We start from the raw sequence: 56,086 nt of genomic DNA, 5'->3' as shown, positions 1-56,086 counted from the left end.
ACGATGCGCCGCTTCGGCGACGAGCCGACCAAGAGCATCGGCCGCATCGTCCTCGACGCCTCGTTCTCGCCCGTCAAGCGCGTCAGCTACGCCGTCGAGAACGCCCGCGTCGAGCAGCGTACCGACCTGGACAAGCTGGTCATGGAGATCGAAACCAACGGCGCCATCTCGCCCGAGGAAGCGATCCGCGCCTCGGCCAAGATCTTGGTGGAACAGCTCGCCGTGTTCGCGCAGCTCCAAGGCACCGACCTGGTCGATGCCTTCGACCAGCCGGCCCAGCGCTCCAGCAGCTTCGACCCGATCCTGCTGCGTCCGGTCGACGAGCTCGAATTGACCGTGCGTTCGGCCAACTGCCTGAAGGCCGAGAACATCTACTACATCGGCGACCTGATCCAGCGTACCGAGACCGAGCTGCTGAAGACCCCCAACCTGGGTCGCAAGTCGCTCAACGAGATCAAGGAAGTCCTGGCTTCCCGCGGTCTCACGCTCGGCGCCCGCCTCGAGAACTGGCCTCCGCAAGGCCTGGACAAGCGGTAATCCGCTGCGCTCCAACAAAAAAGACGGCTGAAGCCGTCCTCTGATGACAAACGCGCCCCGGCGCGCTTGATCGTGCCCCGGCAGTACCTGATCCGGCTGCCGGCATCAACAAAGTGAAAGGAAATAAGCACCATGCGTCACCGTAACGGCCTCCGCAAACTCAACCGCACCAGCGCCCACCGCGCTGCGATGCTGCGCAACATGTGCGTTTCGCTGCTGCAGCACGAAGCCATCAAGACCACGGTCCCCAAGGCCAAGGAACTGCGTCGCGTCGTCGAGCCGCTGATCACACTGGCCAAGGAACCCACGCTGGCCAACCGCCGCCTGGCCTTCGACCGCCTGCGCGATCGTGACATCGTCGGCAAGCTCTTCAACGAACTGGGCCCGCGCTTCGCGAACCGCCCGGGCGGCTACACCCGCATCCTGAAGATGGGCTTCCGCGTCGGCGACAACGCCCCCATGGCGTTTGTCGAACTCGTGGATCGCCCCGAAGGCGAGACCGCTGGCGAAGCTGCTGAGTAAGCGCTTTCTAATGCAGATCAAGCCCGCCTCGTGCGGGCTTTTTTGTGACTGCGTCGGTCGTTTCCTACGACTGCGGGGCGCATGGCCTGATCGCCTGCGCGTGAGTCGGCGCGCAGAGTCAGGTCATGGTGCAGGACCGGCCGCAATGGCTGGCCGGCCGAGCGCGTGAAAGGCAGTCATGTTCAAACGATCCGGAAATAAGAGCGGTCCCACGGAACACAAGGTCAGCGACTTCGCCACCAGCAAGTCGACCCAGGGCCAGACGCTGACCAAACAGGCGACGGCGCCGGCGCGTCAGGACGACGGCACGGCGCGTGAGGCGCCCAAGGGTCCACCGCAGCACAAGGTCTGAGGCGGCTCAACGCGGCAACCAGTGCACCGAGCCGTCGCCAAGCACGGCGACGTTGGCGTTCTGTCGGGCCAAGTCGCTTCGTCTCAAGGTCAGCGCCCCGGTGAGGCCGCCGAACGCGGGCAACACCAGCGCGTGCGGATAGCAGACGAAGCAGGGCCGACGCAGTCGGTCGCCGGCGCGTCCGCCAATCAACACAGCTGGATGCCAATGGCCGGCCAGCGTGAATCCGGGCGCGCCGGGTGGTGGAGGCTCATGGCCTGCCGTGAGCATGCCTAACGCCAAAGTGCCATGAATGGCGCGGAGCGGCAGGCCAGGCGGGTGAATGCGCCGATCGTGATTGCCCAGCACGAGCACGGTCGGCACGCGCTCGGCGAACATCGCGACCGAATCGAGAAGGGCCGGTGTGAGCCCATCGGGGCCATGCCAGAAGTCGCCCAGCACGACGAGTTGAGCCGCTTCGTGCCTCAACATCAGGTCGTGCAGCCGGGCGAGGGTTCTTGCGCTGGTTCCGCTCGGCACGGCCAAGCCTTGCGCACGGAACGCGGCGCCTTTGCCCAGGTGCAGGTCCGCGGCGAATAGGGTTCGCCCCGCCGGCCACCACACGGCACCTTCAGGCAACAGCCACAAGGTCTCCCCCACAGCGTCAAAGCACAGGCTCACCGGCGCCTCCGGCGTGTGCCACGCCCCTTCGACTTTTCGGGCGGTTTGCCGAAAGCCAGCTTGGACTCAACGTCCTCCGGGGCGCGCCCACCCGCCGCGGCTTCCAACTCGGCGAGCATGCGGGAAAGGCGCTGCGCCAGCGACTCGCTCGACGCCCGCTCGCGCAGCCGCTCCACCATCAGCGGAAACGACAGCGGCGTCGCGCGCGCCGGTTGCTGGATGTCGAGTTCCTGGGATGCCATGCGCTCCAAGGTGCGGCCGAGGGCGTCGACATCAAGCTCCGCGGACAGCAGCTCGGACTCGGCCTGGCGCAACAGCCGGTTCCCGGGGTCATGTTGGCGGAAGACATCGAAGTACAACGACGACGAGGCCTGCAACTGCCGCTGGCTGCGCGCCTCGCCGGGATGGCTCTGAAAGATCAGCCCGGAGATGCGCGCGATCTGGCGGAAGCGCCGGCGGGCGAGTTCGCTGCCGTTGACACCGGCCAGCACCTCGTCGCGCAGCGTGACGCGGTCGACCGGCGCGAGCAGGTCACGCAGCCTTGAGGGCCAGTCGATCTTCGTCGCGCTGAGGAGCTCCATGCCGTAGTCCGTGATGGCCATCGTGAACGTCGCCGGCGTCTCGCGGCCCGCGCGCCAGACCAGCAGCGACGCGAGTCCCAGGTGCACCACGCGGCCCGCGAACGGGAACAGGAACAGGTGATGGCCATCCGACGACTCCAGCACCTCGGCCAGCAGCCGGTGCGGCCCGGGCAGCGCCGACCACTCGGACTGAAGCTTGAGCAGCGGCGACACGAAGCGCATCTCGCGGTCCGTGAAGCGTCCCTGGCGCGCTTCGTCGAAACGCTCCAGCATGGAGTCCGCCAACGTGTCCGAGATCGGAAACTGCCCGCCATCCCAGCGCGGCAGCTTGGCCTTGTCGGGGTTGGCGACGCGCACATAGGCCGTCAGCCCTTCGATGCGGATCAGCTCCAGCGCCCGGCCCCCGAGCAGGAACACGTCGCCATTGCGCAGCCTGGAGATGAAGCTCTCCTCCACCGTCGCGATGCGCCCGCCGCCGAGGAACTGCACGCTGACGACGGCGTCCGACACGATGGTGCCGATGTTGCTGCGGTGCCGCCGTGCCAGGCGCTGATCGGGCACGCGCCACACGCCTTCGTCATCCGGCACCACGCGCTGGAAGTCCGGGTAGGCCCGCAGCGATTCGCCGCCGTGGCGAACAAAGGCCAGCGCCCAGGCCCAGGCGTCGTCGCTCAGGTGGCGATAGCTCGGCGCGGTGCGCACCTCGGGCAGCAGCTCCTCGGGGCGAAAACCGCCGCCGAGCGCCACCGTCACGAGGTGCTGCACCAGCACGTCCAGCGGCGCATCCGGCGGCCGGCGCGGTTCGATGCGGCCGGCGTTGACGGCGGCACGCACGGCCGACGCCTCGACGATCTCCAGGCTGTGCGTCGGCACCATCGTCACGCGCGACCGCCGTCCCGGCGCATGGCCGCTGCGGCCGGCGCGTTGCAGCAGCCGGGCGATGCCTTTCGCCGAGCCGATCTGCAGCACCTGCTCGACCGGCAGGAAGTCCACGCCGAGGTCGAGGCTCGCGGTGCAAACGACGCACTTGAGCTGACCCGCCTTCATGGCCGCCTCCACCCAGCGGCGCGCCTCGGCATCGACCGAGCCGTGGTGCAGCGCGATCAGCCCGGCCCAGTCCGGCCGCGCATCCAGCATCGCCTGGAACCAGCGCTCGCACTGCGACCGCGTGTTCGTGAACACCAGCGTGTTGGCCGCCGCCTCGACGTGCGCGATGACGGCCGGCAGCATCGTGAGGCCCATGTGCCCGCCCCAGGCGAAGCGCTCGATGCGTTCGGGCAGCAGCGTGTCGATGAGGATCTTCTTGTCCTGCGCACCCCGCACGATCACGGCGCCGGGCGCCAGCGTGTCCGCTGCCTCATCGAGGTTGGCGAGCGTGGCGGACAGCCCCCAGGTCATCAACCCCGGGTTCCAGCGCCGCAGCCGCGCGAGCGCCAGCTGCAGCTGCACGCCGCGCTTGGTGCCGAGCAGCTCATGCCATTCGTCGACGACCACCAGGCGCACGCGCTTCATCACGTCCGGCGCGTCGGCGCGCGACAGCATCAGGCTCAGCGATTCCGGCGTGGTGACCAGGCCGGTCGGCCAGCGGCGCTGCTGCGAGGCGCGCTCGCCGCTCGTCGTGTCGCCCGTGCGTGCGGCGAGCGTCCAGTGCGGCGCAAGCGTGCTGGCGGCATCCTGCAGCGCCAGCAGCGTGTCCTGGCTCAGCGCGCGCATGGGCGTGACCCACAGCACCGTCAGCGGCGCTTCGCCGTCGCCAAACGCCTGCAGCGCCCCGAGCCACACGGCCAGCGTCTTGCCCGAGCCGGTGGTGGCATGCAGCAGGCCCGATCGACCGGCGGCCATCTCGCGCCAGACGTTGCGCTGGAAGGGAAAGGCCTTCCACCCGCGCCCGGCCAGCCACTCACTCGTCGCCGACTTCGACGCCATCCGTCCCGATCTCCATCAGCGCGCGCAGCGTGTCCAGCGTGTCCGCCTCATGCAGCGGCTTGTCGTCACGGATGCGCAGCATGCGCGGGAAGCGCACCGCGATGCCGCTCTTGTGCCGCGTGCTGGCCTGGATGCCCTCGAAGCCCAGCTCGAACACCATGCTGGGCCGCACGCGCCGCACCGGGCCGAATTTCTCCACCGTGGTCTTGCGGATCACGCGGTCGACGCGCTTGATCTCTTCGTCCGTCAGCCCGGAGTACGCCTTGGCGAACGACACCAGAGCCAGCTCGCCGTCGGGCGCGTCCAGTGCGGCCTCGGCCTCCGCCGCATCGCGCGGCGCGCGGCTCCAGACGGCGAAGCTGTAGTCGGTGTAGAGGTTGGCCCGGCGGCCGTGGCCGGCCTGGGCGTAGATCAGCACGGCGTCCACGCTGAGCGGCGCGACCTTCCACTTCCACCACGCGCCCACCGTGCGGCCGATGCCGTAGGCCGACTCACGGTGCTTGAGCATCAATCCTTCAACCCGGCGTTCACGCGACTGCTCGCGCGCCGTCGCGAGGCCGGTCCATTCTTCGGCGTCCACCAGCGGGGACGTCGCGATGCCCAGCTGCTCCAATCGCGCGCGACGCACGTGCATGGGCTCCTGGCGGCGGTCGACGCCTTCGCTTTCGAGCAGGTCATAGGCCAGGAGCCGCACCGGCGCCTCCGCCAGGATGGCCTTGGACAGCTTGGTGCGGCCGATGCGCTTTTGCAGCAGCGCAAACGGGGCTGGCTCGGTCTCGCCCGGCAGCCAGGCCAGCAGCTCACCGTCGACGACAGTGCCGTCCGGCCACGTGCTCGCGGCGGCCATGACCTCGGGGAAGCGCTCCGTCACCAGCTCCTCGCCACGCGACCAGATCCACACCTGGCCGTCGCGCTTGACGACCTGGGCGCGGATGCCGTCGTACTTCCACTCCGCCATCCAGTCGCTGCGTGCACCCAGCGCCGCCGGCTCGCCGGGCAGCGCATGCGCCAGGAAGAAGGGGTAGGGCTGGCCGCCGCGGGCACCGCTCGCATCGTCAGTTAGCAAGCCCGCAAAGCGCTCGGCTGTCGGCGGCGTGTCGATGTCGGTATAGCCCATCATGCGCTGGGCAATGCCGGCTGCATCCTTGCCCGACCACTCCGCGATCGCGCGCTGCACCAGCAGCTTGCTGACGCCCACGCGAAAGCCGCCGCCGACCAGCTTCACGAACATGAAGCGCTCGTCCGCCGACAGCCCGCGCCAGGCGGCGAGCACCGCTTCGCGCCGCGCGGCGGCGTCGAGCGCGCGCAGCGGCAGGATGCGCTGCTCCATCCAGTCCGCGAGCGGTTCATCGAGCTTGTCCTCGGGGTCGGGCAACACGTAGGCGATGGCTTCGGCGAGGTCGCCGGTGGCGGCGTAGCCGGCTTCGAACAGCCATTCCGGCAGCGCGGCGGCCTCGCAGGCCAGTGCCCGCAGCTCGTTCGTCGGCACCGCGCGGCGCGGCGTGCCGCCTGCCAGCAGATAGACGGCCCAGGCGGCGTCCCGCGTCGGCGCGTCGGCCAGATAGCGTTTCAGCGCCGCCACCTTGGCGAGCGTCGATGTGCTGGCGTCGATCGCCAGATACAGGGCGACGAAACGCTTCATGCCTCGGCCTCCACGCCGTGGGCCTCGTCACCGTACTCGGTCGCGAAGGCCTCGGCCTGCAAGCCCAGCTCGTTGAGATAGCGCACCAGCGCGCCCTCGTCGCCGTGCGTGACGATCACGCGCCGCGCTTCGGTCGCGGCGATGGCGGCGAGCAGTCCTGGCCAGTCGGCGTGGTCGCTGAAGACGAAGCCCCGGTCCACGCTGCGGCGCCGGCGCGCGCCGCGCAAGCGCATCCAGCCGCTGGCGAAGGCATCGCTGTGCGGGCCCAGCGCCTTGGCCCAGCGGCTGTCCTGCACCGCCGGTGGCGCGATGACCAGGGCGCCGCGCAGGCTCTTGAAGCGGGTCTCCGGCGTCACGGTCTCCACATCCGGCAACGCGATGCCGGCGTCCCGGTAGGCCGCATTCAGGCGCGCGACGGCGGCATGCACCAGCACCGGCCCCGGCGCGTCGCCGGCCGCCAGGCCCGCGATCAACCGCTGCGCCTTGCCGAGGCTGTAGCCCATCAGCAGCGCATGCTTGCCCTGCGCCGCGCAATCGGCCCACCATGCGCGCATCTCGCCCAGCACCTCGGCCTGCGGCGCCCAGCGGTAGATGGGCAGGCCGAAGGTGCTCTCGGTGACGAAGACATCGCAGCGCACGGGCTCGAACGGCGCGCAGGTCGTGTTGCAGTCGCCGGCGCCGCTGACGAAGTAGTCGCCGGCAACGACCCACACCTCGCCGCGATGCTCGATGCGCACCTGCGCCGAGCCCAGCACATGGCCGGCGGGATGCAGGCTCAGCGTCACATCACCCACGCGCTTCGCCTCTCCATAGGCCAACCCCTCCAGCGCCGCCTCGTCGCCCAGGCGTGCGCGCATCAGGCCGAGGGCGTCGCGCTGTGCGAGGTAGGCGCCATGCCCCGGCCGGCAGTGGTCGGCATGCGCATGCGTGATGACGGCGCGATCGACCGGCAGCCAGGGGTCGATGTAGAAATCACCGGGCTCGCAATAGAGTCCCTGCGGGCGGCGCGTGACCAGATCGGGCATGACCTGCAGTGTGCCGATGGATGTGCCGTGGTGCGCCGCTTCGCTGATGCATTGCGACACGCGCCTGCAAGTCGGCTGCGCCTGGGCCGACTATTTCGACCGCATTGCGCCTACACGGATGGTGGTTCATTCAATGGAAACGGCATCTGCTTGGCAGCAATGCAAAAGCCGTGCTACACTGCCAGCTTCAGTCGCGGGGTGGAGCAGTCTGGTAGCTCGTTGGGCTCATAACCCAAAGGTCGTAGGTTCAAATCCTGCCCCCGCAACCAAGAAATAAGAAGTCCTGTGAAGGACTTAGCAAAGCCCGCCCAGTGCGGGCTTTGTCGTTTCTTGCAGCCTCGATTCGAGATCGCTGGCTCGTGAGTGCTAGCCGGCTCATTGACCGCTGATCCGGAGGCGGCCTGCGACGTCCGTGCCATTCCAATCGAAGCTCGATGGCCAGCAACGCCAGCGACCATGTCCCGCTCGGCGCAGCCTCCTACACTTGAACCGTTAGCTCCTGCGCCACCCGGCAGTGCGATTCACGCACCGGCTGGACGTTTGGCGGCTTGGAGAGCCTTGTGGTTAGGAAAGCTTTTCAAGGCAGCCCGTCGTGATCCCTGTATCCGCAACGCTCTGGCCCCAGCTTTCGAGTTTGCTCGACCAGGCGCTCGATCTTCCGCCCGGTGAACGCGCGGCTTGGCTGGAGGATTTGCGGCGCGAGCAGCCTTCGCTACAGCCTGTGATACAGCAGCTGCTGGCGGCGCATGCGAAACACGAGACCGGTGACTTCCTGAACCGCGGACCCGCGCTGGTGGTGCAGGCCTACGGATCGGCTGCCCGGGACGAATCCGCCGAACAGCTGCAGGTGGGCGATGCCATCGGGCCCTATCGGCTCTTGCGCGCCTTGGGCAGCGGCGGCATGGCGGTGGTCTGGTTGGCCGAACGCAGTGACGGCCAGCTGGCGCGCCAGGTGGCGCTCAAGCTGCCGCAGCGCTTTGTCTGGCGGCCCGGGCTGGCCGAGCGGTTCGCGCGCGAAGGCGACATCCTGGCCCGTCTCGAGCACACCCACATCGCGCGGCTGTACGACGCCGGCGTCTGCGCTGTGGACGGCCCCGGCGCGGGCCGGCCCTATCTGGTGCTCGAGTACGTCGAAGGCACCCACCTGACCGCCTACTGCGACGAACACAGACTGGGTGGCGCACAGCGGCTCGCGCTGTTCATGCAAGTGCTCGAAGCGGTTCAGTATGCGCACACCCGTCTGGTGATCCATCGTGATCTGAAACCGGCCAACATCCTCGTGAATCCCGGCGGGGACGTGAAGCTGCTCGACTTCGGCGTCGCCAAGTTGCTGGCCGACGCCGACGACCCGGGCGTGAGCGGTGAGCTGACACAGCAGGTCGGGCGCTTGTTCACGCCCGACTACGCCAGCCCCGAGCAGGTTCGCGGCGAAGCGCTGGGCACCGCCAGCGACGTCTACTCGCTGGGCGTCGTGCTCTACGAACTGCTGTGCGGCCAGCGTCCCTACCGGCTGAGCCACAGCAGCCCTGCGCAGCTGGAGCAGGCCATCATCGAAGTCGATCCGGCGCCCCCCAGCAACCGCGTCACGGAAGAAACCGCCGCGGCGCGGAGCTGCACGCTGCGCGCGCTCCAGCGTTCGCTGCGCGGTGAACTCGACACCATCGTGCTGAAGGCGCTGCACAAGCTTCCCGAGCAACGCTACGGCACGGTGGCCGAGCTGGCGGAAGACCTGCGCCGCCATCGTGACGGTCAGCCGGTGCTGGCGCGGCCAAGAAGTCGCCTTTACAGGTTGCGCAAGTTCGCGTTGCGCAACCGGCTGGCCGTCGGCACTGCCGGGCTGGTCACGCTTTCTCTGGTCATCGGCAGCACCGTGTCGCTGTGGCAGGCCAGCGTCGCCCAGAGGCAGGCTCGACGGGCGCAAGCCATCCAGGCATTCATGGCCGACATCTTCCGAACCAATACCGATGCGCAGGCCGATCCCCTCAAGGCGAGGCAGACGACGGCCCGTGAGCTGTTGGACATCGGCGTCAAGCGCATAGATGCCAATCTGCAGAGCGACCCCGAGGGCCGCGCCGAGGTGCTGCTGCTGCTCGGCGACATGTACTACGCATTGGGGCTGGATGTGGAGGCCGCCGACCTGTATGGGCGCCGCGTCGCGGCGCTCAAGCAGGCTTTCGGCACGCGCGATCGGCGTGTCGCGCAGGCCCTTGCCAGCTATGGCCAGCAACTCGACGGACTGGGCCGTGGTGAAGAGCAGCGCCGCATGCTGGACGAGGCCAAAGCCATCCTGGATGGGCTGGGCGATACGCAGTCAGAGCAACGCGCCGAGTTGCTGAGGGCGATGGCAACGGCTTATGCGCACAGCGGCCAGCAAGCGATCGACTACGCGCGGCAGTCCGTGGCCATCTACCGGCAGCACCATCCCAAGTCGGCGGAGTTTCCGAATGCGCTCAACCGCCTCGGCATTGCCTTGTGGCGCGTCGACGACCTGACTGGCGCCGAAGCCGCACTGGTCGAGACGCTGGCCCTCTTGGAAGGCGACAAGCAAGCCAGCGTCGGCGCCCAGATGACCGCCATGCTGACGCTGGCCAACGCCCAGAACCTGCTGCAGAAAGTAGCTGCCGCCGAGGCCACCCACCGACGAGCGCTGGCGCTGACCTTGCAACGCAACGGCGCGGCGCATGTCGATACGCTGCACAGCAAATCAGCGTTCGGCTTGTTCCTGCTTCGTACGTCGCGTCGCGACGAAGCTTGGCAACTGCTGCGCAGCGCGGAGGCCATGGTCGCCCAGCACACCTACCCGCCATATCCAGCGATGGTGGTCAGGTCTTCTTTTGCACAGGCGCTGCTGGTCGAAGGCCGCTGGGACGACGCCGAATCACGTCTGGAATCGGTGATCGACTACTACCGCAAAGAGGCCGACGGCAAGAGCCCGCTGCTGGTCGCGGCCCTGCGTCTGCGGGCCGAGCAGCGGCTGGGCCAGGGCCGCCTGCACGACGCCGAGCGGACGCTAGCGGAAGCCACGTCGTTGCTTGCCCGGTTGTCGCCAGCGCAGCAACGCACCGTCAGCAACCCCGTGGCGCTTGTCACTGCGCGCATCGCACTGCGCCGTCAACAACCCGACGTCGCGTTGCAGGCGCTGGCCCGCGTCGCGCCGAGGCGCGGTGCCGAACACAATCCGCTGCCGCTCGACCTTCTCCAGGCACAGACCCTGCGCGCTCGCGCGCTGCTTCAGCAAGGTCTCCACGTGCAGGCGCGCGAGACCGCTGAAGCGCTGCTCGGCCGTGTCCGCGCCTCACCACTGCGCGAGTACTACCGCTGGATCGAAGCGGACGCGCTGGAGGCGCTAGGGCACGTGATGTTGAAGGAGGAACAGGCCGATGGTGCCTGCCGGGCCTTTGATGATGCAGTGGCGCTCAGGCTGGCCACCTTCGGGGAAGGCAGCGCCCATGTCCTCGCGGCGCAGCGTGCGAGCGCCGATTGTTCGCGAGGCCGGTCGGGCTGATGCCCTCCGTCCAGGGCCTGGACCCGCGGCCCGGCAACGGCCCTGGCGGGTGATGAGGTGGCGATCTGTTCCCGGCGCTACAGGCCCGGCGCATGCAGCAGCCATCGCGCCATGGTCGTCCACACCTCGGTGGGCGCGATTGCCATACGCAGTGGCCAGGAAAGGACAAGCAAGCCGCCTCCCACTGCGTATGCCGGATGCACGAAGTGATGCTTGCGCCAATCATGAGCGAGACACCACAGAACCAAGGCTGCGGCGATCGCCGTCTCGACGGCGAGGAAATAGCCGGCGCCGTTGAACAACTTCAGCACCCGGAAGATCGCCGGGCCGAGCACGGCGATCATTGCGAGCATCATCAGCCGCTTGTGATACGCAGCATTGCGCCTCAGCGCCATGCCGAGTGCAAAGTAGACCGCGAATGTGCCGATGCTGAAGATGGGCACGATGAAGAACTGTTCGGACGTCAGTCCCATCGGGCTTCGGCGGCCACTCAGTGCCACGTCGATCGCTGGAACGAGGCCCACGACCACGACAAGCAGGACCAGTACCGCACCGGCCAAACCCAGGGCCATGTGAGCCTAGACGCGGCGCGCTGCAATGAGGCGTGTCTGCACGAAGAACAGCAGCACCCAGGCTGTAAAGACGACGCTGTGCAGTGCCAATGTCGACGGCAATGGCGGCAGGTTGAACAGGGGCCGGGCGTAGAACGTTCTGAAGAACCCAATCAAGGTCAAGAGCGTGACGGCCAAAGCGAAGGCGGAATAGAAGCGACTGCGTGCGATGTTCATCTCACGTTCCTCGGGGCAATGATCCATGTCCACCCATTGATCGGGTCTACGGTGCGGGCCGTGCCTGCCTCCGCATGATGCCGCCCAAGGTGCCCAGCCCAAGGGCAAGCAGGATCCAGCTGCCCGGCTCGGGCACCGCACTGGTGGCGTAGTTGTGTCCGCTTTCTGCGAGCAGGTCCAGGCCGGGCGTGAACGCATCGAGGTAGAAGCGGGCCGTGTTGGACGCATCGAGGTGCGTCTCCTGCACGTCGCCGTACCAGCTGAGGTTGCCGGCGCCGTCACCGTACCAGCCGGCGCGGTCGTCGGCACCCAGGCTGATCTCTGCGCCGAACGCCACCACTTCACCGATCACGCCGCTGACGGTGATGGGGAAGCGGAAGGATGAACCCGGCACCTTCTGGTACAGGCCATTCGGATAGTGGTACATCGTGTCGATGGCAGCGCCGCCGCTGCTGCTGCGCAGGAAGTAGTGGAAGTAGAAGCTACCCGAGTCATAGCCGCTGAACTGCGGTCCGGCGTGTCCGGCGCCGTTCGACGTCGCGTGCAAGTCCACCGTGTAGACGAATTGCACGGGCGTGCCTGCCGCCAGCGTGGCGCTGCTGAGCAAGACCGCGTCCTCGAACCTGCCGGAGAAGCCGCCCGCCGCAACAGGCGTGCCGTTCGAGATGGTGGGAACGTTGGGCGCGACGGGCGTCACGAAGGCCAAGCCGTCGATCTTGGCTTTCAGCACGCCGGGCGCGGCAAAGGACGAGCCGGAGATGGTGGCACCGGCGAACACGTCAGCGGCGCTGGTGATGCGCAGTTCGCGGGCGCCGCTGGCCGACCGGCCGCCGGCCGACGCCAGCTGGGTCACTTCCATCGCCAGCCGCGTGCTGGCGTTGTCGCCAGACACGTAGCCACTGCCGATGGCCTCCACCACAACCACCGCGTGGGCGGCGCTGGCGCCGCAGCACAAGGCCAGGGCTACCAGCGTGGACGGCGTGGACCGTGTGTGTGAACGAGGCGACATGGATTTCCTTTCAGAGTGACTGGACTTCGCAAGGCATCGTTTCAGCCAGTTGCTGAACAGCGTTACGGACTTCGGGCCGCCGGTTGGACATCGCGGCGATGCCCATTCGCCCAGTCCCCTAACCTGAACCGGCCACGCTCAGTCCCGGACCTCGATCGCGTTGATGCTGCTGAAGCTGTCGGTCCACAGCGGCACGCCCGGGATCTCCGGGTCTTCCGTGCGCAGGAGCCGACCGTGGTCGTCGAAGAACTGCCGGTAGGCATTGGGATGCCGGCGCAGGAACTCCTGGTCCCGCGTGAGCAGGGCGTAGTGCGCCTTGCGGATCAGCTGCGCCGGCCTGGACGCCGAGAAGCGGAAGCGGTAGCCCATCCCAAGCGCCTGCGCCTGGCGCTTCACCACCGGATGCAGGTTCAGGTAGCCGTTGGTGATGTTGATGGCAATGATGCCGTCGGGTTTGAGGTGGCGCCGGTAGGTCGCGAAGGCTTCCTGGGTCAGCAGGTGGACGGGCACCGACCCGCCGGAGAACGCGTCCAGCACCAGCACGTCGTATTGCTGGCTGTTGGCGTCCTGCTCCAGCTGCAGGCGGGCGTCGCCGAGGATGACGCGCTGGCTGACGGCCCGGCAGCGGGCCAGGTTGTCGAACAGCGTGCGGGCCACGTCCACCACTTGCGGGTTGATCTCGTAGAAGTCGTAGCTGTCGGTATCGCGGGCGTAGTTGGCCAGCGCCGCGATGCCCATGCCGATGATGCCGACGCGCAGGCTGGCGTGGCGGCCCTTGGCATAGTCCAGCGCCAAGCCGACGCCGCTTTCGGGCCCGTAGTAGGACACCGCCAACCCGCGCTTGGCGGGTTGCAGCAGCTGGATGCCATGGGTGATCTGGCCGCTGTAGAACACCCGATAGCTCATCGCCGGGTCCTGCAGATCGATGCGCTCCTTCACCGACACCGTGCCGTAGAAATTGCGTTGGCGAGAGAGATAGGTGTCGCGGTATTCATCCGAGGCGGCGGCACCCTGCAACTGCGGCGTGACCAGCCACGCCACCGCGCCGGCCAACGCCACGCCCAGGCCGGCCAGCAACCAGCCGCTGCGCTGCGACGCCCCTGCCGGCCGCAGCACCCGCAACGCCAGCCCCAGCGCAGCGGCCAGGCACATCGGCCACTCGTGGTACTCGTTGAACAGCGGCGTGGCCACCAGCGCCACGAACAGCCCGCCACAGGCGCCGCCAAGCGACAGGCACAGGTAAAAGTCGGTGAGGTGGCGGTGCTCGCTCGGCTTCGCCCGCACCAGCTCGCCATGGCAGAGCAGGCAGATCAGGAACATGGTGGCGAAATGGCTCCACCGCAGCTCTGTCACGCCGATGTCCCAGTCCAGCCCCAGCCAGCCCGGCAGGTCGCGGCTGGCGGCCAGCAGCAGCACCGCCAGCAGGCAGGCGATGGCTACCGGCCCGCGCCGGTACCAGCGCTCATGGTCGAAGCAGATGATGAAGGTCAGCAGGTACAGGCTCAGCGTGGTGATCCACAGCCGCGTCTCCGGTGCGATGTCGTGGCTGACGCGGTCCGTCGTGGCGACGAAGGCGAGCGAGGCGAGGGCCGGCAAGCCGATCCACACCAGGCGCCGCCAGAGGCCGGGCCCAGACGTGCCGGACTGCGCCGGTTCAGCAGCCGGCTTGGTCGACGGCATGGCCTGCACGCCCCACATCGCCCAGGCCACCGCAGCGCACATTCCGGCGAACAGCCAGAAGCCCCGGGACCACAGCGCCGCCATCGCCTCCAACGTCAGCACGGGCTCGAACGCAAACGGAAAGCTCAGCAGCGCCAGCAAGGAACCCACGTTCGACAGCGCATAGAGCCGGTACGGCGAGCGGCCCGGATAGGCCTTGCCGAACCAATGCTGGATCAGCGGTCCCGTGATGGACAGGCAGAAGTACGGCAGGCCCACGCAGCCCAGCAGCAGCATGAGGATGCCGGCCACCGGTGCCTGCGCGCCGTGCGGCTTGAGCGTGGCGTCGGGAAGGATGGACCACGCCAGCGCCGCCGCAACCAGGAGCAGCGTCACATGCAGCAGCGCCTGTTGCCGCAGCGCCAGGTAACGCGCCAGCACGTGGGCATAGGCATAACCGGCAAACAGCAGGCACTGGAAGAACAGCATGGCCGTCGTCCACACCGACGGGCTGCCGCCGAACCAGGGCAGGATCTGCTTGCTCATCAGCGGCTGCACCTGGAACAGCAGGAAGGCACTCAGCAGCACCGTCAGCGCCAGCGGAATGCCGAGCAGCCAGGCGCGTTTCAGATCGATCGGCCCCAGGTCGGCCGTTGCGGCCGCTGCGTTCTTGTCCTGTTGCGGCTCGGGCTGCCGGACCGAGGTGCTGGGGGTGGAGGCGGCCGTCATGCCACGCCCAGACCGTTCCGGCGCCTGTTCATCCGCCGCCGCGCCCGGAGTGCCAGCGCGATGATCACCAGGCAGGCCACGGCGGAAAGCAGGAACGAGATCGCCAGCACCCGGTGGTGCATCACGACACCGGCGTAGACCGCGCCAAGCGCATTGTTGGCCGCCCACATCCACCAAGTGGACAAGGCGATGTCGCGTGCGCCGTCCACGCTGCGCGCCACCGCGATCACCTGGGGCAGGTAGAAGAGGGCCCGCACGCTGTTGGACACCGAGAACGCGGCGATCAGCCAGTCGTGGTTGAGCTCAAGCATGAAGATCTCCGGCGGTCTGGGGCGTGGGCACGTTGAGGTCCATGCCCCTCTGTACGCACTGCCAGCCTTGAATCGGACATGGCCAGGGCGATGTCCTTCGCAGAGATGACGATCCCCTTCCTGTCCGCTTGCCGATGGCAAAGTCGTAAGTAGGCACACGGGTTGATCGGCCCGTCGTGCCACACAGGGAGAACTGCGAATGCTTCGTCTTCTGAAAGCGGTGGCAGTGAGCGTATTCACTGCCCACGCCGCATCTCTGGCCTCAAGCGCGGCTGCGGCGATGTCGCCGGCTGAGTTTCAGGCGCTGCCCAGCCATCCCGCCGACCACCGGATCGCCTACGGCGAGGACCCCAACCAGTTCGGCGACTTGCGGCTGCCGGCAGGCACGGCGCTGCACCCCGTGGTGATCCTCATTCACGGCGGTTGCTGGAAGGAAAAGTACGCGACGCTTCGCGACCTAGCGCCCATGGCAGACGCGCTGAAGGCGGCCGGTGTCGCGAGCTGGAACATCGAGTACCGCCGCCTCCCGCAGCCCGGCAGCGGCTGGCCGGGCACCTACCAGGACGTCGGACGGGCGGTGGACCACCTGCGTGCCGTCGCCGGCGCGCATCGGCTCGATCTCCGCCGGGTCGTCGTGCTCGGGCACTCGGCGGGCGGCCACCTGGCGCTGTTCGCCGCGGCGCGGCACCGCCTGCCGGCAGGAAGCCCGCTCCACGTGGCGGACCCGTTGCCGCTCAAGGGCGCCATCAACCTGGCCGGCGTCGGCGACATGGCGGCGTTCATTCCCGCGCAGGCCACCGGCTGCCGTGACGCGGCCGTCGTCGAGACGCTGCTCGGTGGGTCGCCGGCCGTGGTGCCGGAGCGTTATGCGCAGGTGTCGGCCATCCGGCGGTTGCCGCTGGCAACGCCGCAGGTGCTGATCTGGGGCCGTGAGGACGCCATGACACCGCTGAAATTCGGCGAGGACTACGTGGCCGCGGCACGCAGGGCCGGTGACGATGCGCGGCTGGCGGTCGTGCCGTCGCTGGGGCACTTCGAGATCGCCGACCCGGCCTCGTCGGCCTGGCCCATCGTGCGTCAAACGGTTCAATCGCTGCTGGGTGCCGGACCATGACGCTGCAATCGCTGGCCAAGGATGGCCGGTGATGGGCGTCTCAGGACTTCAACGCATGGGCCAGCAGCATGCGCGCCTTCTCCCAGTCGCGTCGCACAGTGCGCCCGGTCAGGCCGAGCGCCTGCCCGATCTCGTCGTCGCTCATGCCGCCGAAATACCGCATCTCCACAACCTGGACCAATCTCGGATCCAGCTTGGCCAATGAGGCCAGTGCTGCGTCGACATCGAGCACCTCTTCTTCGGCTTGCGCCAGACGGCCGGCGCTGTCGGTATCCAGCGGCAGGTGATCGGCGCCGCCGCCGCGCCGGTCCGCGCGCGCGGCACGCGCCCAATCCACGATGATCGACCGCATGGCCGTCGACGCATACGCGACGAAGTGCACGCGGTTGTCCACGCTGAGCCGGTTGGCGCCCAGCAGCTTCAAGTAGCACTCGTGGACAAGTGCCGTGGTGTCGAGCACGGCGTCGCGCGCGTGTGGCGACAAGCGCCGATGCGCGATCCGCCGCAATTCGGGATACAGGGCATTGAAGATCCGGTCCAGCGCCTCGCGATCTCCACGGCGCGCGTCTTCTATCCACTCGGTGATATCGCCCATCGCCAGCCTTGATTGCGGTCCCCACGGGTTCGATGTTATGCGTGCAGGCGTATGACCCCAGGCAGCGCAAGCGCGGCTGTCCCCGCGCGGGCCGCAGAATGCGGGACCGGATACGAAGAGCGATCCGTCCCCGGCACCGCTAGACGCGCGGCACCGGCGGGCGATCGCCAACCTGATGGACACCGACTTGAACCCCACCCCGCCCGCAGGCCCACCCCAGACACCGAGCGCCCGGAGCGTCCTCGTCATCGAGGACAACATCGATGCCGCCGAAAGCCTGGTTGTCCTGCTCGAAATGCTGGGTCACCACGCCGAATGGGCGGACCTGGGGAGCGCGGGCGTGGCGCGGGCGGCGGCGTTGCAGCCCGACCTGGTCCTGGTGGACGTGGGCCTGCCCGACATCGACGGCTACGAGGTGGCGCGCCGGCTGCGTGCGCAGGCGCCCCCTCGGCCGCAGCGGCTCGTCGCGCTGACGGGGTACGGCACGCCCGAGGACCGGGCCCGTGCGCTGGCCGCCGGTTTCGACGATCACCTGGTCAAGCCCATCGCGCTGCCGGCGCTCGAGGCGCTGCTGTCACGGGCCTGAAGCCCCACACCTGCCAGGGGCCTGGCCTGCCACCCGTCACGCCCGGCACGCTGCCGGTCATGGAGGCGGGGTCATGCGAACTCCGGAGTGCGAGGCGAGGGGCTGCCGCCTTCACCGCTGCGCGAGGCGCTTGAAGGTCGACAGCGCCTGGGCGACGACCTGGTCCATGTTGTAGTACTTGTAGCTGGCCAGGCGGCCGATGAAGGTGACGTCGAACAACTCCTCCGCGTCGGCCTCGTAGCGGCGGTAGAGCTGGGTGTTCTCGGCGCGCGGCACCGGGTAGTACGGGTCGCCGTGCGCGCGCGGGTACTCGTAGACCAGCGAGCTCGCCTCGTGGCGCTGGCCGGTCAGGTGCTTGAACTCGGTGACGCGCGTGTACAGGTGGTCGTTGGGATGGTTGACGGTGCCGACCGGCTGCACGTGCGCCTGGCCCGCGGGCGGCTGCACGGTGACGTGCTCGAAGTGCAGGCTGCGGTAGGGCAGTTGGCCGTGGCGGTGCTCGAAGAAGGCGTCGATGGGGCCGGTGTAGACCATGTGCTTCCACGGCATCACGTGCACGATGTCGCGGTAGTCGGTGCCCAGCATCACGTGGATGTTGGGGTGCGCCAGCATGCGCTCGAACATGCGCGTGTAGCCGTGCAGCGGCATGGCCTGGTAGGTGTCGGTGAAGTAGCGGTCGTCACGGCTGGTGCGCGTCGGCACGCGCGCCGTCACGCTGGCATCCAGCTCGGACGGGTCCAGCCCCCACTGCTTGCGCGTGTAGCCGCGGAAGAACTTCTCGTACAGGTCGCGGCCCACGCGCGACACGACGACGTCCTCGGAGCTGCGCACCTGGTCCACCTTCTCCGCGACACCGGCGAGAAAGCCCTCCATGTCGAAGGCGCTGAGCTGCAGGCCGTAGAGGCGGTTGACGGTGTCGAGGTTGATCGGCATCGGCAGCAACTGGCCGTCAACGCTGCACAGCACGCGGTGCTGGTAGGGCCGCCAGGCGGTGAACTGCGACAGGTAGGCGAACACGTCCGCCGAGTTGGTGTGGAAGATGTGCGGCCCGTAGGGGTGGATGAGCAGGCCGGACTCGTCATGGCGGTCGTGGGCATTGCCGCCGATGTGAGGCCGCTTGTCGACGACAAGCACCCGCTGGCCGGCCTGCGAGGCCAGGCGCTCGGCCATGACGCTGCCGGCAAAGCCGGCACCGACGACCAGCGTGTCATAGCCGGTGGCCGAGCCGGACGGGGCGGGGAAATGGCTCTTGAAGGTGTGCATGGTTCAGGTCGATGCGCTGCGTGGATGTCTCTCAGGCCTCTCGGCTCGCTCGGGCCGTGGGGGCGCGCTGTCGCGTTGTTGCGAAACCGGCCGGGCCAGGCGCTCCATGAGGGCACCGACGCGCTCGACGCTGGGCCCGAGATCCAGCCGCTGCACGGTGCGCTCGCGGGCGCGCTCGCCCATGCGACGGCGCAGGTTGGCGTCGCCCAGCAGCAGCGCGCAGCAGCGGCCGATGTCGTCGAAATCGCCCGGCCCGACCAGCCAGCCGGTGTGGCCGTGCTCGACGATGTCGGGCACACCGCCCACGCGCGTCGCCACCGCGGGCACGCCGCAGGCCATCGCCTCCAGCAGCGCCAACGGCATGGCCTCGGTGTGCGAGCACGACACCAACACGTCCAGCTCGCCGTACAGCGCGGGCATGTCGCGCCACAGGCCGGCCAGATGCACGTGGCCCTCCAGGCCGTAGCGGCGCACCAGACCCTGCAGCTCGTCATGCATCGGTCCTTCGCCCACGAGCACCGCATGGGCCGCCGGGCAGCGCGCCTTCAGCATCAACGCCGTGCGCACGAACACCTCGGGCCCCTTCTCGGGCGACAGCCGGCCGACGAAGCCCGCCAGCGGCACGTCCGGCGCCAGGCCCAGCCGCGCGCGCAGCGGTTCACCCGTGGCGCGCTCGCGCGGCTTGAACAGCGCGGTGTCCACGCCGTTGGGCTCGAAGCTCAGCAGCGCCGGGTCGACACCCAGGCCCAGCGCGTGGAAGTAGCTCTGCCGCGCGACGACGCTGACGTGACTGCGCGCGAGGCGGTGCACCTCCAGGTCCAGCGTCGTCAGCTGGCGGGCGTGGATGGTCGTCAGCACCGGCCGCTGCGTCAGCCGCCCCGCCAGGCCCGCCAGCATGTGGGCGGCGGGCAGGTGCGCATGCAGCAGCTCGATGCGGCGCTGCTGGATCAGCGCGCAGGCGGCCTGCAGCGTCGTCCACGGCAGGTCGTCGGGCATGGGCGCGATCTCCACTTCGACGCCGTGTGCGCGCAGTTGGTCCGTCAGCGGGCTTTCGAAGGGGCATAGCGCCGTGAAGGCGAAGCGCTCGCTCGGCAGCCGCTGCACCAGGCGCAGCACCCAGCTCTCCATGCCGCCGACGATGGCGTTGCCCAGCAGCTGCAACACCTGCAGGCGCTGGCCGCGCGCCGGCGGCAGCGGCGTGACCGCGTTCAGCAGCACACCGGAGACCATCGCCCCGACCCCAATCGAAGCACCGGCTTGTGGGCAGGTCCATGCAGCCAGTCGGCGGCCGTGCCGGCAAAGATCTTCTCCTGCGCCTCGACCGGCACCTGCAGCTCGTTGAGCAGGTTCTCCAGCCAGCCGCGGCGTTCCCGCAGCTGGGCGCCGGGGCAGGGCAGGAAGCAGTCGCTGCCGAACTGCAGCAGCCCCGGCCCCAGCACCTCCAGCGCGAGCTGCAGCACCTGCTTGCGGTAGGGCGGCGGCGGCCCGAAGGACAGGTCGAAGCGGAACACCGCCTGCGCGTCGGGCACGCCGTGGATGCGGTCGATGAGGCCCACGGCGATGGCCTCGTCCGTCCACGGCCAGCCCACGTGGGCGAGGGTCACGCGCACGCCCGGGTGGTCGCGCAGCGCCTCGAAGAACACCGGCCGGCAGAAGCGCCCCGAGCGCCCGTCGATGAAGATGCCGCTGTGGAACAGGATGGGCAGCTTGAGCTGCGCCGCACGTGCGAACACCGGCTGCACCGCCTCGTCGTACGGGTACCAGCCGCTGGGCACCATCTTCACACCGCGCAGGCCCGCGTCGATGGCACGCTGCAGCTCGTCCACCGCGCCGGGGTGCAGCGGGTTGACGACCGCGAAGCCGACGAGGCGGTCCGGCTCGCCCTTCACGAGGTTGGCCAGGTGGGTGTTGGCGCGGGTCAGCGAATCGGCGTCACCCAGCGAGTAGCCATCGGACAGGAAGGGCGCGAGCAGCACGCCGGTGTCGACCTCGGCCTCGTCCAGCGTGCGCAGCACGTTGTCGCGGGTCTCGCGGCCGGTGCAGTGCAGGTGAGCGTCGATCAGCATGGGTCAGCTGCGCAGGCCGCCGGCCGCCGCGAGCGGCATCGACTCGCTCGACAGTGCCTCCGACATGTTGGCCGGCTGGGCCAGGCGCAGCGCCTGCGACAGCAGCACGTGCACGGTGTCGGCGCTGTCGTTCCAGGTGTGCCGCACGACGCAGTCGGCCATCGCCGCGGCGCGGTGCGCGCGGGCCGCCGCGGTTTCGGCCAGCACGCGCTCGCACGCCAGCACGAACTCCTGCGGCTCATCGGCCAGCTCGACCGCGTCGCCATACAGCGAGACCACGTCGGTGATGGGCGTGCTGACGACCGGCTTGCCGCCAGCCATGTACTCCAGCGTCTTGGTGGGGCTGATGAAGCGGGTCGACTCATTGCGCGCGAAAGGCATCAGCGCGACGTCCCAGCCGGCCAGCAGGTAAGGCAGGCGCTCGTAGGGCTGCATGCCGAGCCAATGCAGGTTGGGGCGCTGGGGCAGCGAGGCAGGGTCGATCTTGACGACCGGGCCGACCATGGCGATGGACCATTCGGGGCGCGCGTCGGCAATGGCGGCGATGAGGCTCGCGTCCAGCCGCTCGTCGATGACGCCGAAGAAGCCCAGCAGCGGTCGCGGCAGGTCGCCCTGCAGCCGGTCGGCCTCGGTGGCATGCGGGCCGGGCTGCAGCCGGGTGGGGTCGAAATGCTCTGCGTCCACCGCGCTGGGCAGGCAGATGACGTGCGAATGCAGGTCGTGCTTGGCCTCGTAGAGCGACGGCCCGCCGGTGAACACGATGGCGGCGCGCTTGAGCAGCGCGGACTCACGCTGGCGCAGCTGCCGCGGCGCGTCCTTGAAGGCCGTGAGCTCGTCCATGCAGTCGTAGGCGACGCAGGCCGGCTGAGCGATCTTCACCAGCGGCAGCGCCATCGGCGTGTAGAGCCAGGCCACGTCCACATGCAGGTGCTCGATCAGCAGGTGCGTGTCGAGAAGCGTCTGCAGCGAGGCGAGCTGGTCGTCGTGGAAGCCGGGTGCCGCAACGGGCGTATGCGGCACCAGCACCTGCAGCATCGGGGCAATGTCGCGGACCTCCAGGAAGGCCGGGCCGTCGCAGCGCACCGGCTCCTCGACGAAGAGGACGCGCCAGCGCCCGGCCAGGCGCGACATCAGGTGTTGGGGGCGTTGGTAGACGAAGCTCCAGCGCAGGTGTGAGAAGACGACCAATACGGGTGGCGGCATGGTGTGTGGAGGCAAGTGGAATGAAGGGCACGCCGCATGTGCGGAGAGGCATCAGCGCCGGCCCTGCGGTGCGGCCGAGGTGACAAGGCCGTGGCAATCGCAATGCCAGCCGAGGCGCGGGCCTGTGCACGGCACGCCTTGCTGCAATTGCCGGTTCCCGGTAAATCGTGCCGCGGGGCCGTGCACGTCATTTCTCCAGGATGAAGGAGCCGATGACGAGGGCGTCGAGCGGCGTGCTGAAGAAGGCGTCGATGGCCGCCTTGGGCGTGGCAACGATGGGCTCGCCGCGCACGTTGAAGGAGGTGTTGACGAGCACGGGCACCCCGGTCGTGCGGCCGACGGCCTGCAGCAACTCATGGAACAGCGGGTTGGTCTCGCTGTGCACGGTCTGTACGCGGGCGGTGTGGTCGGTGTGCAGCGCCGAGGGGATGCGGTTGGTGCGGCCGGGCTTGACGCGGTAGACGAACAGCATGAAAGGCGAGGCGCCGTCGTTGGCGTCGGCCGGCTCGAACCAGTCGGCCAGGTCTTCCACGTTGACGGCCGGTGCGACCGGGCGGAAGTCCTCGCGGTCCTTCAGCTCGTTCAGCCGCGCCTGCATGTCCGGGTCCACCGGCGAGGCGAGGATGGAGCGCGCGCCCAGCGCGCGCGGGCCGAACTCCATGCGGCCCTGGAACCAGCCGATGATCTTGTTCTGTGCCAGCAGCTGGGCCGTTTGCTCGGCCAGGTCGTCCACCCGGCGGTAGGTCAGCTTGGCCCATGTCAGCAGCGCTTCCACCTCCTCGTCGGCGAAGGCCGGGCCGAGGTAGGGATGGTCCATCTGCCAGCGCCGCGGCGCCAGCGTGAACACGGCGCCGGACTTGGCGTCCGAGGCCTCGGGCGAGTTCTGGTGCGTGCTGTCCTCTTCCAGCCCGCGGCGCTCGCGGGCGTCGGTCCACAGCGCCGCGCCCAGGGCTGTGCCGGCATCGCCGGCGGCCGGCTGCACCCAGACGCGCTCGAAGATGCCGGCGTCGCGCAGCCTGGAGTTCATCAGGCAGTTCAGCGCCACGCCGCCGGCCATGGCCAGCACGCGCTCGCCGCTGCGTTCGCGCAGCCAGGCGGCCAGCTTCAGCGCCGTCTCCTCCAGCACGAGCTGCAGCGAGGCGGTCAGGTCCAGGTGCACCGCCTCCATCTTCGAGCCCGGCACGCGCGGCGGGCAGACGGCCTGGGCCAGGTCGATGGGATGCAGCCGGTAGTGGCCTTCGTCGCCTACCACCAGGTGTTCGCGCAGCAGGCCGGCGAAGCGTGGCTCGCCCAGCGCCGCCAGCGCCATGACCTTGTACTCGTCGCTGGAATGCAGGAAGCCCAGATGTGCCGTGACCTGCTCGTACAGCAGCCCCAGCGAATGCGGCACGCGCACTTCGCCCAGCGCCTCGTAGCGGCTGTCGCGGTAGCGGCCGTAGGTGGTCGTCGCCTGTTCGCCGCGGCCGTCCAGCGTCATCACCGCGCAGCGCGCGAACGGTGCGGCCAGGAAGGCGCTGGCCTGGTGGCACAGGTGGTGGGCGACGAAATGCCAGCGGTAGGGCGGCTCGGCCTTGTCGGGCAGCGCGAAGCGCTTCTTGAGGTGATGGGGCGCACCGTCGCGCAACTGGCGCGGCGCGTTCATCACGTAGGCGGCGAACAGCGGGTCCCACGGGTTCTCCCAGATGCCTGGCTCGAAGTCCGACGGCTGCAGCGGCAGCGTGAAGCGCTGCTCGGGCAGGCGGCCGTCGAGGAACAGCTCGGGGTCGTAGCTGTAGGCCACGTGGGACAGGTCGGCCAGCGTGATGCCGGCCTCCTTCAGGCAGAAGTCGATGGCGTTGTAGGGCAGCTCCCAGGCCGTGAACGGCAGCGGCCGCTTGCCGTGCTTGATGCGCGTGAAGCGCTCATCCTCGGCCGCTGCGACGACCTGGCCGTCGCACACCAGCGCGGCGGCGGAGTCATGGAAGCTGGCGTTGATGCCCAGCGTGAACAGGCCCGGCGCGGGCACGCCCGGCTCGACCGGGGCGGGGGATGGGTGCATGGGGTCTCCTGGCAGGTCGCTGGCCACCGGCAACATGCGTGCCGCGTGGCCGCTGCAAGCTAGGGAAAGACCCGTTCAGGCCGGCACCCGGGCCAGCTGCCGCAGCGCCCGCACCAGCTCATCCGGCCGCACCGGCTTGGCCAGGTGGCGCTGGAAGCCCGCGGCCAGTGCGCGCAGGCGGTCCTCGGGCTGGGCCATGCCGGTCAGCGCGATGGCGGGCAGGCGCTCTGCGACGGGCACCTGGCGGCGTGCCTCCATCGCGCGCACGGCGCGCACGACGGCATGGCCGTCTTCGGCCCCAAGGGCGATGTCGCAGACGAGCAGGTCCGGCCAGTCGGCCGGGTCGCGCGTGGCCAGCGTTTGCAGCGCCTCGCGGCCCGAGGTGGCGCGCTCGGTGCGCGCGCCGTCGAGCTCCAGCAGGCCGACGAGCGAGGCCAGTGCGTCCTCGTCGTCGTCCACGCACAGCACCGCCAGGCCGGCGAGCGGCCGCGGGTCGGTGTTCAGCGGCTCGGTGTCGTCGCCATCGTCCAGCGGCGCCGGGGCGGTCTCCGGCCAGCTGGGCTCCTGCGACACGACGGCGGGCAGTGGCAGCTCGAGCTGGTACCGCTGCACGCCGGCCGCCGGGTCGCGCTGGATGGCCAGCTGGCCACCGGCCTCGCCGGCCAGGGTGCGCAGCTCCAGCGTGTCGGGCGCGTCGTCGGCTTCCAGCGTCAAGCGGCCGTGGTAGCCCGCGGTCAGCTGGCAGGCGTTGCTCACGCGCGCCAGCTTCACCTCCAGCCGGCCGCCGGCGGCGCCGTTGAGGGCGAGCTGGCAGATCAGGTGCACGATGCGCGCGATGCGGCTGGCGTCGCCGACGACGTTGGCCACGCCCATGTCGATGTCGGTGTAGGGCTCGGTGCGCGTGGCTGCCAGCTCGCCGCGCAAGCTGTCGAGGTTGAGCACGAGCAGCCCGGCGAGGTTGACGGGGTGCTGCGCCAGGCGGCGCTCCAGCGACTGGGCCTGCTGCTGCTGGCGCTGCAGCTCCCACAGCTGGTAGTACAGGCCCTCGCGGGCCAGCAGCGCGTCGTGGCGCCCGCGCTCGACGATGCGACCGCCGTCCATCACGATGATCTCGTCGGCGTCGACGACGGTGGACAGGCGGTGCGCAATGATCAGCGAGGTGCGGTCGCGCGCGACGCGCTCCAGCGCGCCCTGGATGGCGCGCTCGGCCTTGGTGTCCAGCGCCGAGGTGGCCTCGTCGAGCACGATGATGGGCGGGTTCTTCAGGAAGGCGCGCGCGATGGCGATGCGCTGCTTCTCGCCGCCGGACAGGCGCGCGCCGCGCTCGCCGACGGGGGTGTCGTAGCCCTCAGGCAGCAGCTGGATGAACTCGTCGGCCTGGGCCGCGCGCGCGGCGGCGACGATCTCCTCGTGCAGCGCGCCGGGCCGGCCGTAGCCGATGTTGTAGGCGATGGTGTCGTTGAACAGCATCGGGTCCTGCGGCACGACGCCGATGGCGTCGCGCAGGCTTTGCTGCGTCACCTCGGTGAGCGGCTGGCCGCCGATGGTCACGCGGCCGGCGCCGGGCTCGTACATGCGCATCAGCAGCCGCGCCAGCGTGGACTTGCCCGAGCCGCTGCTGCCGACGACGGCGCAGGTCTTGCCGTGCGCGATCTCCAGCGAGAAGTCGTGCAGCACGCGGCGTTGCGGCTCGTAGCCGAAGTCGACGTGCTCGAAGCGGATGGTGGTGTCGCCGCGACCGCCGTCCTGCAGCACGCGGGCGCCGGGTGCGTCGACGATGTCGGGCTGCTTGCGCAGCAGCCGGAACAGCGTCTCGGTGTTCAGCAGCGCATCGCGCGTCTCGCGGAACACGAAGCCCAGCGTGTTCAGCGGCAGGAAGACCTGGATCAGATAGGCGTTGACGAGTACCAGGTCGCCGATGCTCATGCGGCCGGCGGCGGTGTCGACGCCGGCCATCAGCATGACGGTGCCCACGCCGATGGCGATGATGCCCGCCTGGCCCAGGTGCAGGGCCGAGAGCGTCTTCTGGCTGGCGACGCTGCCGTCCACCCAGCGTGACAGCACCTCGCGGTAGCGGCCGCGCTCGCCGTTCTCGCGGCCATGGGTCTTGACGGCCTCGTAGTTCAGCAGTGTGTCGACGAGCAGCCCGTGGGCGCGCGTGTCGTGCTCGTTCATGATGCGCTGGCTGGCCACGCGGGCGCGCGTCTGCCAGCCCGTCCAGACGGCATAGGCCAGCATCGTCGCCGCGATGACGAGGACGAACTTGACGCCATAGCCCGCCGAGACGATGACCAGCACGACGAGGAACTCCACCGCCGTCGGCACGACGGTGAAGACGCCGGCGCCGAGCAGGTAGCCGATGCCACCGATGCCGCGCTCGACCTCGCGCACCAGCGCGCCGGTGTTGCGCTGGGCATGGAAGCCCGGGCTCATCGCCAGCAGGTGGCCGAACGCGTTCTCGGAGAAGCCCGCGACGACCTGCTTGCCCACACGCGCGAAGACGAGATCGCGCAGCTCGGTGAACAGCGTGCTCGCGAAGCGCAGCAGCGCATAGCCGGCCAGCAGCCAGAAGGGCACGCGCAGCGCGGCGCTGCCAGGCTCGCGCGACAGACTGTCGACGATGGCCTTGAGCACCGCAGGCACACCGACCGCCGCGAGCTTGGACAGCACCAGCAGCGCCAGCGCAAGCAGCACCGGCTGCCGCCACGGCTGCAGCGCCTCCCACAGGTTGATCAAGGCTTGCTTGCCATCTAGGGGGGTACGTTTTTCTTTCATGGGAGGGTCAGCAACTTCTGCAGCAAAAGCGCCTTCGGCAAACGGCGTGCGTAGTTGCGGCGCTCTCAGCGCCTTGTCCCTTGGAACGTCGCTTGCCTTGACGCCGCATTCACATCGACGGAGCGGTCATGAAGCCACCCTTGAGAGTCGCCATCATCAGCGAGCACGCTTCGCCCCTCGCCCAGCAGGGCAGCGTGGACGCTGGTGGACAGAATGTCTATGTCTCTCACGTCGCCCAGGCGCTGGCCCGCCAGGGCCACCATGTCGACGTGCTGACCCGGCGCGACCAGCGCAGCCTGCCGACGGCCGTGGACGTGCGCCCCGGCGTGCGTGTGCTGCACATCGACGCCGGCCCGGCCCAGTTCGTGCCCAAGGAAGAACTGCTGCCCCACATGCAGGCCTTCGGTGACCAGGCGCTGCGGCTGATGCGCAGCAGCCTCCCGTATGACGTGGTGCACGGCAACTTCTTCATGTCGGGCCTGGTGGGCCTGCGGCTGCAGCGCCAGCTCAACGTGCCGCTGGTGCAGACCTTCCATGCCCTCGGCGCGGTGCGGCGGCTGCACCAGAAGGAGGCCGACAAGTTCCCGGCCGACCGCATCGCGCTGGAGTGCCGCATTGCGCGCGAGGCCGACTGCGTCATCGCCGAATGCCCGCAGGACGCCGAGGACCTGATGCGCCATTGCGGCGCGCCGGCGCACCGCATTGCGCAGGTGCCCTGCGGCGTCGACCTGGCCGAGTTCAAGCCCGGCGGTCGCGCAGCGGCGCGCCAGCGCCTGGGCCTGCCAGAGAACGAGTTCATCGTGCTGCAGCTGGGCCGGCTGGTGCCGCGCAAGGGCGTGGACAACGTCATCCGCGCGGTGGGCCGGCTCGGCGAAGGCCGGCCCTGGCGGCTGCTGGTCGTGGGCGGCGATGCGCGCGAGCCGGACGAGGCCGCCACGCCCGAGATCGGCCGGCTGCGCGCCGTGGCGCGCGAGAGCGGCGCGGCGGAGCGCGTGGTCTTCGTCGGTCGCCGCGACCGCCACGAACTGCACGACTACTACCAGGCGGCCGACGTCTTCGTCACGACGCCCTGGTACGAGCCCTTCGGCATCACGCCGCTGGAGGCCATGGCCTGCGGCACGCCCGTCATCGGCGCGGCGGTCGGCGGCATCCAGCACACCGTGGTGGATGGCCTCACCGGCTTCCTCGTGCCGCCGCACGACCCCGAGACGCTGGCCCAGCGGCTGGACGACCTGCGCTGCATCCCCGAGCTCGGCCGTGCGATGGGCCGCGCCGGCCTGGCGCGCGTGAAGCGCGAGTTCACCTGGGACAGCGTGGCCGTCAAGCTCGCGCGTGTCTATGCGCAGGTGGCGCAGCAGCGCCGCGGCAGCGCCGATCTCGACGTCGGCGGCCTGCGCCTGCTGGCGTCGCGGCCGCGCCTGGCCGGCATGGCGATGGGGCTGCAGACGCTGGGGGCCAAGGGATGACGGGGGCGGCCGTCCCGCCCCCACGCGATCAGCGTTGGCGGGCGGCGCGCCGCGTGCTGCTGGTCCGGCTCGACAACCTCGGCGACGTGCTGATGACGACGCCGGCCTTCGCCGCCGTGCGCGACAGCCTGCCCGCTGCGCACCTGGCGCTGCTGGCCGCGCCGTCGGCCCAGCTGCTGCGGCCCCACCTGCCGCTGCTGGACGAGATCATCGGTTTCCACGCGCCATGGGTGAAGGCCGGCGCGGCAGCGCTCGCCGGCCAACCGCCGGGCGCGGCCGAGCGGGCGCTGCTGCAGTCGCTGCAGGAGGCGAGTTTCGACGCGGCCATCATCTTCACCGTCTGCACCCAGAGCGCGTTGCCGGCGGCGCTGCTGTGCCGGCTGGCCGGCATCCCGCTCGTGCTGGCGCACACGCGCGAGCGCGCCTATGGCCTGCTGAGCGACGAGGTACCCGACCGCGAGCAGGTCGCCACGGGCATGCGGCACGAGGTGCGGCGGCAGCTCGACCTCGTCGCCCGCGTCGGCTTCGTGACGCCGGACGAGCGACTGCGCTTCACCTTGCGCGAGGAGGACAGTGCGGCCGCCCGCGAGCTGCTGCTCGGCGCGGGCGTGGACCCGGCGCGGCCCTATGTGCTGGTGCACCCGGGCGCCAGCGCGGCCTCGCGGCGCTATCCCGCTGCCGCCTATGGCGCCGCGGCGGCCCTGCTGCGGCGGGAGGGCTTGCAGGTGGTGTTCTGCGCCGGCCCGGGCGAGGGCGGCCTGCTGGACGAGGCGGCCACCGCCATGGGCGGCGGCGGCCATGTGCTGGCCCCGCTGCGGCAGCTGGGCACGCTGGCCGCGCTGGTGGCCGGCGCGCGCGTGCTGGTCGGCAACAACAGCGGGCCGGTGCACCTGGCCGCCGCCGTCGGCACGCCGGTCGTCGACCTGTACGCGCTGACCAACCCGCAGCACACGCCCTGGCAGGTGCCCGCGCGCGTGCTCAACCACGACGTGCCCTGCCGCAACTGCCTGAAGAGCGTCTGCGCCGAAGGCCATCACGACTGCCTGCGCCGCGTCGCCCCCGCGCAGGTGGCCGAGGCGGCATGGGCGCTGATGCGGGAGGCCGCATGACAACGGCCGTGGACGAGCGCATCGAACGCATCGTCGTGCTGCGCGCGCTGGTGCTGGGCGACACGCTGTGCGCCGTGCCGGCGCTGCGCGCCATCCGCCGGGCCTGGCCGCGCGCCCGCATCAGCCTGCTGGGCCTGCCGGCCAGCCGCGAGCTGGTGACGCGCTTGAGCTGCGTGGATGAATGGCTGCCGTTCCCGGGCTGGCCCGGCCTGCCCGAGCGCCCGGTTGACCATGCCGCGCTGCCGGGGTTCCTCGCGGCCATGCGCGACGCGCGCTGGGACCTGGCGGTCCAACTGCACGGCAGCGGGCAGATCGTCAACCCGCTGGTGCAGCAGTTCGGCGCGCGGCATGTGGCGGGCTTCCATCCCCCCGGCGGCCCGGTGCCGGCGGGCGGTTTGTTCTGCCCCTGGCCGGAGCAGGGCCACGAGGTGCAGCGGCTGCTGGCGTGGTGCCGCCACGTCGGCCTGCCCGTCGACGACGGTGCGCTGGAGTTCCCGCTGCGCCCCGAGGATGACGCCGCGCTGCGCCTGGCCTGGCCCGCGTGGCCTGGCAGCGCGCCTTATGCCTGCGTGCACGCCGGCGCGCAGCTGCCGTCGCGGCGCTGGCCGCTCACGCGCTTTGCGGCGGTCGCCGAGGCGCTGCACGGCATGGGCCACACGCTGGTGCTGACCGGCGCGCCGTCCGAGCAGGCGCTGGTGGGCGAGCTGTCCGGCCTCCTCACGGCGCGCGGCCTGGCGCATGTCAACCTCGCCGGCCGCACCAGCCTGTGGACGCTGGGCGCACTGCTGCGTGGCGCGCGCGTGCTTGTGTGCAACGACACCGGCGTGTCCCATGTCGCCGCGGCGCTGCGCGTGCCCAGCGTCGTGGTGGCCTGCGGCAGCGAGGTGTCGCGCTGGGCGCCGGCCGACGCGGCGCTGCACCGCGTGCTGGCCAAGCCCGCCCCCTGCCGGCCCTGCGCCCATGCCGACTGCCCCGTGGGCCATGGCTGCGCGCTGGCCCTGACCGTCGAGGAGGTCGTGCAGACGCTGCACCGCCTGCTCGCCACCACCCCGGAGGAGACCCGATGCCCCGCCGCCTGCGCGTCCTGACCTGGCATGTCCACGGCAACTACCTCTACAACCTGACGCAGGTGCCGCATGACTTCTACCTGGTGACCGACCCCGAGCGCTCGCCCGGCCGCGTCGGCCGCGTCGGTGCGCTGCCCTGGGGCGACAACGTCCACGAGGCGCCGGTCGAGCGGATCGAGGACATGGAATTCGACGTCGTGCTCTACCAGCACCGCGTCGGCTGGGAGTCGGACCGGCCGCGCTGGCTGAGCGCCGCGCAACAGCGGCTGCCGCGCATCTACCTGGAGCACGACCCGCCCCAGCAGCACCCCACCAACGAGCGCCACTGGGTGCAGGACCCTGGCGCATTGCTGGTGCATTGCACGCACTTCAACGCGCTGATGTGGGACGCCGGCGAGACGCCCACGCGCGTCATCGAGCACGGCGTGAAGCTCACGTCCAGCGCGCGGTTCGACGGCGAGCAGGCCAGCGGCCTGGTGGTCGTCAACAACCTGGCACGCCGCGGCCGGCGGCTGGGTTGCGACCTCTACCTGGGCCTGCACCAGCATGTGCCGCTGACGCTGGCCGGCATGGGCAGCGAGACGCTGCCCGGCGGCATCGGCGAGGTCTCGCAGCTGGAGCTGCCGCGGCTGATGGCCAGCCACCGCTTCTTCTTCCACCCGGTGCGCTACACCAGCCTGGGGCTGGCCCTCATCGAGGCCATGCTGGTGGGCCAGCCCATCGTGGGCCTGGCCACCACCGAACTCGCCACCGTCATCCGCAGCGGCGACAACGGCTTCATCGACAACCGCCCCGCGGCGCTGGCCGATGTGATGCGCCAACTGCTGGCCGACCCCGGCCTGGCGCGCGACTGGGGCGAGCGCGGACGCCAGCTGGCGCTGCAACGCTTCGGCATCGACCGCTTCGTTGCGGACTGGATGCAGGCATTCCACGAGGTCACGACATGAACGCAGACAACCCAAACACCGTGCTGGTCACCGGCGCCGCCGGTTTCATCGGCAGCCACCTGTGCGAGGCCCTGCTGGCGCGCGGCCACCGCGTGATGGCACTGGATAACCTCAGCACCGGCGACACCGCCCACCTGGAGCGCCTGCTGGGCCACAAGGGCTTCACCTTCCAGAAGCGCGACGTGGGCCTGGAGCCCACGCCCGAGATGTCCCAGGCCGGGCGGGTCTTCAACCTGGCCTGCCCGGCCAGCCCGGCGCACTACCAGCAGGCGCCGGTGGACACCGTGCTGAGCAGCGTGCTGGGCGCCTGGCGGCTGCTGGAGCTGGCCCAGCAGAGCGGCGCGCGGTTGCTGCACACGTCCACCAGCGAGGTCTACGGCGACCCCGAGCAGCACCCGCAGCGCGAGGACTACTGGGGCCACGTGAACCCGAACGGGGCCAGGTCTTGCTACGACGAAGGCAAGCGCTGCGCCGAGGCCATGCTGATGGCCTACCGCCAGCAGCGCGGCGTGGACGTCTGCATGGCGCGCATCTTCAACACCTACGGCCCGCGCCTGAGCCCCGGCGACGGCCGCGTGGTCAGCAACTTCATCGTGCAGGCGCTGCAGGGCGACGACCTGACCATCTACGGCGACGGCCAGCAGACGCGCAGCTTCTGCTACGTGGACGACACGCTGCGCGGCCTGCTGCTGCTGATGGACAGCGGCGAGGTCGGCCCGGTCAACATCGGCAACCCCGGCGAGCACACCATGCTGGAGCTGGCCGAGATGGTGCTGAGGCTCACGGGCAGCCGCTCACGGCTGGTCTTCATGCCGCTGCCGCAGGACGACCCGCGGCGGCGCTGCCCGGACATCTCGCTGGCCAAGTCCATGCTGGGCTGGCAGCCGGAGGTGGAACTGGAGGACGGCCTGCAGCGCACCATCCACCATTTCCGTGGGCTGCTGGGGGCGCGCAGCGTGACGGTGGCTTGATCGCGAGGGTACCGTCATTCGACAGCCGCTGGCTCGCTCTCCGTGTGCCGGTCAGGCTCCGTGGTGCGCAGGGTCTCGTTCAGAACGGAAGTGGCGTAGGTCCCGGCGGGCAAGGAGAACGCGAGCACCAGTTGATCGGCTTGCGGCCATTCCCATGACATGTCCGCCGGGCTCGCCACCAGCGCGCGGCGCTGCTGGTCCAGGCCGGCATGCTCCATGCCGTCGCACAAGGTGGCGTGACGTTCGGCCACGCCGTTCTCCAGGGCCTGCGCCTGATCGGTGGTGGCCACGCGGCCCCGTCCCCACAGCGGCCCGGTGGGCCGGCCCGCCTCGTCCATCACGTCGCCGGGCAGGGCCTTGCCCCACAAGCCCTGCTGGATGNGCCAGCACTTCATTGAAGACGAAGGAGCGCACCGCCGACAGGTAGATGCCCTTCTTCTTCGGGCTGCGCACGCGGATCTCGCGCGCCAGCATGGCGCGGCCCTGCTCGACGTTGCCGCCCTCGAAGCCGAAGCGCTGGGCGCCGAAGTAGTTGGGCACGCCCTGTGACGCCACGGCGTGGAGATTGGCCTCGACGGCCCTCATCGCATCAGGGCCGCCGGTCACGTCGCGCAGCACGATGCGGAACCGGTTGCCCTGCAGGTCACCGGGGCGCAGCTTCTTCACGTGGCGGCTCTGGCTCAGCACCTTGAATTCCGGGTGCTGCAGCTGGGTCAGGTCGGGCGTCTCGCCCTTGGGTAAATAGATGCTGAACCACTGGCGGGTGATCGCGTAGCGGTCCTTCAGGCCGGCATAACCCACATCCCTTTCCTCCACGCCGGCGGCCGCGGCCAGCTGCTGGGCCACGAAGGCGGTGTTGGCACCGTTCTTCTGGACGTCCAGCCAGATGTGCTCGCCCTCACCGGAGGGCAGCTGCAGCGGCAGTTCGGTCACGCTGAAATCCTCGTTGAGGTGTTTCAGCGTGGCGCTGGCGCCGCTGGCCGGATAGGCGTTGGGCCACTGCGGCAAGGTCGTGTATTGAGCGTCGGTCATGAGTGGTCTGGCGGCACCAGCTGTGGGCAGGACAGGCTGCCTGGCCGACCAGCGGCGGTCCGGACGGCGATTCTCTCCGTACCCGCGGGCGTTGACGTCGCGTCAACAGATGCGACGTCGATGAACGCGTTGCGCGACACGGCGCGGCTTGCCTGCGAGGACGTCAATTCACGGAACGGGCCGGGCGCGGAAGTGCGTCGGCGGGGGCAATGACAGCGCAAGGCTGATTGCGGTCCTTCGACATGCGTAGCAGGTCAACGGCTGCCGAGCCACGTCAGCCAGTCGCGCGGCCCATCAGGCAGCTAACGCCCAGACCCCGACAGGAGTAGGGCCGCCACAAAGAACGCGACGGCGCAGTATTTGCTCTGCTTGGCGAATCTGGCGTAAGCGACTTCATTGTTTCGACGATCGTAGTGGTCCGCCACGTAGCTCGCTAAGTGCGCGACCCCGAAAAAAAGCGCCGCACACATGATGTAGGCGCTTATGCCTTTCAAAGTCCCACCGTTGCCTCTTCTGTTGGGCAGGTAGAAGGCCCCCGTGTACAGGCTGTAGCCCATGTACAGCAATCCGACGAGGCACAGGATGACGTACCAAATGCGCTGCGGTGCAGGCACGTCATTTGGCGTCCAGACTTTCGGAGCCCTGAACACGGGTCTCCAGGCGCTGTGATCACCGAAGGATGCATTGCAGCGGGGGCAGACCGAGGCATCTCGCTGCAGGGTCGCATCGCACTGGGGGCAGTGAAACATTTCGCGGTCTGGTGACGGTCTGCGGCCGGGGTACTGGAAAGCAGTCGCTAGCGAACGGCAGTTCCTGGCCGCCAGCGTACATCAGCAAAGGTCGAAAGGAAGGACCGCTCTCGCTGCAAAGCCGCCCGCCGCCGGCGTCCCCGAGGGCCCAGGCCTCCCGCCGGCGCCACGACGAAGTTCACCGGCTCGCTCAACACGGGCTTGTCGATCCGAGGTGAAGCCGGAGGACGGCTTGCCGCACGGCATCCACCATTGCCGCAGCCTCCCGAAGGCATGCAGCGTCACCGTCGCCTGACCGACCAGCACTCGGCCAGCCTGGCGCGCAGTCCCACGCGATGACGCGCTCCACCGCTGCGGCGAGCGCGGCGTGCAGGCTGTCGTGCACGCGGCCCAGCCAGTGCAGGTTGCGCGGCCATGGCGTGTCGGTGGGCGGCGCCGGCGCATCGACCAGCAACTGCTGCCCCGGCCAGCGCGCGGCCAGTTCGCGCAGGCGGTCGGCGCTGCCGGCGGCCGTCGGCGGCGCCCTCAGCCACCAGCGCGGCGCCGTGCCGGTGCGCAGCAGCCCGGCCACCTCCTCGGCTTCGTAGCTGTGCGGCGGCGGCCGTCTCGACGTGGGCGGCGGCCAGCTGGCGGGCAGCGTCGCGCGGGCGCGGCGCAGCAGGTCGCCAGTGGGCGGCCGGTCGCCGTCGGGCTGCAGGATGAGGCCGGTGTCGGCCAGCTCGCGCCACCAGGCCGGGTGGCCGTCGTCGCGCCAGCCGGCCAGCCAGCAGGCCCAGCGGTGGGCGCCGGCCTGTTGCAGCGCGGCGCGCAGCAGCGCGAGTTCGGCGTTCGTCGGCGGCGCGCTCCAGCCGGGGCTGTGGCCGTGCAGCACCAGCAGCTCGGCGCCCGGCGCCACGCCGTGGCAGCGCAGCACCGGCTCGGCGCTGTCGGCGCGCGGTGGCTCCAGCAGGCGCAGCGGGCCCATCGCGGCCAGCGCCTGCAGCAGGGGTTCGCGCGGCGCGGGCCAGTCCTCCCAGGCGCAGGGCAGCAGCACGAGCAGCCCGGGGCGCGTGTCGGCGGGCGTGGGCTCGGCCACGTCGCGCCACTGCCGCAGCGCGCGGGCATAGGGCCGGTTCAGGCTGCGCTCCTGCGGCTGGCGCAGGTGCCACAGGCCGCTGCGGTGCCAGCGCCGCGTGTCGTTCCAGTCGGGCCGGTCCAGCAGCGGGTACAGGCACACGCCCTGCAGCGGCAGGCCCTGGGCGCGGGCGCGTTGTGCCTCGGCGGCGATCTCGTGCAGCCAGGCGGCGCGGCCGACGCCGATGTGGCCGGTCTCGGCGATCACCATCGGCCGCTCGTAGCGCCGCCAAACTTCGCCCAGCAGCTGCGCCAGCGGCCGCCGGCGCGGGTCGCGCAGGTGCCAGGGCAGGCGCTTCTCGCTGGGCACTTCCCACTGGCTGGTGTGATAGTGGTTCAAGCCCACCCAGTCCAGCGCGTCGGGGTGGCCGCCGAGCTGCGGGTCCATGCGGCCGCACAGCATGTCCATCGTCTGCCACTGGTAGCTGGCGATGCGTTCGGCCAGCGCGCGTTGCTCGGCGTCGTCGCCGTCGCAGGGGGCCACGTGCAGCACCGGCTCGATGTGCAGGAAGCGTGCGCCCGGGTCGGCCGCGCGGATGGCCTGCATGCCGGCCAGCGCCGCGCGCACCAGCCGCTGCTTGACCTGGAAGCCGCTGATGCGCGAGTCCTCCAGCGCTGCGGCTTGCTGCACGCCGGCCGGGCCCATGTCGGTCGTCGCGCTGGCGGCCCAGGACAGGAAGCTGATCTCGTTGATCGGCGTGTAAAAGCGCGGCGCGGGCGACAGCGGCGCCAGCACGCGCGCCACCTCGCCGGCAAAGCGGGCGAAGCGCGGGATCAGCGCGTCGTCCAGCAGCGTGAGGTCGGGTGGCACGCCGTAGTGCATCAGCGTCCACAGGATGTGCACGCGCTGGCGCGTGGCGGCCTCGGCCATGCGCACGGCGCGGCTCAGGTCGAAGCTGCCGTCGGCGCGCTCGGCCAGGCGCCAGCCGACGCTCTCGCGCACGCAGCGCAGGCCCAGGCGGCGGGCGGCGCGGTAGTCGGCGTCCAGGCGCTGGTGGTGGCCGGTGGCGGCCACGAGGTCCAGCGCCTCGCCGGCGCCGTTCACGTGGTCGGCGCCTTCGTAGCCGCCCATCCAGAAGGAGGGCAGCGCGCTGCCGTTCATGGCGTGGCGGTTTGTCTGGCGACGAGGTGTTCGACGTGGTCGGCCAGCGCGGCCCAGTCGTCGAAGGCGGCGTCGGGTTCGCGCAGCGGCCCGCGCCGCCACACCGTCTCGCCGCCGCTGCGCAAGAGGAAGCCACCGGCCCCGGCGCGATGGCCGGCCTCGACGTCGTCCAGCGTGTCGCCGACCATCCAGGAGCGCGACAGGTCCAGGCCGAGCGCCCGCGCGGCGCGCGTCAGCATGCCGGGCGCGGGCTTGCGGCAGGGGCAGGTCGGGTTGCCGTCGGCGTCGGGCCCGTGCGGGCACATCTCCACGGCGTCGATGGTGACGCTGAACTCCTGCTGCAACCGTTGCAGCAAGGCTTGCTGCAGCACGTCGAACTGCTCATGCGTGAACAGCCCGCGCGCGATGCCGCTCTGGTTGGTGACGATGACCAGCGCCAGCCCCGCGCGCTGCAGCCGCGCCAGCGCCGCGCCGGCGCCGGGCATGAAGCGCAGCAGCGCGGGGTCGACGTTGTAGTGCACGTCGTGGATCAGCGTGCCGTCCTTGTCGATGAAGAGGCAGGGGCGGCCCTCACTGTGAACTGCCTGCACGTGCCGCGCGCCGGGCCGGGTGGTCAGGGCCACGACGTTTCGCGCATCGGCAATACGGTCAGTTCCGGCACCACCGTGCCTTCGGGCTGCTGCAGCATGTAGCGCACCGCGCACGCGACGTTGATCGGGTCCTGCAGGTTGTTGGCGTCGATGTCCGGGAAGCGGTCGAGCAGGAAGGGTGTCTTCATGCCGCCGGCGACGATGGCACCGACGCGGATGCCCTGGTCGCGCAGCTCGGCATGCAGCGCGTGTGACAGGCCCAGCAGGCCCCACTTGGTGGCGTGATAGGCGCTGGCGTTCGGCCAGGCGCGCTTGGACGCGGTGGACGCGATGTTGACGACATGGCCGCCACCGGTCTGCCTTGCCATCTGCGCGGTGGCGAACTTGATCATCAGCAGCGGCCCCGACAGGTTGGTGTGCAGCACGCGCAGCCAGTCCTCGACGCTGAGCTCGGCCAGCGGCGCGGTGACGTCGACGGCGGCGTTGTTGACGAGGGCGTCCAGCCGGCCGAACTTGTTGACGGCGAGTTCGATGGCGCGCTCGCACTGCGCCGGGTCCGCCACGTCCAGCGGCACGGCGATGGCCTCGATGTCGCGTTCGCCGAGCAGGGCGGCGCAGTCCTGGGCGCGCTGCAGCTCGACGTCGGCCAGCACGACGCGCATGCCGGATTCGCCCAGCACCTGGGCGATGGCGGCCCCCAGGCCGCGGCTGCCGCCGGTGATGAGGGCGACGCGACCCTGCAGGTTGGCGGGCTGCGGGGTGGGGGTGGAGGAGGAGTCAGTCATGTGAACGCTCTGAGGTTGCAGGTTTCAAGAAAAAATGAGGCAGGGCTAGCTTGCGTTCTGGGCGGCATCCCAGGCGCGGGCGCGCAGCTGGGCGGCGGCCATCAGCGAGAAGCATTCATCCCAGATCGGAAAGGCGCCGCTGGCGGCGACGACCAGGCCGTCCAGCCAGACGCTGCCCCACAGCAGCGCGTCGTCGGCATGCAGGCGGTGCGGCTCCAGCAGCTGCAGGCGGCGGCCGTCCATGCGGTGGCGCCAGGACAGGCGGGCCTTGCGGCGGGCGTAGTCGGCGTAGTCGACATCCCAGCGGTCGCGGTCGCCGAAGGAGTGCTCGTACAGGATGCGCGGCTCTTCGCCGTCGGGTTGCGTCGGGTCGAGCACGACCACATGCAGCACGCCGAGGCCGCTGACCTCGGGTGCTGCGAGCTGTGCCGAGATGGCCGGCGCGAGGGCGGTCAGCGCGGCCTTGGCGAGTTCGGCAGTCAGGAAACGGCTGCCGGAGGGTTGTGGCGTCATGGCGGTGGTGGTGGCAGAAGGTGCGGTGCGGGCCGTAGGCAATGAGCGCTCCCGGCCCGGCGGGCACCGGGCTTGCCGGCCGGGCGCGTCGCGACTCTTCACAGGTTCCATGGACAAGCATTCCGACGTGGCAGCCGGTCAGGCGCTGCACGTGCTGGAAGTGGTCGGCAACGCCATCGTGGGTGGCATGGAGACCTGGGTTGAACGGTTCATCGAGCGCATGCCGCCGGAGCGCGTGCGCTTCACGGTGCTGTGCCCGGCAGATGGCGCCTTCGCGCGGCGCCTGCGCGGGCTGGGCATGGAGGTGCTGATCGTGCCGATGGCGGACGACCCGTCGTGGAGCAGCATCCAGATGGCCACGGCGCTGGTGCAGTCGGCGGGCGTTGATTTGCTGCATGCCCATCTGCCGCGGGCGCATGCGCTGGCCGGCATCGTCGGGCGGCTGACGTCGCGCCCGGTGCTGGCCACGGTGCACGGCCGCCAGCCGACGGTGCTGGACCTCGAGGTGCACCGCGCGGTGCAAAGCCATTTGAGCGTGGTCTGCCGGCCGAGCTACTACAGCGCGCTCGGTCTGGGCGTCAGCCCCGAGTTGCTCAGCTGCGAGACCAATGGTGTCGACACGGCGGTGTTCCGCCCGCAGCGGCCCGCGGCGAGCGCGTTGCGTGACAGCCTGGGCCTGGCGCCTTCGACGGTGCTGGTGGGCTTCGTCGGCCGGCTGTCGCCGGAGAAAGGCCCGGACGTCTTCCTGCGCATGGCGATGCTGCTGCAGGGGCGCCAGCCCGATGCGCATTGCGTCGTCGTCGGCGACGGCCCCATGCAGGCTGAACTGGCGCGGCTGGCCGGGCAATTGGGGCTGCGGCAGACGCATTTCCTGGGCCTGCGCGACGACATGCCGGCGCTCTACAACGAGCTCGATGTCGTCGTGTCCAGCTCGCATTCCGAGGCCATGCCGCTGGCGCTGATGGAAGCGATGGCCTGCGGCCTGCCGCTGGTGGCCACGCGGGTGGGCGGCGTGCCCGACCTGATCGAGCACGGCGAAACGGGCTGGTTGGCCGGGCCGGGCGATTTCAACGACCTGGCCGGCCGCTGCGCCGCGCTGGTGGCGGATGAAGCGCTGCGCCGCCGCATGGGCGCACGTGGGCGGGCGAGGGCGGTCGAGCATTTCGACCTGCAAGCCTGTGTCGACCGTGTCGGCCGCCTGATGCTGCGGCTGGCCGGCTCGCGGGGCGAGCCGGCCTTGCCGGCGCAGGTTGCGGGGGTCAGTGCAACTGCATGAGCTGCTGCTTGCGCTCTTCCATGCGCTGACCCAGTTCGACGAGGTCCAGCCGCGCGGCCTTCTTGGCCTTGGGGAACATCTCGGTCTGTTCCTCCTTGACGTGGTGCTTGACGAACTCGCCCATCACCTTGACCTTGGCGTCGTACTCCTCGCCGCTGGGCTCCTGGTCCTGCACCTGCGCGATCAGGTCCTTGACGGCGGCATGCTCGACATGGGCCTCGGGCACGAGCTCCTTGTCCTTGAGGGCTTCCTTGAAGGCCGGGTAGAAGATCTCTTCCTCCAGCGTCGTGTGCACGGTCAACTCCATGCAGATGGCCGCGACGATCTCCTTCTTGCGCCGGTCCGAGCGGGCCTTCTCGAACTCCTCGAACAGGGCGCTGACCTTCTTGTGGTCCTCCCTGAGCATGGCCACGGCGTCCTTCGGGCGCGGCGTCCGGCGGGGAGCGGTGGAACGGCGGCTCGCGGTGGCGCGGGTGGGTGCTGTGGGCATGGTGTGTCCTTGGTTGCTTGGAAGAGGGGGTGGAGGCGCCAGGCAGACGCAGCGTCGAAACCGTGAATGGCAAACGCCATGCCATTCGCAACCGGAATGGCATGGCGTTCATGGGCCACGGGCTGCGTCATGCGCAGCGGCGCGGCCGGGCGCTCAACCCGTCAGCGCGTCAGCTGCCCTTGCGGCCCTGGCCGGAGCTGCCTTGCTGCTCACGCGAGCTGTCGCGGTCCGAGACCTGCGAGGAGCCGCTGCCACCTTGCTGCTGGCGATTGCCCTGCGAGCCGGCCTGTTCCTGCTGGCGGCTGCTGCGGTTGTCATCGGTGTCCAGGTTGCTGCCCTGCTGGCGTTGGCCAGGGTTGTTGCTGCCGGAGCGATTGCTGTTTGCCATGGATTTCTCCTTGAGGTTGCGGGATGCGGCCGGTCATCGACCGGGCCGCGATGACAAAGTTAGGCCGCGGCCCCGCGTTTCCTGTCGGACAACACCGCGCCCGGGCGCCAGTTTTGTGAAGCGCGCGGCGGCGAGACGGCGGCCCGGCGCCCCACCGGCTCCGGCGCGCCAGCGGCAAATATTGCCGGTAAATCAGTTCAGCGGCGGGAAAAAGCGCCTCAGGTTCTCCAGCGACAGCGGCTTGCGCAGCACGTGGTCGACGCCCGCTGCCATGGCCTCGTTGTGCTCCGCTTCACCGGCGCGGCCGGTAAGTGCGATGAGCACGAGGTCGGAGCCATGGGCGGCGCGCAGGCGCTTGCTCAATTCGCAGCCGTCGAAGTCCGGCAGCCCCAGGTCCAGCAGCGCGCAGACGGGCTGGTACTCATTGACCGCCGTGATGGCGTCCTGTGCGGTGTTGGCCACGCGCACGCTGTAGCCGTCGATCGTGAGCAGTTCGCTCAAGGTCTGGCATGCATCCACATCGTCGTCGACCAGCACGACCCGAAAGTCCTCAGTTCCCATGGCATATCTCCTCTCAGCCGTGCTTGCCGCACCATCGCGCAAGACGTTCCCGAACGCGGTTTCAACACTGCTTGTAACGGGAGGACAGCAAGCCGCATGCCTGCTGACGGACCAGGCCGGCGGCGCAGGCCGGTTTGGTCCTACGCCGGCGTGCGATTTCGGCCGATGGACCGCGCTGCCGTGGCGCGGCAGTCACCTGCCGTATGACGCAAAAAAGCCCGGTCGGCCTTGCGGTCACCGGGCTTGTTGGCCACGCATCGGCCGCCAGAAGGCGGCTGCGGGCTCACTGGAAGTAGCGGGCCTTGGCGCTGGCCTGGCAGCTGTCCTTGGCGTCGCCCGACAGCGTGTCGCAGCGCTCGTTGGCGGCCTTGTAGTCGGCCTTGAGCTTGGCTTCCATCTGGTCGTTCTGGGCGTCGGCGATCTTCTTGTTCGCCTTCAGGTCGGCCTTGGCCTTGTCGTGCGCGGCCTTCGCATCGGCCACGCAGACGTCCTTGGCATTGCCCGACTGGCTGTCGCACATCTCCTTGGCGAGCTTGTACTTGGCTTCGTAGCGCGCCTCCAGGTAGTCGTTGCGGTCCTTGGTGTTGCCGGTGTGCTGGTATTCGAGGTGGGCCAGGGCGACCTTCTCATGACCCTTGGCGCGCTCGACGCAGACGTCCTTGGCATTGCCGGACATGCTGTCGCACTTGTCGCGCTCGGCCTTGAACATCGCCTTGACTTCGTCCTTGGCGGACGAATAGACCGGCTGGGTCAGGTTGGCCGAAGCGGCGCCGGCCAGGCCGGCGAGCACGAGGGCGCACAGCAGGCGCGGGGCTTGGGATCGGGTCATCATCGGTCTCCTTCGGGTTGATGGATTGGCGGCACCTGCAGCGAGGTAGCCCCACCGGTCAGCTTAAGAACGCCACCCGCGACGCCCTGTCAGCAACGCGCTGCTGTGGGCGTCGGACAAGACCGCGGTGCTCTCAGTCCCTGTCCAGCCGTTTGATCGCCGCCGTCAGCGACTGGCGCGTCTTCCAGTACGCCGCCCAGGGGTCCTCGCCGCTGAAGGACAGGTACTCGCGCGCCGTCTGGATGGTCCAGTGCGCGCCGCTCTTCAGCGACGACAGCTGCGCCCAGGCCACCGGCATGGACACGCCCATCCCCGGGCGGGCGCGCGCCGAGAAGGCCGCCGCCGTGGTCTGGCCGTGGCCGTTGCGCAGGTAGTCGATGAAGATCTTGCCGACGCGCCGGCTGCCGCCGCTCTTGGCGACGAAGCGCTGCGGGAGCGTGCGCGCCATGTGCTCGACGGCCGCCTTGGAGAAGGCCTTCACCGCGTCGTCATCGAGCCTGGGCGTCAGCGGCACCACCACATGCAGCCCCTTGCCGCCGCTGGTCTTGAGCCAGCTCTGCAGGCCCAGCTCCTCCAGCAGCGTGTGCATCAGCAGCGCCGCCTCCTGCAGCTGCGCCCAGGTCACACCCTCGCCGGGGTCGAGGTCGAAGATGACGCGGTCGGGCTGGTTGATCTTCTTCGCCGTCGAGTTCCAGGTGTGGAACTCGACGACGTTCATCTGCGTGGCGCTGATCAGGCCCTCCAGGCTGTTGATGGCCAGCAGCGGCGCATGGCCGGGCCAGAGCTCGGCATCGAGGTCGACGACGCCGGGCATCTTGGCCTCCGAGTGCTTCTGGAAGAACAACTCGCCGCTGATGCCTTGCGGCGCGCGCACCAGCGACACCGGCCGCTGGCGCAGGTGCGGCAGCATCCAGTCGGCGACGCTCTCGTAGTAGCGCACCAGGTCGATCTTGCGCAGGCCGGTCGACGGGTCGATGACGCGGTCGGGGTGGGTGATGGCTACACCGGTCTTGCGCGCGGCCGGCGCGGGGGCCGGCGCCGGGGCCGGGGCGGCCTGCTCGCGCGTGATGGACCGGGCCGGCTTGTCGGCGCGCACGCCGCGAAAGCTGGCGTGGCGGATGTGCCCGTCCGGCGTCCATTCGCCGAAGGCCACCTCGACCACCAGCTCCGGCTTGACCCAGCGCTCATTGCCGCTGCGGCGCTTGGACCAGCGGCCCGGCGTGAACTCCGCCGGGTCGAGGGCGGGCTTGTCGGTCTCGAGCGCCACCAGCACGCGGTGCAGCTCGCGGCCCTGGGCTGTGCCCCAGCCGGTGCCGACCGAACCCGCCGAGCGCAGCCGGCCCTCTTCGTGATAGCCCAGCATCAGCGCGCCCACCTCCTTGGGCGAGTTGGTGCGGTCGGTGAAGCCGACGACGACGAACTCCTGGCGGCGCTGGCATTTCAGCTTCAGCCAGGTGTCGCTGCGCCGGCCGACGTAGGGTGAGTCGGCGCGCTTGAGGATGACGCCCTCCAGCCCCAGCCGGCAGGCGGCGGCCAGCACTTCGGTGGGCGTCGACGGCAGCGCGTCGCTGAAGCGGATGCGCTCGGTCGCGCGGCCTTCGAGCAGCTGCTGCAGCGCGGCGCGGCGGCCCGCCAGCGGCACGGCGCGCAGGTCGTAGCGGCCGACGAAGGGCAGGTCGAAGAGGAAGAAGACGATCTCCTGCGTGCGGGCGTTGTCGATGGCGTTCTGCAGGCGGTTGAAGTCGGGCACGCCCTGGTCGTTGAGCACGACGATCTCGCCGTCCAGCCAGCAGGGGCCGAGGTCCAGCGCCTGCAACGCCTCGGCCAGCGGCTTCAGCCGCGCCGTCCAGTCGTTGCCCTGGCGCGTGAGCAGGCGCACCTTGCCGGCGGAGATGCGCGCCAGCAGGCGGTAGCCGTCGAACTTGTTCTCGATGAGCCACTCGCCCTCCGCCGGCGCCGCGGCCGCCAGCGTGGCGAGCTGCGGCGCCAGCGTGTCGGGCAGCGTGGCCTTGACGGCTTTGGACAGGTCCGGGCCGGCCGCTGGGGACGGTGCCGGGGCGGTGGCGCCGCGCGGCTCGCGCTCCTCCACGAGGCCCAGCGGCTTTTCCACGACGCTGTCCGGCAGCGCGGTGATGACGTCGTACTCGGTGCCGGGCCGCGCCCAGGCGTCGCCGCGTTTCTTCAGCAGCAGCCAGTGGTCCTGCTTGAACTGCCCCGGCTTGGAGATGCGCACCAGCTCCCAAAGGCCGGCCAGCTTCTGGCCGTGCAGATGGAAGATCAGCTTGCCCTTCTCCAGCCCCTCGCGAGGGTCACCGACGGGCTCCCAGGTGCCGCGGTCCCAGATGATGACGGTGCCGGCGCCGTAGCTGCCCTTGGGGATGCTGCCCTCGAAGGTGTTGTAGCTGACCGGGTGGTCCTCGACATGGATGGCCATGGCCTTGACGGCCGGGTCGAAGCTGGGGCCCTTGGGCACGGCCCAGCTGAGCATCACGCCGTCCAGCTCCAGCCGGAAGTCGTAGTGCAGCCGCGAGGCCCAGTGCTTCTGGATGACGAAGCCCAGCGCCTTCTTCCGGGACTTGCGCGCCGGTCGGCCCTCGGGCTCGCGGGTCGCGTTGAAATCGCGCTTGGCGTTGTAGCGCGCCAGGGGCGCCTCGTCCTTGAGCTTCATGGCCGTTGGCGCCGGTAGGCGTTCAGGTGGCGCAGCGAGCCTTGGTGGTCGCCCAGCTGCTCCAGCAGCACGCCGAGGTTGTAGTGGGCGTCGGCCAGGCGCGGGTCCAGGGCCAGCGCGCGCTCGTAGGCGGCGACGGCCTGGTGCGGCCGGCCGACGTCTTCCAGTGCCGTGGCGCGGTTGAAGTGCACCAGCGGCGTGGCCTCGCAGTGGTCCAGCGCCTGCTCGTACAGCGCCACGGCCTCTTCGCAGCGCCGCGCCTCGCACAACAGCGCGCCGAGGTTGACGTACGCGGCCGAGCAGCATGGGTCCAGCTTCAGCGCGCGGCGGTAGGCGGCCTCGGCCGCGGCGCTGTCGCTGGCCTCCAGCGCCTGGGCCTGGCGCAGCCATTCGCCGGCAGCGGGTTCGTCAGCCAGCGGCCGCACGGCGGCGGCCTCGTCGTCGTCGAAGGGCAGCAGCGCCTGGCCGGTGTGGGCGTCGATGCGCTGCCGGTCCGGCGTGCGCGCCTCGACGCCGCCGGCATGCGCACGCAGGCGCACGCCGGACAGTGCGCCGGGGGCGAGCGAGTCCTTCACGCGGCGCAGCGCCTGCACCACCTTGCGCGGCGGCACGCCGGCATCGCGCAGCGCCTTGGCGGTGCGCAGCACGACGACGTCCTGGTGGCTGAAGCGCTGGCCGTCGCGCGGCGCCACGACGCCTTGCTCGACCAGGCGGTCCAGGAAGCGTTGGGTGAGGCCGGTCAGGCGCAGCGCCTGCCGCAGCGGGTAGGGCGCATCCAAGCCCATGGCGGCTATTTCTGCGCGCGTCGGCGCGGCGCCGGGGCGGCCTCGGGTTCGGCGTTCACGCGCTTGGCGGCCTTGCGGGCCGGGGCCGGCTTTGGCTTGAGGGCAGTCACGTTGGACGGCTTGGCCTCCTTCGCCTCCTTGGCCGGCTTCTTGCCGCCCAGGCTGGCACGCAGCGCATCCATCAGGTCGATGACCTGGCCGCTGCCCGGCGTGCCGTCCTCCTCGTGCGCAGACGCGACGATCTGCTTGCCCTTGACCTTCTCCTCGATGGCCGCAAGCACGCGGGCCTTCTCGTCGTCCTCGAACTGCGTCGGGTCGAACTCGTCCGCCGCGATCTGCTCGACCAGCTGCAGCGCCAGCTGCAGCTCGGGCTTGGAGACCTCGGCCTGCGGGATGTCGAGGTCCGCCAGGGAGCGCACCTCTTCGGCATAGCGCAGCTGCTGCAGGATGAGGCCGTCCTCGTTGGCACGGATCTGCGCGACGTACTGCTTGGCCTTCCACGCCCACTTGGCCAGCGCGCAGCGGCCGGACTGGCGCAGCGCCTCGGCCAGCAGCGCATAGGGCTTGTCGCCGCGCTTGTCCGGGGCGAGCAGGTAGCTCTTGTCGTAGTACAGCGGGTCGATGGACGCCACCGGCACGAAGCTGACGATCTGGATCACGTGGCTGCTGCCCTCCTCCAGGTTCTTCAGCTCCTGCGGCGTGAACAGCACGAAGCGGTTGTCCTCCACCTCGTAGCCCTTGACCATGTCCTTGCGCTCGACGACGGCGCGGGTGCGCTCGTTGACGTACTGCTGCTTGACGCGCGAGCCGTCCTTGTCGAGGAGGTTGAAGCGGATCTCGGAGCCGGGCTCGGTGGCCGAGTACAGCTTCACAGGCACGTTCACCAGGCCGAAGCTCAGCGACAGCGAGGCGATGGAACGGGCATTGGTGGCCATGGCAGCTCCGTGTGATTTGCGGGCCGAGCGCCGGGCCGCTCCCAAGCCGGCCCGCCTTTGGCGATGCGCTCGCGGCTCGATGCCGCGAGCATCGCCGTCCCCGCGGGGGACCGGCCAGACTCGCCGCGTTCAGCGGGCGAGACTGGACGAGGGGTCAACGGCCTACATCCAGGGAAAGCCGTAATAGTCGTAGACCTTGCGACCGTAGTCATCCGAATAGGTCGGCGCTTCATCCTCCGGATAGCGCGGCGCCTTCTCAAGCTGGGCCTTGTCGACATTGACGACGTAGCCGTCCTTGTCCGTGTCGTACTTCAGCATGTTCCAGGGCAGCGGGTAGCGGTCGGTCCCCATGCCCAGGAAGCCGCCGAATTCCAGCGCCGCGTAGCGCACCTGACCGCTGCGCTTGTCGATGACGAGGTCGTCGATCGAGCCGAGCTTGTCGCCCTGCAGGTTGTAGACATTGGTGCCTTCGACCTTGGATGAGGAGATGGTGGGGTAGGACATCGCGTGCTCCTTCGAGAAGTAATGGGGGCCGCGGCGCGTGGCCGGGCGTGCTGGGATGCACGCTCTTCAATTTGCGCCTAGGACTGCGCCACGGCAGTCGGGGTGGGCGCAGTCCGGCTGTAGGCCGTCGCCGACGATGTCGCGCGGCGGCGCGGGGGCCGTTGTCCCGCGCCGGACCTTCAGGCTTACCCGGCGGTGAAATCCCGGGGCCACAAAGTCGAAACGCTGTTTCATGATCCGCCCGCGATGCGCGGCCGGAGTGCCGCGCCGACCTGACGTCGTTGCGCCTGGCGCGCAGATCGACCGGTAGCGACCTGCAGTCGGCTCCGGTTTCTCTCTCCCCCACCCCTTCGTCGAGCCTTGGCCGCCCGTGTGAGCCTGCCCGACGCCATGCTGCGCGCCGCCCGGGTCGGGCCGGGGCGTGGACGAAACCCAGGAGACAGACGAGATGAACACCCGCATGACCCCACCCCCTGTGCCACCCGTGCTCGGCAAACCCGTGCATGCCGCGCTGTCGCTGCTGTTCGCCGCGTCGGCGGCGCACGCGGTGGACTGGCCCTCGGGCTATTCCAAATGCGCCGACGAAGGCGAGACCTGCAAGGCCGGCACCAGCGTGCGCCCGGTGTCCTTTGGCATCAAGGACCGCTGGGTGATCAAGAACCTCAGCGGCAGCGTCGCCTGCACCGTGGCCACGTTCGGCTCCGACCCTTACCCGGGCACGGCGAAGAAGTGCGCGGTCGGGCCGGTGTCTGCCCCGGCACCTGCCCCGGCACCTGCACCTGCACCCGCACCCGCACCCGCACCCGCACCCGCACCCGCACCCGCACCCGCACCCGCCGGCCACAGCGGCGGCTATGCCGGCCTGGTCACCGGCGGCGGCAGCGTGACGCCCGTCAACGTGGCCACCGCCGCCGAGATGCAGGCCGCCATCAACGCCTACACCGGCACCGGCGGCCTGGTGCTGCGCTACACAGGCCGCTTCGATTTCGGCACCATCACCGACTCCTGCGCGCAATGGCAAAAGCCCGACGGCGCCATCGTAGAGATCAAGAACAAGAGCAACATCACCATCGAAGGCACGAACGACTCGGCGGCGAATTTCGGCCTGGCGATCAAGGCCAATGCGCAGAACATCATCATCCGCAACATGACCATCGGCCTGCTGCCGGGCTCCATCGACGCCATCGGCATCGAAGGGCTGAGCGGCGCCTACCCGGGCTACATCTGGATCGACCACAACACGCTGTTCAGCAGCACCAAGGAGTGCAGCGGCGCGGGCGACCTGGAGTTCGACGGCCTCATCGACAGCAAGGCCGGCGCCCACCACATCACCTACTCCTACAACCACATCCACGACCACCAGAAGGTCGGCCTGATCGGCTCCAGCGACAGCGACGCCAGCGACCGCTTCATCACCTTCCACCACAACCACTACCAGAACGTGAAGTCGCGCCTGCCGCTGCAGCGCGGCGGCTACACGCACCTGTACAACAACCTCTACAGCGGCGTGCTGACCTCCGGGGCGAACATCCGCATGAGCGGCTACTCGCTGATCGAGGGCAACTGGTTCGAGAACGCGCAGAACCCGGTCACCTCGCGCGACAGCCCGGCCATCGGCTACTGGCAGCTGCGCAACAACAACGTGCAGAGCCCGGCCGACTTCTCGCGGTTCGGCATCACCTGGGTGGCCAGCGAATCGTCGCCATCGCGTGACGCGACCGACTGGACCAGCACCGCCACCTTCCCGCTCGGCATTCCCTACACCTACACGGTGCAGGACCCGAGCTGCGTCAAGCAGAACCTGCCGTCGGCGGCGGGTGCAGGCAAGGGGCTGGCCAAGCTGAACTGCTGACACGCACTGGCCGTACATGCCCCGGGCCAAGGGTCGACCCCTGGGCCCGGGCCTCTCGCACGGGCATGAAATGCATTGCGCTCATTCATCGAGTCATTCATTCGACCGAATGGTTTTCATTCGGCCGCTGCGGCAGGTCTGTGCGCCATTTGTGATTGAATCGCGCCATTCCTAAAACCTGTCGTTGGAGACTTGAATGGCGAAATCGTTGCAAGGCCTGCTCAAGCAGATCGAAACACTGCAGAAACAGGCAGACGCCTTGCGTTCGCGTGAGAAGGCCGACGTGGTGGCGCGCATCAAGGAGGCGATCGCCCATTACGACATCACCGCGGACGAGTTGTTCGGCGCCTCGCCGGCCAAGGCGACGCGTCGCCGCGCGGCCACCGCCAAGGTGGCTGGCAAGCGCCGCAAGGCAGCGGCCAGGAAGACGGGTGGCGTTGCCAAGTACACCGACGGCAACGGCCGCACCTGGTCGGGCGTCGGCAAGCGCCCGAACTGGTTCAAGGACGCGCTCGCCGCGGGCAAGCAGCCCGAAGACCTGCTGGTCAATCGCTGACCAGCCGCCGGCTCAGGCCTCGCGGGTCTTGACCTCGATGCGGTGGCCATCGAGGTCGTGGAACATCGCGCCGAAATAGCTCTCGCTGATGTCGGGCCGCGTGCGCGGCGTGAAGATGTCGCGCGCCGCTGCCGCCATGGCGGCCTCATGGGCCGCCGCGACCGCCGCGCGGTCCGGGGCGGCGATGGCGACGTGGGTGCCGCGCGCCGTCACCGGCTCGCCCTCGGGCACGGGGTACAGGAAGAAGCACCATTTCGCTTCGGTGCCGAAGGCGGCCTCGCTGCCGGTGTCCCGCATCAATTGCAGCCCGAGCGGCGCCAGCACGCGGCTGTAGAACGCCACCGAATCGGCATAGCGCGTGGTGCCCAGGGACATGTGATCGATCATCGGCAAGCTCCTTGTTGGTGAGCCGGCCATGCTAGGGACGGGCCTGCGATGAATTGCGGCAAGATGCGCCGCCGCGACGCCGTTTGCCCGCAATCTGCCAACGTCTTCCATGAGTGAGCTGGACCGTTTCGATCGCCAGCTGCTGGCCCTGGTCCAGCAGGACGCGGCGCTGACCGCTGAGCAACTGGCCGAGCGCGTCAGCCTGTCGCCGTCGGCCATCCAGCGCCGGCTGAAGAAGCTGCGCGAGCAGGGGGTCATCCAGCGCCATATCGCCGTGCTCGACGCGGCCCGCATCGGCCGGCCGACGACCTTCATCGCCAGCCTGCAAGTCCAGAGCGAGCGCCCCGAGCTGATGGCCGGGCTGCGCGCCTGGCTGGAAGCCGAGGCGGCCGTGCAGCAGGCCTTCTACGTGACCGGCGAGGCCGACTTCGTGCTGGTCGTCACGGCACCGGACGCGGCCGGCTACGAGGCGCTGATGGCCCGCCTGCTGGCCGCCAATCCGAATGTGCGCCGCTACACGACGCAGGTGGCGATGGGCGTGCTCAAGCGCGGGCTGAGCTTGCCGGTGCCGCCGGGCTGACCGAGCTCAATACCTGCCGCGGGTTGTCAGGTATCGGCGCGCAGACTGCGGTCACGCAATCCGCGCTCACCGCCCCGAAGGCCCCGCATGAACACTGCATCCACACCGCAAGACTTCGACTTCCTCATCGGCCACTGGAAGGTCAGCCACCGGCGCCTGAAGGAGCGCCTGCTCGGCTGCACGGATTGGGAACGCTTCGAGGGCCGCTGCCGCATGTGGCCGCTGCTGGGCGGTCTGGGCAACATCGACGACAACGTGCTGGAACTGCCTACCGGCCCCTACCGCGCCGCGTCGTTGCGCACCTACGACCCGGCGACGCGCCAGTGGGCGATCTGGTGGTTCGACGGCCGCAACCCGCACCGGCCCGACCCGCCGGTCATCGGGGGCTTCGCCGCCGGCGTGGGCGAGTTCCAGTGCGACGACGAGCTGCGCGGCCAGCCCGTGCGCGTGCGCTTCCGCTGGTCGGGCATCACCCCCACGACGGCGCATTGGGCGCAGGCCTTCTCGGCCGATGGCGGCCAGACCTGGGAGACCAACTGGGAGATGGACTTCGAGCGCCTGCCCGAGGCGGCCTGACGCGGCCGTCGGCCGTTGGCAGCCGCATCAGCCGGCATCAACCAGCGTCAACCCGCATCGGCCGCCGAGCCCTGGCGGGCGAACGGCGGCACCCAGGCCAGCAGGGTGCGCACCAGCTGCCTGGCGTCGATGGGCTTGCTGACGTGGGCGTTCATGCCGGCGGCCAGGCAGTCCTGGATGTCGTGCTCCATCGCGCCGGCCGTCATCGCGATGATGGGCAGGCGCGCATGCTCGGGCATGGCGCGGATGAGCAGCGTGGCGCCCACGCCGTCCAGCTGCGGCATCTGGATGTCCATCAGCACGGCGTCGAAGCCGCCCTGCTTGACGCGCTCGACCGCCTCCAGGCCGTTCTCGGCCACCTCGACCTGCAGTTTCATCATGGCCAGGAAGGCGCAGGCCACCTGCTGGTTGACCGGGTTGTCCTCGGCCAGCAGCACGCGCGCGCCATGCAGGGGGTGCATCGCCTCGGCCAGGCCGGCGATGTCGCTGGGCTCGGCCGCGCGCTGCTCGCCGCGTTGCAGGTGCACGATGACATCGAACAGGCGCGAAGGCGTGACCGGCTTGACGAGGACCTTGGTGGCAGCGCGCGTCCCGAGCTCTTCCTCGACCCGGTCGCTGGCGTGCATGCTGCCCATCGCAATGACGGCCGGCGGCGGGGTGCCGCGCTCGGCGGCGATGCGCCGGGCCGCGTCGACGAATTCGGTGCCGGCGGTCTTCCAGTCCAGCAGCAGCAGCTCGTACGGGTGCAGCGGGTCGGCCTGGCGCAGCCGGTACAGCGCCTCGTCGCCGAAGGACGCCACTCCGACCTGGAAGCGCCAGCTCTGCAGCACCTGCTGCAGGATCAGCCGCTCGGTGGGCTGGGCATCGATGACCAGCGTGCGCATGCCGCGGATGCGGTGCAGGTCGATGCGCTCGGCGCCCGGCTTGGCCTTGCCGAAGCGGCAGGTGAAGCTGAAGCAGCTGCCCTGGCCCGGCGTGCTGCTGACCTCGAAGCTGCCGTCCATCAACTCCACCAGCCGCTTGCAGATCGCCAGGCCCAGGCCGGTGCCGCCGTAGCGCCGCGCGGTGGAGGCGTCGGCCTGGCTGAAGACCCCGAACAGGCGGCTGGCCTGCTCGGGCGTCATGCCGATGCCGGTGTCGCGCACGCTGATGCGCAGCCGTACCGCGCCGTCCTGCTCGCCCAGCAGCTCCGCGCGCACGACGATCTCGCCCTTGGGCGTGAACTTGATCGCGTTGCCGACGAGGTTGTTCAGCACCTGCGTGAGCCGCAGGCTGTCGCCGACAAGGCGGTCCGGCAGGTGCTCGTCGAACTCGAACAGCAGGTCCAGCCCCGCCTCCTCGACGCGGGCCGAGAACAGGTGGCCCACGTTCTCGATCAGCTCCTCGGGGCTGAACTCCTCGGCCTCCAGCGTGATCTTGCCGGCCTCGATCTTGGAGTAGTCGAGGATGTCGTTGAGCAGCGCCAGCAGCGCCTTGGACGAGGACTGCACCTTGCCCAGGTAGTCGCGCTGGCGCGGCTCGAGCCGGGTCTCCAGCACCAGGTGGGTGAGGCCGATGATGGCGTTCATCGGCGTGCGGATCTCATGGCTCATGCTGGCCAGGAAGAGGCTCTTGGCGGCGTTGGCTGCCTCGGCCTCGTCGCGCGCGGCGGCGAGCGCTTCGCCCTGGCGATTGCCGGCCTCGTAGGCCTTGAAGAGGCGCGCATACAGCGTGCTGTTTTCCAGCAGCAGCTCCATCAGCACGACCGAGCAGGCCACCAGGCCAAAAATGCGGCCGGCGTAGAAGCCGAGGTCGAAGCGCGCCTCGTTCAGCATCGCCGACAGCGCGATGTCGAACAGCCAGGCCAGGCTGACCACCATCAGCCAGAGGTCCAGCACGGTGTGTGGCCGCTGACGCCACAGCGCGCGCAAGGCCAGCAGGTTGAAGGCCCAGACGCTGCCGACCGTCACGTACATGGCCGTGGCATAGCGGCCCGAGACGAGCAGCGCCGGGAGGGCTTCGTGGCCGAGCGTGGTCAGCGCGACGCACGCGGCACCAACCAGCAGCGTGCCGACGGGCCAGACCGCCGCCGGGATGGTTGCGGCGGGGCGGCGCTTCAGCCACACGTAGAGCAGCACGAAGAGCGGGAAGCCGCCGTGCCACAGCATGTAGAGCCAGACCGTCGTCTGCGTGCCGGCGCCCAGCAGGCCGGTGGCACTGAAGAGGCCAGGAAAGCTCAGCGCATGGGCGGTCGCCATCGCGGCGGTGAAGAGGTAGCCGCAGCCGAGCACGAGCAGCGCCTGCGCGCGCAGGATGCGGTACTGGCCGAACAGCAGCACGGCCGTGATGAGGTCGGTCAGCACCAGGGCCGACTCGTAGATGGGGATGAAGGCCGGCACCGGTGCGAGCTTCAGCTTCGCGAACGGCACCAGCGCCGCGAAGGCGAGGGCCGAGGCCACTGCCACGACGAGGGCATGCCGGCGCTCCCGTGGCCCCGCCGGTTGGTCCAGCAGGAAGGCCGGGCCGCCAGCCGGCGCTGTTTCGGACGCGGCGCCGCGGTCGTGCGGCAGGCTGCGTTCTTGCAAATCGACTCCCGTGGCCCGGCATGGAGCCGGGGCTTGCTAACAGGATAGTCGAACTGCGCATCGGGCCCCTGGCGGGCCTCGGGCGAGGGGGCTGGCGGCGCGGCCGGGCGCCGCCAGCGCCTGCTGCGGCTACTTGGCCGCGTTGACGATCGCGCTGATCAGGCCGGTGTGCACCTGCGCGCCGCTGCTGCGGTCGAACAGACCCATGCTGTGGTTGGCGTTGGGCGAACCGGCGTCCCACCAGACGGGAATGGCGCCATGCGTCCAGGCCGAGCGGGCGACATAGCGCGTCCAGTTGAGGCGGTAGGTGTCGGAACCCGCGAACTCCGTGCGCCGGATGACGCCGAACTCGCCCAGGATGACGGGGATGCCGGCATCGACGAAGCGGGTCTTCATCTTCTGGAACTGCGCGTCGACATAGGCCTCGTTGGCCCAGGTCTCGGTGTTCGCCGCGCTCGTCGCTGCGGCGCCCCATTGCCAGATCGTGCTGTTCTCGTTGAGCGCGAAGTTGTAGGGGTCGTAGAAGTGCACTTCCATCATCAGGCGCTTCGTCGCGGAGTCGCTCGGGATGGTCGCGAAGTTCACCGCATGGTCGATGTTGGTGTTGAAGCCTTGCACGATCAGATGGCGCGCCAGGTTGCCGCCGCCGGTGGCGCGCACCGCGTTGACGAAGGCCTGGTTGAAGCCGTTCTGCACCGTGTAGTACTCGACCGTCGGCGTGCCGTAGTCGCCATCTTTCATGACTTCGTTGGTGCCGGCGAACAGCAGCGTGTCGTCATAGCCCTTGAAGTTGTTCGCGATCTGCGTCCAGAACTTCGTGATGCGGGCATTGGCCATCGACTGGGTTGCATAGGTGGGCTGCATCCAGCCGCCGTCCCAATGGATGTTGATCATGGTGTACAGGCCGGCGTTCTTCGCGTAGTTGACGACCTGCGTGACGCGGCTCATCCAGGTCGCGCTGATGTTGTCGTTGGCGTCGGCGTACTGCTTCCACGACACGGGGATGCGAACGGTCTTGAAACCGGCGGCCTTGACCGCGTTGAACAGCGCCTGTGTCGCGGGCGGGTTGCCCCAGGCGGTCTCGCCGCCGATGGCTTCCAGCGAGTTGCCGAGGTTCCAGCCCGCGCCCATCAGCTTGGACAGCTGCAGGCTGGTCAGGTCGCGCATGCCGGGCACGGTGATGGCGAAGTTCTGCGTCGTCTTGGCGCCGCAGCTGTTCGTGTAGGTGGCCGTGGCCGTGCAGCTGGCCTTGGCGGTGAGGCTCTGCTCGCGGGCCGATCCGGCGCTGCCGCAGCCGCTCCACGCCCAGCTGCCGCCGGAGGTGGGCTGGGGGCCCATGACGAAGGTCGTGCCGGCAGCGATGCTCGCCGACGCGGTGTTCGTCCAGCTGCCGCTGCCGACCTTGATGTAAGGCTTGACGGCGGTGGCGGTGCAGGTCTGCGCGACCGCATGTGGCCCGGCCGCGGCAAGTGCCAGCAGGCACAAGGAAGTCCAGATTTTCGATTTCAAGGTTTGTCTCCTGGTGGGAATTGCGGCGTGGCATCTCATCTCGGATGCCTGCGCCGTCAGCACGGGCGCCGTCCCCCTGGGCAGCGCCTCGATTTCTGGCCCAGGCGGCGCGGTGCCGCCCGGTTGTCAGGTCGCCGCGTCGACGAGCGCCTTGACGATGTCGGGGTAGACCTGTGCGCCGGTCGCCCGGTTGAACAGGCCCATGCTGTGGTTCTCGGTGGCGGCGCCGGCGTCCCAATAGACGGGCACCATGCCGTGGGCCCAGGCGGCGCGCGCGGTGTGGCGGTCCCACGCGAGGCGGTAGGCCTCGGCGCCGGGGTACTCGGTGCGGCGGATGGCGCCGAATTCACCGAGGATGACGGGGATGCCCTTGTCGACGTAGGCCGTCTTCATCTTCTGGAACTGGGCGTCCGTGTAGGCCTCGTTGAACCCGGCCTCGGTCGCCTTGGGGTCGGTCGCACCGGCGCCCCATTGCCAGATCGCGCTCTTGTCGTTGAGCGTGAAGTCGAAGGGGTCGTAGTAGTGCACTTCCATCATCAGCCGCTGCGCGGCCGTGTCTGTGGGCATGACGGCGAAGGCGACGGTGTGGTCGATGTTGGTGTTGAAACCCTGCACGACCAGATTGCGCACCGCGTTGTTGCCGCCGGTGGCGCGCACCGCATTGACGAACTGCTGGTTGAAGCCGTTCTGCACCGCGACGTACTCGGCCTTCGGCGTGCCGTAGTCGTCCGTCACCATGACCTCGTTGGTGCCTGCGAACAGCAGCGTGTCGTCATGGGCCTTGAAGTGATTGGCGATCTGCGTCCAGAACTTCGTGATGCGCGCATTGGCCATCGCCTGGCTGGCGTAGGTGGGCTGCATCCAGCCACCGTCCCAGTGGATGTTGATGATGGCGAACAGGCCGGCGGTCCGGGCGTAGCCGACGACCTCGGCGACGCGCGACATCCAGGCCGCGCCGATGTTGTCCCCGGCGTCGGCGTATTGCTTCCAGGACACGGGGATGCGCACGGTCTTGAAGCCGGCGGCCTTGACGGCGTTCATCAGCGTCTGCGTCGTCGCGGGGTTGCCCCAGGCGGTCTCGCCGCCGATGGCCTCCAGCGCATTGCCGAGGTTCCAGCCCGAGCCCATCAGCTTGGACAGCTGCAGGCTGCTCAGGTCGCGCATGCCGGTCGTTGCCGGTGCCGGTGCGGGCGGCGCTGGTGCGGCAGCCGGTGCTGCCGCTTCGGCGCCGCCGCCACCGCAGCCGGCCAGGGGCAGCAGCGAAAGGAGAGCCGTGCGCCGCTTCATGCGCCCACC

General features: G+C 69.7%; 49 protein-coding genes and 1 tRNA gene (1 of these 50 only partly in view). 17 read left to right on the top strand and 33 right to left on the bottom strand.

The window, feature by feature from the left end:
* The 3 genes from rpoA to ASD35_RS27470 all read left to right on the top strand — a co-directional run.
* Positions 1-537 carry the 3' portion of a DNA-directed RNA polymerase subunit alpha gene (gene rpoA / locus ASD35_RS25160; protein WP_056194188.1) on the top strand. The gene continues 453 nt to the left of window position 1, outside the view, so only the last 537 of its 990 coding nucleotides appear in the window; its start codon lies off the left edge, out of view; it ends in the stop codon at positions 535-537.
* A 132-nt stretch (positions 538-669) separates the two neighbouring features.
* The gene (rplQ, locus tag ASD35_RS25155) at positions 670-1,059 is read left to right on the top strand and encodes a 50S ribosomal protein L17 (RefSeq protein ID WP_056877720.1); all 390 of its coding nucleotides are present in this window, start codon (positions 670-672) and stop codon (positions 1,057-1,059) included.
* Positions 1,060-1,237: 178 nt separating this feature from the next.
* Positions 1,238-1,411, top strand: coding sequence for a hypothetical protein (locus tag ASD35_RS27470; protein ID WP_157275772.1), 174 nt, complete (start codon positions 1,238-1,240; stop codon positions 1,409-1,411).
* 6 nt (positions 1,412-1,417) lie between these two features.
* Here the strand turns inward: ASD35_RS27470 and pdeM are convergent, their stop codons facing one another.
* The 4 genes from pdeM to ASD35_RS25135 are packed head-to-tail and all read right to left on the bottom strand — an operon-like array spanning position 1,418 to position 7,245.
* Positions 1,418-2,071: a ligase-associated DNA damage response endonuclease PdeM gene (gene pdeM / locus ASD35_RS26845; protein ID WP_082580451.1), complete on the bottom strand. Its 654-nt coding sequence runs from the start codon at positions 2,069-2,071 to the stop codon at positions 1,418-1,420.
* Positions 2,068-4,578, bottom strand: coding sequence for a ligase-associated DNA damage response DEXH box helicase (locus ASD35_RS25145; RefSeq protein ID WP_056877718.1), 2,511 nt, complete (start codon positions 4,576-4,578; stop codon positions 2,068-2,070). Before ASD35_RS25145 ends, pdeM begins: the two co-directional genes overlap by 4 nt.
* On the bottom strand, positions 4,553-6,220 hold the full coding sequence (locus ASD35_RS25140) for an ATP-dependent DNA ligase (RefSeq protein ID WP_056877717.1): 1,668 nt from the start codon (positions 6,218-6,220) through the stop codon (positions 4,553-4,555). The genes ASD35_RS25145 and ASD35_RS25140 overlap by 26 nt, the downstream gene beginning before the upstream one ends.
* Positions 6,217-7,245, bottom strand: coding sequence for a ligase-associated DNA damage response exonuclease (locus ASD35_RS25135; protein ID WP_056877776.1), 1,029 nt, complete (start codon positions 7,243-7,245; stop codon positions 6,217-6,219). Before ASD35_RS25135 ends, ASD35_RS25140 begins: the two co-directional genes overlap by 4 nt.
* A 192-nt stretch (positions 7,246-7,437) precedes the next feature.
* Between ASD35_RS25135 and ASD35_RS25130 the strand changes: the two genes are divergently transcribed.
* Positions 7,438-7,514: transfer RNA gene (locus ASD35_RS25130), tRNA-Met, on the top strand.
* Between the two features lie 323 nt (positions 7,515-7,837).
* On the top strand, positions 7,838-10,750 hold the full coding sequence (locus ASD35_RS25125) for a serine/threonine-protein kinase (RefSeq protein ID WP_162254517.1): 2,913 nt from the start codon (positions 7,838-7,840) through the stop codon (positions 10,748-10,750).
* A 77-nt stretch (positions 10,751-10,827) separates the two neighbouring features.
* Here ASD35_RS25125 and ASD35_RS25120 read toward each other — a convergent pair whose 3' ends face one another.
* The 5 genes from ASD35_RS25120 to ASD35_RS25100 form a co-directional block, all read right to left on the bottom strand.
* Complete coding sequence (locus ASD35_RS25120) at positions 10,828-11,322, bottom strand: hypothetical protein (protein WP_056877715.1); 495 nt, start codon at positions 11,320-11,322, stop codon at positions 10,828-10,830.
* 6 nt (positions 11,323-11,328) lie between these two features.
* Entirely contained in the window at positions 11,329-11,538 is a 210-nt protein-coding gene (locus ASD35_RS25115) for a hypothetical protein (protein WP_056877714.1), read from the bottom strand.
* A 46-nt stretch (positions 11,539-11,584) separates the two neighbouring features.
* A complete protein-coding gene (locus ASD35_RS25110; protein ID WP_082580450.1) occupies positions 11,585-12,547 on the bottom strand; it encodes a PEP-CTERM sorting domain-containing protein in 963 nt (320 codons plus the stop codon).
* A 138-nt stretch (positions 12,548-12,685) separates the two neighbouring features.
* Positions 12,686-14,935 carry a spermidine synthase gene (locus ASD35_RS25105; RefSeq protein ID WP_056877712.1) on the bottom strand — a complete coding sequence of 750 codons (2,250 nt, stop codon included), beginning with the start codon at positions 14,933-14,935 and terminating at the stop codon, positions 12,686-12,688.
* A complete protein-coding gene (locus ASD35_RS25100) occupies positions 14,932-15,246 on the bottom strand; it encodes a hypothetical protein (protein WP_056877711.1) in 315 nt (104 codons plus the stop codon). Before ASD35_RS25100 ends, ASD35_RS25105 begins: the two co-directional genes overlap by 4 nt.
* Positions 15,247-15,445: 199 nt before the next feature.
* Here ASD35_RS25100 and ASD35_RS25095 point away from each other — a divergent pair, with 199 nt between their 5' ends.
* Positions 15,446-16,360 (top strand): alpha/beta hydrolase, encoded by a 915-nt coding sequence (locus tag ASD35_RS25095; RefSeq protein WP_200956106.1) that lies wholly within the window; start codon positions 15,446-15,448, stop codon positions 16,358-16,360.
* A 40-nt stretch (positions 16,361-16,400) separates the two neighbouring features.
* Here the strand turns inward: ASD35_RS25095 and ASD35_RS25090 are convergent, their stop codons facing one another.
* Positions 16,401-16,955: an ECF-type sigma factor gene (locus tag ASD35_RS25090; RefSeq protein ID WP_056877710.1), complete on the bottom strand. Its 555-nt coding sequence runs from the start codon at positions 16,953-16,955 to the stop codon at positions 16,401-16,403.
* A gap of 175 nt (positions 16,956-17,130) precedes the next feature.
* Here ASD35_RS25090 and ASD35_RS25085 point away from each other — a divergent pair, with 175 nt between their 5' ends.
* The gene (locus ASD35_RS25085; RefSeq protein ID WP_056877709.1) at positions 17,131-17,541 is read left to right on the top strand and encodes a response regulator; all 411 of its coding nucleotides are present in this window, start codon (positions 17,131-17,133) and stop codon (positions 17,539-17,541) included.
* A gap of 111 nt (positions 17,542-17,652) precedes the next feature.
* On the opposite strand, the gene glf is transcribed toward ASD35_RS25085, so the two are convergent.
* The 6 genes from glf to ASD35_RS25055 form a co-directional block, all read right to left on the bottom strand.
* Positions 17,653-18,804 (bottom strand): UDP-galactopyranose mutase, encoded by a 1,152-nt coding sequence (gene glf / locus ASD35_RS25080; protein ID WP_056877708.1) that lies wholly within the window; start codon positions 18,802-18,804, stop codon positions 17,653-17,655.
* Positions 18,805-18,807: 3 nt separating this feature from the next.
* Positions 18,808-20,034 (bottom strand): glycosyltransferase, encoded by a 1,227-nt coding sequence (locus ASD35_RS25075; protein ID WP_056877707.1) that lies wholly within the window; start codon positions 20,032-20,034, stop codon positions 18,808-18,810.
* Entirely contained in the window at positions 20,013-20,870 is an 858-nt protein-coding gene (locus tag ASD35_RS25070) for an amidohydrolase family protein (RefSeq protein ID WP_056877706.1), read from the bottom strand. Before ASD35_RS25070 ends, ASD35_RS25075 begins: the two co-directional genes overlap by 22 nt.
* Before the next feature lie 3 nt (positions 20,871-20,873).
* Entirely contained in the window at positions 20,874-22,073 is a 1,200-nt protein-coding gene (locus tag ASD35_RS25065) for a glycosyltransferase (protein WP_056877705.1), read from the bottom strand.
* 187 nt (positions 22,074-22,260) lie between these two features.
* On the bottom strand, positions 22,261-24,111 hold the full coding sequence (locus tag ASD35_RS25060) for a carbamoyltransferase C-terminal domain-containing protein (protein WP_082580457.1): 1,851 nt from the start codon (positions 24,109-24,111) through the stop codon (positions 22,261-22,263).
* Between the two features lie 75 nt (positions 24,112-24,186).
* Positions 24,187-26,886: an ATP-binding cassette domain-containing protein gene (locus ASD35_RS25055; protein ID WP_056877704.1), complete on the bottom strand. Its 2,700-nt coding sequence runs from the start codon at positions 26,884-26,886 to the stop codon at positions 24,187-24,189.
* A 128-nt stretch (positions 26,887-27,014) separates the two neighbouring features.
* On the opposite strand from ASD35_RS25055, the gene ASD35_RS25050 reads away from it, so the two are divergent.
* Genes ASD35_RS25050 through ASD35_RS25030 form a run of 5 tightly spaced genes read left to right on the top strand, consistent with a single transcriptional unit; the run spans position 27,015 to position 32,446 of the window.
* Positions 27,015-28,352 carry a glycosyltransferase family 1 protein gene (locus tag ASD35_RS25050; protein WP_235538460.1) on the top strand — a complete coding sequence of 446 codons (1,338 nt, stop codon included), beginning with the start codon at positions 27,015-27,017 and terminating at the stop codon, positions 28,350-28,352.
* A 53-nt stretch (positions 28,353-28,405) separates the two neighbouring features.
* The gene (locus ASD35_RS25045; RefSeq protein WP_235538459.1) at positions 28,406-29,461 is read left to right on the top strand and encodes a glycosyltransferase family 9 protein; all 1,056 of its coding nucleotides are present in this window, start codon (positions 28,406-28,408) and stop codon (positions 29,459-29,461) included.
* The gene (locus tag ASD35_RS25040; RefSeq protein ID WP_082580448.1) at positions 29,458-30,549 is read left to right on the top strand and encodes a glycosyltransferase family 9 protein; all 1,092 of its coding nucleotides are present in this window, start codon (positions 29,458-29,460) and stop codon (positions 30,547-30,549) included. Before ASD35_RS25045 ends, ASD35_RS25040 begins: the two co-directional genes overlap by 4 nt.
* The gene (locus tag ASD35_RS25035; RefSeq protein ID WP_056877703.1) at positions 30,525-31,475 is read left to right on the top strand and encodes a glycosyltransferase family 4 protein; all 951 of its coding nucleotides are present in this window, start codon (positions 30,525-30,527) and stop codon (positions 31,473-31,475) included. Before ASD35_RS25040 ends, ASD35_RS25035 begins: the two co-directional genes overlap by 25 nt.
* Complete coding sequence (locus ASD35_RS25030; RefSeq protein WP_056877702.1) at positions 31,472-32,446, top strand: UDP-glucuronic acid decarboxylase family protein; 975 nt, start codon at positions 31,472-31,474, stop codon at positions 32,444-32,446. The genes ASD35_RS25035 and ASD35_RS25030 overlap by 4 nt, the downstream gene beginning before the upstream one ends.
* A gap of 382 nt (positions 32,447-32,828) precedes the next feature.
* On the opposite strand, the gene truD is transcribed toward ASD35_RS25030, so the two are convergent.
* From truD to ASD35_RS24995, 5 genes are all read right to left on the bottom strand, one after another.
* A partial coding sequence (truD, locus tag ASD35_RS28635) for a tRNA pseudouridine(13) synthase TruD (RefSeq protein ID WP_369819243.1) occupies positions 32,829-33,478 on the bottom strand: 650 nt, incomplete at its 3' end.
* 939 nt (positions 33,479-34,417) lie between these two features.
* Positions 34,418-36,442, bottom strand: coding sequence for a hypothetical protein (locus ASD35_RS25010; protein WP_056877698.1), 2,025 nt, complete (start codon positions 36,440-36,442; stop codon positions 34,418-34,420).
* Entirely contained in the window at positions 36,439-37,065 is a 627-nt protein-coding gene (locus ASD35_RS25005; RefSeq protein WP_056877697.1) for an HAD-IIIA family hydrolase, read from the bottom strand. The genes ASD35_RS25010 and ASD35_RS25005 overlap by 4 nt, the downstream gene beginning before the upstream one ends.
* A complete protein-coding gene (locus tag ASD35_RS25000) occupies positions 37,056-37,817 on the bottom strand; it encodes an SDR family oxidoreductase (protein WP_056877696.1) in 762 nt (253 codons plus the stop codon). The genes ASD35_RS25005 and ASD35_RS25000 overlap by 10 nt, the downstream gene beginning before the upstream one ends.
* Before the next feature lie 45 nt (positions 37,818-37,862).
* Positions 37,863-38,330, bottom strand: coding sequence for a hypothetical protein (locus tag ASD35_RS24995; protein ID WP_056877695.1), 468 nt, complete (start codon positions 38,328-38,330; stop codon positions 37,863-37,865).
* A gap of 109 nt (positions 38,331-38,439) precedes the next feature.
* On the opposite strand from ASD35_RS24995, the gene ASD35_RS24990 reads away from it, so the two are divergent.
* Positions 38,440-39,606: a glycosyltransferase gene (locus tag ASD35_RS24990; RefSeq protein WP_056877694.1), complete on the top strand. Its 1,167-nt coding sequence runs from the start codon at positions 38,440-38,442 to the stop codon at positions 39,604-39,606.
* On the opposite strand, the gene ASD35_RS24985 is transcribed toward ASD35_RS24990, so the two are convergent.
* From ASD35_RS24985 to ASD35_RS24950, 8 genes are all read right to left on the bottom strand, one after another.
* A complete protein-coding gene (locus ASD35_RS24985; RefSeq protein ID WP_056877693.1) occupies positions 39,590-40,096 on the bottom strand; it encodes a hemerythrin domain-containing protein in 507 nt (168 codons plus the stop codon). The two genes, ASD35_RS24990 and ASD35_RS24985, sit on opposite strands and share 17 nt — an antisense overlap.
* A 169-nt stretch (positions 40,097-40,265) precedes the next feature.
* Complete coding sequence (locus ASD35_RS24980; RefSeq protein ID WP_056877692.1) at positions 40,266-40,484, bottom strand: hypothetical protein; 219 nt, start codon at positions 40,482-40,484, stop codon at positions 40,266-40,268.
* Between the two features lie 192 nt (positions 40,485-40,676).
* A complete protein-coding gene (locus ASD35_RS24975; RefSeq protein ID WP_082580445.1) occupies positions 40,677-41,045 on the bottom strand; it encodes a response regulator in 369 nt (122 codons plus the stop codon).
* 283 nt (positions 41,046-41,328) lie between these two features.
* A complete protein-coding gene (locus ASD35_RS24970) occupies positions 41,329-41,874 on the bottom strand; it encodes a hypothetical protein (protein WP_056877772.1) in 546 nt (181 codons plus the stop codon).
* 133 nt (positions 41,875-42,007) lie between these two features.
* Positions 42,008-44,542, bottom strand: coding sequence for a DNA ligase D (gene ligD / locus ASD35_RS24965; RefSeq protein WP_056877690.1), 2,535 nt, complete (start codon positions 44,540-44,542; stop codon positions 42,008-42,010).
* Positions 44,539-45,327, bottom strand: coding sequence for a tetratricopeptide repeat protein (locus tag ASD35_RS28280; protein WP_082580442.1), 789 nt, complete (start codon positions 45,325-45,327; stop codon positions 44,539-44,541). Before ASD35_RS28280 ends, ligD begins: the two co-directional genes overlap by 4 nt.
* Before the next feature lie 5 nt (positions 45,328-45,332).
* Positions 45,333-46,262, bottom strand: a complete 930-nt coding sequence (locus ASD35_RS24955; RefSeq protein ID WP_056877688.1) for a Ku protein — start codon at positions 46,260-46,262, stop codon at positions 45,333-45,335.
* A 162-nt stretch (positions 46,263-46,424) separates the two neighbouring features.
* Positions 46,425-46,766 carry a PRC-barrel domain-containing protein gene (locus tag ASD35_RS24950; protein ID WP_056877687.1) on the bottom strand — a complete coding sequence of 114 codons (342 nt, stop codon included), beginning with the start codon at positions 46,764-46,766 and terminating at the stop codon, positions 46,425-46,427.
* A 460-nt stretch (positions 46,767-47,226) separates the two neighbouring features.
* Here ASD35_RS24950 and ASD35_RS24945 point away from each other — a divergent pair, with 460 nt between their 5' ends.
* Both ASD35_RS24945 and ASD35_RS24940 read left to right on the top strand, forming a co-directional pair.
* Positions 47,227-48,618, top strand: a complete 1,392-nt coding sequence (locus ASD35_RS24945; protein ID WP_082580455.1) for a polysaccharide lyase family 1 protein — start codon at positions 47,227-47,229, stop codon at positions 48,616-48,618.
* A gap of 196 nt (positions 48,619-48,814) precedes the next feature.
* A complete protein-coding gene (locus tag ASD35_RS24940) occupies positions 48,815-49,174 on the top strand; it encodes an H-NS family nucleoid-associated regulatory protein (protein ID WP_056877686.1) in 360 nt (119 codons plus the stop codon).
* A 12-nt stretch (positions 49,175-49,186) separates the two neighbouring features.
* Here ASD35_RS24940 and ASD35_RS27700 read toward each other — a convergent pair whose 3' ends face one another.
* Entirely contained in the window at positions 49,187-49,561 is a 375-nt protein-coding gene (locus ASD35_RS27700; protein WP_056877685.1) for a VOC family protein, read from the bottom strand.
* 109 nt (positions 49,562-49,670) lie between these two features.
* On the opposite strand from ASD35_RS27700, the gene ASD35_RS24930 reads away from it, so the two are divergent.
* Positions 49,671-50,141, top strand: coding sequence for an Lrp/AsnC family transcriptional regulator (locus ASD35_RS24930; protein ID WP_056877684.1), 471 nt, complete (start codon positions 49,671-49,673; stop codon positions 50,139-50,141).
* Positions 50,142-50,228: 87 nt separating this feature from the next.
* On the top strand, positions 50,229-50,717 hold the full coding sequence (locus tag ASD35_RS24925; protein ID WP_056877683.1) for a hypothetical protein: 489 nt from the start codon (positions 50,229-50,231) through the stop codon (positions 50,715-50,717).
* A gap of 47 nt (positions 50,718-50,764) precedes the next feature.
* On the opposite strand, the gene ASD35_RS24920 is transcribed toward ASD35_RS24925, so the two are convergent.
* From ASD35_RS24920 to ASD35_RS24910, 3 genes are all read right to left on the bottom strand, one after another.
* Positions 50,765-53,281: a response regulator gene (locus ASD35_RS24920; protein ID WP_056877682.1), complete on the bottom strand. Its 2,517-nt coding sequence runs from the start codon at positions 53,279-53,281 to the stop codon at positions 50,765-50,767.
* A 129-nt stretch (positions 53,282-53,410) separates the two neighbouring features.
* Positions 53,411-54,790, bottom strand: a complete 1,380-nt coding sequence (locus ASD35_RS24915; protein WP_235538458.1) for a glycoside hydrolase family 5 protein — start codon at positions 54,788-54,790, stop codon at positions 53,411-53,413.
* A 126-nt stretch (positions 54,791-54,916) separates the two neighbouring features.
* On the bottom strand, positions 54,917-56,086 hold a 1,170-nt coding region (locus ASD35_RS24910; RefSeq protein ID WP_369819242.1), incomplete at its 5' end, for a glycoside hydrolase family 5 protein.

Origin of the sequence: Pelomonas sp. Root1444 (assembly GCF_001426885.1) — a bacterium.
GTDB lineage: Bacteria > Pseudomonadota > Gammaproteobacteria > Burkholderiales > Burkholderiaceae_C > Pelomonas.
The sequence above is the reverse complement of the archived record's forward strand: the minus strand, read 5'-3'. Positions and strand labels throughout refer to the sequence as shown.

Bases quoted from the DNA above. Each gene is read 5' to 3' on its own strand.
- ASD35_RS25010 (WP_056877698.1), bottom strand. From the start codon at position 36,442: ATGAACGGCAGCGCGCTGCCCTCCTTCTGGATGGGCGGCTACGAAGGC.
- ASD35_RS24950 (WP_056877687.1), bottom strand. From the start codon at position 46,766: ATGTCCTACCCCACCATCTCCTCATCCAAGGTCGAAGGCACCAATGTC.
- ASD35_RS27700 (WP_056877685.1), bottom strand. From the start codon at position 49,561: ATGATCGATCACATGTCCCTGGGCACCACGCGCTATGCCGATTCGGTG.
- ASD35_RS25030 (WP_056877702.1), top strand. From the start codon at position 31,472: ATGAACGCAGACAACCCAAACACCGTGCTGGTCACCGGCGCCGCCGGT.
- ASD35_RS25055 (WP_056877704.1), bottom strand. From the start codon at position 26,886: ATGAAAGAAAAACGTACCCCCCTAGATGGCAAGCAAGCCTTGATCAAC.
- ASD35_RS25060 (WP_082580457.1), bottom strand. From the start codon at position 24,111: ATGCACCCATCCCCCGCCCCGGTCGAGCCGGGCGTGCCCGCGCCGGGC.
- glf (WP_056877708.1), bottom strand. From the start codon at position 18,804: ATGCACACCTTCAAGAGCCATTTCCCCGCCCCGTCCGGCTCGGCCACC.
- ASD35_RS25035 (WP_056877703.1), top strand. From the start codon at position 30,525: ATGCCCCGCCGCCTGCGCGTCCTGACCTGGCATGTCCACGGCAACTAC.
- ASD35_RS25050 (WP_235538460.1), top strand. From the start codon at position 27,015: ATGAAGCCACCCTTGAGAGTCGCCATCATCAGCGAGCACGCTTCGCCC.
- ASD35_RS25135 (WP_056877776.1), bottom strand. From the start codon at position 7,245: ATGCCCGATCTGGTCACGCGCCGCCCGCAGGGACTCTATTGCGAGCCC.
- ASD35_RS25120 (WP_056877715.1), bottom strand. From the start codon at position 11,322: ATGGCCCTGGGTTTGGCCGGTGCGGTACTGGTCCTGCTTGTCGTGGTC.
- ASD35_RS24940 (WP_056877686.1), top strand. From the start codon at position 48,815: ATGGCGAAATCGTTGCAAGGCCTGCTCAAGCAGATCGAAACACTGCAG.
- ASD35_RS27470 (WP_157275772.1), top strand. From the start codon at position 1,238: ATGTTCAAACGATCCGGAAATAAGAGCGGTCCCACGGAACACAAGGTC.
- ASD35_RS24970 (WP_056877772.1), bottom strand. From the start codon at position 41,874: ATGACCCGATCCCAAGCCCCGCGCCTGCTGTGCGCCCTCGTGCTCGCC.
- ASD35_RS24990 (WP_056877694.1), top strand. From the start codon at position 38,440: ATGGACAAGCATTCCGACGTGGCAGCCGGTCAGGCGCTGCACGTGCTG.
- ASD35_RS24955 (WP_056877688.1), bottom strand. From the start codon at position 46,262: ATGGCCACCAATGCCCGTTCCATCGCCTCGCTGTCGCTGAGCTTCGGC.
- ASD35_RS25065 (WP_056877705.1), bottom strand. From the start codon at position 22,073: ATGCCGCCACCCGTATTGGTCGTCTTCTCACACCTGCGCTGGAGCTTC.
- ASD35_RS24980 (WP_056877692.1), bottom strand. From the start codon at position 40,484: ATGGCAAACAGCAATCGCTCCGGCAGCAACAACCCTGGCCAACGCCAG.
- ASD35_RS24985 (WP_056877693.1), bottom strand. From the start codon at position 40,096: ATGCCCACAGCACCCACCCGCGCCACCGCGAGCCGCCGTTCCACCGCT.
- ASD35_RS24945 (WP_082580455.1), top strand. From the start codon at position 47,227: ATGACCCCACCCCCTGTGCCACCCGTGCTCGGCAAACCCGTGCATGCC.
- ASD35_RS25085 (WP_056877709.1), top strand. From the start codon at position 17,131: ATGGACACCGACTTGAACCCCACCCCGCCCGCAGGCCCACCCCAGACA.
- ASD35_RS25040 (WP_082580448.1), top strand. From the start codon at position 29,458: ATGACAACGGCCGTGGACGAGCGCATCGAACGCATCGTCGTGCTGCGC.
- ASD35_RS28280 (WP_082580442.1), bottom strand. From the start codon at position 45,327: ATGGGCTTGGATGCGCCCTACCCGCTGCGGCAGGCGCTGCGCCTGACC.
- ASD35_RS25095 (WP_200956106.1), top strand. From the start codon at position 15,446: ATGCTTCGTCTTCTGAAAGCGGTGGCAGTGAGCGTATTCACTGCCCAC.
- ASD35_RS24930 (WP_056877684.1), top strand. From the start codon at position 49,671: ATGAGTGAGCTGGACCGTTTCGATCGCCAGCTGCTGGCCCTGGTCCAG.
- ASD35_RS24925 (WP_056877683.1), top strand. From the start codon at position 50,229: ATGAACACTGCATCCACACCGCAAGACTTCGACTTCCTCATCGGCCAC.
- ligD (WP_056877690.1), bottom strand. From the start codon at position 44,542: ATGAAGCTCAAGGACGAGGCGCCCCTGGCGCGCTACAACGCCAAGCGC.
- ASD35_RS25075 (WP_056877707.1), bottom strand. From the start codon at position 20,034: ATGGTCTCCGGTGTGCTGCTGAACGCGGTCACGCCGCTGCCGCCGGCG.
- ASD35_RS25115 (WP_056877714.1), bottom strand. From the start codon at position 11,538: ATGAACATCGCACGCAGTCGCTTCTATTCCGCCTTCGCTTTGGCCGTC.
- ASD35_RS24995 (WP_056877695.1), bottom strand. From the start codon at position 38,330: ATGACGCCACAACCCTCCGGCAGCCGTTTCCTGACTGCCGAACTCGCC.
- ASD35_RS25105 (WP_056877712.1), bottom strand. From the start codon at position 14,935: ATGACGGCCGCCTCCACCCCCAGCACCTCGGTCCGGCAGCCCGAGCCG.
- ASD35_RS25145 (WP_056877718.1), bottom strand. From the start codon at position 4,578: ATGGCGTCGAAGTCGGCGACGAGTGAGTGGCTGGCCGGGCGCGGGTGG.
- ASD35_RS25100 (WP_056877711.1), bottom strand. From the start codon at position 15,246: ATGCTTGAGCTCAACCACGACTGGCTGATCGCCGCGTTCTCGGTGTCC.
- ASD35_RS25110 (WP_082580450.1), bottom strand. From the start codon at position 12,547: ATGTCGCCTCGTTCACACACACGGTCCACGCCGTCCACGCTGGTAGCC.
- ASD35_RS25090 (WP_056877710.1), bottom strand. From the start codon at position 16,955: ATGGGCGATATCACCGAGTGGATAGAAGACGCGCGCCGTGGAGATCGC.
- ASD35_RS25000 (WP_056877696.1), bottom strand. From the start codon at position 37,817: ATGACTGACTCCTCCTCCACCCCCACCCCGCAGCCCGCCAACCTGCAG.
- ASD35_RS25140 (WP_056877717.1), bottom strand. From the start codon at position 6,220: ATGAAGCGTTTCGTCGCCCTGTATCTGGCGATCGACGCCAGCACATCG.
- ASD35_RS24975 (WP_082580445.1), bottom strand. From the start codon at position 41,045: ATGGGAACTGAGGACTTTCGGGTCGTGCTGGTCGACGACGATGTGGAT.
- ASD35_RS25070 (WP_056877706.1), bottom strand. From the start codon at position 20,870: ATGCTGATCGACGCTCACCTGCACTGCACCGGCCGCGAGACCCGCGAC.
- rplQ (WP_056877720.1), top strand. From the start codon at position 670: ATGCGTCACCGTAACGGCCTCCGCAAACTCAACCGCACCAGCGCCCAC.